Source organism: Balneola vulgaris DSM 17893 (assembly GCF_000375465.1).
GTDB classification, from domain to species: Bacteria; Bacteroidota; Rhodothermia; order Balneolales; family Balneolaceae; genus Balneola; species Balneola vulgaris.
Genome location: NZ_AQXH01000001.1, coordinates 1,614,800 through 1,665,960, shown reverse-complemented (window position 1 = coordinate 1,665,960; position 51,161 = coordinate 1,614,800). Strand labels below are relative to the sequence as shown.

Sequence of the window (51,161 nt, the reverse complement as noted above, 5' to 3'; positions counted from 1 at the left end):
AATTCCAACGGCGGAGATGGTTGGAGGCGTTTAGTTTTATCTTTTTATAACCACTTTACTCTTTTGCTCTCGTTCCCAACGTCCCCCGTTGGGAACGCATTCTAGAAGCTCCAGCTTCGCAAGTAGCGATGTAATTTCTTTCATTTATCCAAACAACCAAAAACGACGTCATCCTGAACAGCGGAGCGAAGTGAAGCGTGATTCAGGATCTTAAGATGGCTATGATTGTGTGAAAGGCTTGTTGGATGAAGCGTTGCTTTAGATTCTTGCAGCGCAAAAAGGATTTCCTTACAGATCCTGAATCAAGCTCAGGATGACCACTTTTGAAGTGTTGATCGCGGCATTAAGTGGATTGTTTACCTCATGCTATTATCCCGCAAGATCCTTCACCGCCTATTGGCGGAGCAGGATGACCATTTAATTTTAAGTTGAGTCTTGTAATATGCTCTGTTACGTCTCTTCGAGAGAGGTGTGAACTAGAAAGGAAGGTCGTCGTCCATGTTATCGAAGCTTTCCGATTCAATAGTAAAGCCTTCAGCACTTGGAGGTGGTGGCGTTGAAGCGTTTTGCTCACCCGTTCCATGTTCCACTTTCCACGCTTTAACATCGGTGTACCAGTTTCCTTTATACTCTCTACTTTGAATGTCGACAGAAACGGTTACAGTAGCTCCTTTTTCAACGGCTTGAGTGTCAATATTTTCGCCCCATTGCGTGATACAAACTTTTTTGGGGTATTTACCGGGCATTTCCAGAATAAAATCTCTTTTTCTCCAAGTTCCGTTTTTTCCTTGTCCGGATTGTTCTTGGAGAATGTCTGCTACTTTGCCTTGTAATTTTATATCCATGATATGTCTAATTGATTGACCTCAAAGATAGACAGAGCTGCCAACAATATCGAATCTGCTTTCAAGCTTTAAGCGGTGATGCTTAGGCTTTTTTCATGCGTTTTAAATAATACTGGTCGAGTGCTTTGGAGATCGAAATGGTTAAGCTATAAGGGATAGCGTAGGTTAAAACGGTAATCACAGTGAGTAATCCCCATTTGCCAATTTCATAACCATAAATGCTTGTAAGGATGATGGAAAAACAAATCCAAGTCATTAGAAATGCTAAACCAATACGATTGGGCCAAGTCTTGATAAATCTATTTTTCATATTGCTCTCTCATTCGTTCGTTGATGTTTAATCGTGGTGTTCTTGATGACACTCTTAAATGCCTGTAGTTCTTACTTTTATCTACAGTTTTTGTTCTGAAATTCGTTCGTTTAGTCCTTAATTCTAATGTTAGCAGAACCAAGTTGTGGTACAAGTTAGAAGCTTCTAAACTTTGTGAACAAAAAAAGAGCGACCCCATTGGAATCGCTCTTTAAAAGGTTATAAGAACAGTTTTTCTACCCTTTCATACGGCTAAAACTTAAGGCCGAAATCATCCAATTTGGGAGATTCTTTTTGGGATCTCGTTTCGTCATATCCACAAACCAGCCAAATTTCTTCATAATGGGCACTTTATGTGTTTCCACGAATTCGATGAGTGTACCATCGGGATCTTCGATATAAGTAAAACGGCCTGCCGCTTCACCCATGTCGAAGCTTTCGGCACTATCTACGGTGAAGGGGAAGCCTTTGGCTACGCATTCGCGCTTTAGTGCATCCATGCCTTGAACATCAAAGCAAAGATGGATAAACCCTAAGTCGCCCCAATAGCGGTCTTCAAAAATCTTACGGGGCTTACGGCGACCGTCTAGTGATTGTACCAACTCAATTTCAGTAGGACCAAATAGCTTGCTGAAACCACCCGTTCTAGTTGCAGAGTGGCGAAGCAGTACGCGGCGACATTTGGTTTGGCCCGAAGGGAGTCCATCAAAATCTTCGAAAATACCTTCCTCATCATACACTACTTCATCATAGCCAAGTACATCAGAATATAGAGTTCGAGCTTTGTCTATATCAGAAGAGCCAATAATAGCCCCCGATACTCCACCTGTTGAGCGGCGTTCTTTAGTTTTGAACCAATCGAGCCCTTTCACCACATTAAAGATGTTGCCATTAAGGTCTTCCACAAAGAAGTTGAGATCGCCAGCAGGGTTCTTTCTTAAGGATGTGAGCACTTTTAAACCGGCCGCATTGAATTCCTGATAGGTCTGTTCTACATCAATAGATTTAATTTTAGCACAGTTGATACCTAGATCACCCAGTTGAAGTTCGAACTCTGCAGCTACAGGAGTACGGCTTGTATATTGCCAAATTTCAAAGCCACCGCCACCTCGCATACTCATGGTTAAAATAGCCGTTCTATCGTGAGGTTTACCTCCGGTATAGGGAAGCATAAGGTCGGCCGTAGCCGAGTCTTCAAAAACTTTGATATCCATTCCAAAATAACGGCGATACCACTCGGTAGCCTCATGAACATCCGGGTTACCGATGCCTATTTGTTGAATCCCAGCTATTACTTTTTCCATAGTGTTTGAATTGATAAATGTTGATGAAGTAGAATGGCTTATAAACTACGAAGAAATTCTTTGAAGGCCGAGGTATTGTAATGAGCCATGCCTTTTCGTTCAGTCACAATATTTCCTTCTGGCGAAATCACATAAGTGGTTGGCACAACAGTTGAACTATACACCCCTGGCTTGGTTCCATTCAGGAAATAGACAGGCATATTGTACTCGTTGCGAGCTATATACCGTCGGGCTTTCTCGTGGTCTTCATCTAATGAAACCATGACAAAAACGATATCTTGCTCGGCACTCATCGACTGATATAGCTTTTCAATATTGGGCATTTCGGCAATGCAAGGTGGGCACCAAGTGGCCCAGAAATTCAGAAATATGGTTTTGCCTTCAAAGGCTTGCAGAGAAGCTGACTCGCCATCGAGGGTCAATAACGGCATATTATATCGAGCTTTTCTGCTATTTGAATCCGTTTGTTCGATATCAGGTTTCATGAGGCCCGTCCATAATAACACTCGCTGTAAGCGTCCAATTACGGGCACATGTAAGCCGGTGGTGTATAGGATGAGAATGATGCTTATGATCACACCCCACTCGATGAGCTCTCGCTTAAACGGCTTTTTGGGTTTAGTTGAAGTAGATGAATCGGAGTTCAAAACAGAAGTTTAGTCATAAAAAAAGCCCCAATGGATGGGGCTTTAAGGTACGTAATATTTGTTTAGTTGTAGGAGAGATTAAGTTCTACTCTACGGTTTCGAATGCGCCCTTCGGCCGTTTCATTTGTGGTAAGAGGTTGAGTTTCTCCATAGCCAATGGCCTTAATGCGATCGGCGCTTATGCCCCCTTTCACTAAATAGGTCTTTACCGCTTCAGCACGCAATTGCGACAGTTGTAAGTTATAACCATCATTCCCACGGTTATCGGTATGACCTTCTATACTCAATCGAAGGTTTTCATCTTCTTTCATGATATCAATGAGTACATCAAGGTCATCAAGAGAGGTAGCATCAATTTGTGATGAATTGGTGGCAAAGAGGAGGTTGTTGAAAATTACATCCAACTTACGGCGCACTTCAACATCAACATCAGGGCAGCCTTTGTTGGGCTTTGAGCCTTGAAGGGTTGGGCATGCGTCTTCTTTGTCGATGATGCCATCGTTATCGGAATCCGGACATCCACCAAATTTTGAGGTGCCTGCAAAAGCGGGGCATAAATCCACAGAGTTTTTAATACCGTCGCCGTCATCGTCAGGGCAACCTTCGGTGCTTTCCGGTCCTTTAATTTGCGGACATACATCACGGGTATCAGGGATTTTATCACCATCGGAATCGGCGCATCCACCAAACTCTGCGAGTCCTGCGATATTCGGGCACTGATCTTTATTGTCTGGGATGAAATCGCCATCTCTATCATTACAACCATTAAACTGGGCGGTACCAGCTATGGTAGGGCAATCATCTTTGCTGTTGATGATACCATCTCCATCATCATCTGGGCATCCGTTCGTTTGAGCGCTTCCAGCCAGCGTTGGACAGGCGTCTACTTTGTCTTTTACGCCATCCTTGTCAGCGTCTTTAGCACCCGTAAGTCTAAACTTTAGTCCAACCGAATGAATAAGGAAGTCGTCATGATCACGATCATCAACAAAAGGTCCTTCGCCGGCATATTTAACCCCGTCGATGTAATCGTTGAAAGTTCGGTTATAGGTCGACTTGAACACTAAAACAGCGCCATCCGATAGTGGGATATCAAAACCAGCTACAAGAGGGACTTGAAACGAGACATTATCGTCAACGTCTTCAGAACCGCCGGTGAAGTATGTGGCTCCAGCACCTGCGCCTATAAATGGCTGAAGAGGAGCGTCTTTTCGAAAGATGATATCATTCGCAAAATTGAACTGCAGGTTTAAATTATTAGCAAAAAAGTATTTTCTGAAGGTCTCAGGTGGGTAGTCGTTATCGAGTGAACCAAAGTCGAAGGTGTAATTTATATCGAAGGAGTTATTCAGAAAGAAATGAAGCCCAAATCCACCTGAAAGGTCTTTAGCTACATCAAATTGCATCATTTCATTGGCATAATCGCCGTCGTATTGATGGTGCCCTACATTTAGAGACATCCAAACTTTCTCATCTTGAGTTTGAGCGTTAAGCGGAGTGAGGGGAATCAACAATAGGCTGAGTAATAGTATCCATCCATGTTTCATAATCTGTCCTATAAGTTTAGAATTGTCGATTGAATCCAAAATGTGCATCAAAGTTCCCGTTGATGCTAATTAGGATGTAGTAACCTTTAATGATTAGAAGGGTTTAAGGAATTATCGGAAGATTAACAGATCACTAAAACAGATGAGAAAGGTGGGAAATAAAAAAGCCCTACTCGAAATGAGTAAGGCTTTTAAATACTTGAATGCAGAGCTAATTAATTATAACTCAAAGTTAATTCAACTCTACGGTTCCTCGTTTTACCATCTTTTGAGGTATTAGAGGCGATAGGCTTCGTTTCGCCATATCCTTCGGTTTCAATGCGCGAAGAATCAATTCCTTTTGAAACAAGGTATTGCTTTACCGCATTAGCTCTATCAATAGACAGTTGCATGTTGTACTCTTTAGTATCTCTACTGTCGGCATGACCTGCAAGGTGCAAATTCAATTCTTTATCATCTTCTAGAATGGTATAAAGCTTATCTAGCGATTCCATTGAAGACTCATGAATTTGAGCTTTATCAGTTGCGAAATAAATGTTATTGAAAATCAGATTTACTTCTTTTTCAATCTCAGCTTTAACGGCTGGGCATCCTTCATTCTGCATGGTCCCTTTTGTATTTGGGCATGCGTCTACTGCGTTACGAACTTTGTCGCCATCACTATCTGGACATCCGTTGGTTGCAACAGTTCCAGCTACGTTAGGACATTGGTCCGCTTTATCCGACACACCATCGTTGTCGCTATCCATACATCCGTTAAACTCTTTCGAGCCAGCAATGTTTGGGCATTGGTCTTCATAGTTAGCAAGACCATCGGCATCAGTATCAGGACATCCTTGAAATTCAACAAGTCCTGCTTGGTTTGGACATCTGTCTTCAGAATCAATTACAGTGTCACCATCTCTGTCTGGACATCCATTAGTTGCAATAGTTCCCATAACTGTTGGGCATGCATCTTCTGAATCACGGATTCCATCTTTGTCAGAATCTTCAACTTTCCCTAAACGGAATTTTAGTCCAATTGTGTGAATTAAAACATCATCGTGGCTCTGATCATCATAGTCATAACCATCAATACCATCTTCGAACGTACGGTTGTATACCGATTTAGCAGTGAATGATACATTATCACTTAGTGGGATATCAAAACCGGCACCAAATGGAATGGTAACAGTACTTACAGCAGGCGAGTTGTTAGGTACAGATCCTTTCTCGAACCATGCATATCCTAAACCACCTAATAAGAATGGCTGAATAGCTGCGTCTTCTTCAACGATATAACCGTTGGCAAATTTATACTCAGCAGTAATATTGGTGTTAATCATATACTTACTGAATTGAGCGGTAAACTCGTTATCTACACGTCCTAAATAAAGACCCGCATTTAAGTCGAATGAAGGACTTAAATAACGATCGATAGCAATACCGCCACCCATGTCTTTTGGTATGTTGAATTTACCCATTTCAGTATAACCATCTGCGTCAATCTCATTGTGACTGAGGAAGATGCTTATCCAGGTTTTATCTTCAATTGTTTGTGCTTGTGTTGTGTCTGGCATTGTCATTGTTCCACAAAGAACAATGAAGCAAGCCGCTAATATCTTCTTTAACATTTATCTATTGTTTAAAGGTTAATGAACCGTCGCTCGGTTCCTCTCTCGTTAGTATTTCTATTATACATAAAGGGTTGTGACGGCTATTGTTCCGAGAAACCTTAATTTTTTAAGAATAAATGAGGTTTTTGCTCGTTTGGAGGGAGTTTTTTAGGAAAAAGAGAGAAAAACGAGTGATTTAGAAGGGAGAAACCCCCTAGAAGTACTAGAGGGTTTGAATAAATAACACGGCGTATTTAAAGAAAGGAGCTGATATCTGAAAGAGGTTTTTTTGTGATATCAGGTACTTCAACCCCATCAGCGGGATAGCCAACCACAAGTAGAAGGAAAGCCTTTTCGTTGGAAGGGCGCTCCATAATTTCATTTAAGAAACCCATTGGGCTAGGCGTATGAGTAAGCGTTGCAAGCCCGGCATTATGCAGTGCTGTAATTAACATACCAGTGGCTATTCCAACCGACTCTTTCACATAATAGTTTTTCTCTTTATTACCCTCTTCGTCTAGTTGGTAGCTTTGGGCAAAAATGCCAATGAGGTACGGAGCCGTTTCTAGAAAAGGCTTGTTTTCATCGGTATTAAACTTAGCGAGATCATCGAGCCAGTCTTGAGGTGCGCGACGATGATAAAACTCATGTTCTTCATCTTCGGCTGCTTCACGGATTTTCTTCTTTATATCCGCGCTTTCAACAACGGCAAAATGCCACGGCTGTTTGTTGGCTCCATTTGGGGCGGTGCCAGCGGCTAATAAACAGTTTTCGATTATTTCGCGTGGAACTGATCGGTCTGAAAACTCACGAACCGTTCGGCGCCTGCATAAATCTTCATAAAAACTTTTCGCGCGTTCTTTCATTTCCTCCACAGGATACTCTTGGTATGCTGTATGAGGTACAAATTTGTGTGACTTCATAGTTCGTGTGTGTAATCTATCTACTTTGTGAATTATAGCTTAATGGTACTGAATATTGACTATAAAAGGCACGCCATTCTTGAAGTTCATGTAAGCGTTCTTGGTATCTGGCTCTAAGGGGAAGCGCCTCTAACTCTATCAACCATTCATCGGCCAATTCAAACTCTCCTAAATAGATGAGTTGATCTATTATTTGTTCGTAGATATCAAACCAATCCGTATGCAATGAATCTTGAAGGAGTAAAGTGGCTAGCTCTACTAAATATGGATGCTGTGCTAACTCAATGGCTTTGGCGGCGAGCAATAACCTATTTGGTGTATTAAGACTTGGAATGACCTCCAGACTCGGTAATTCGTTATGATATCTGGCCTTCGCGAATGCTGTTGCATTGAGTGAGTCGCTGCGCAGCATGGTTGAATATTTGAAGTTCCGCGCTTTGGTAGCGGCTAACTTCGGCTCAAGCGCAGTGTATATTTTTTGAGCTTCATTATAGTTAGCAGCCAAGGTATAAGTATCGCCAAGCAGCAATTGAAGAGTATAAAGGCTGTCTGTGCTGCTCCCATCATATTCATAAAAGATGGAAGCGTATCGTTGAGCTCGTAACTGTTGAACAACCCATTCTCTTTTGAATAAGGCATTGGTCGAGTTTTCAGCATATAGCTCTTCAATGAGTTTTTGACTGGTTGTGGTATCCTCATTGATAACTGCTAATTGGTATCGATCCCATAGCTGAAGTTCTTTGGGGATGGAATGCGGACAGTTTCTTTGGAAGAGTGAACGCTGGCTGAAAATGAACTCGGATATCTGCACATCTACCGAATCAATTTTGATGGGTGGTAAGGTATTTCGCCATTCTGTAATTAATGAATCTAATGGCTTGTTGTAGGCCGATTCAAAATCAGTAGCAGGGTAGGCTTCTTTGAAGTTTTCAGTTGGATATTCTTTCAAAAGGTAAGCCACAAAGGAACCGGCTGTGGTGTAGCTCACGGCTGATGCCGCAGAATAAAAACCAGAGATAGTTAGAGCGGCTTTCATCTGTTCGTTGGTCGGATAGGGAGGATTTGCAGCTATTATCTGATCTAAGGTAGATTGAGGGGATGCATCTTTTGCAACGGCTTCGGCAACCCCTTCAATTAGACCAATGCTATAGCTTCCATTAAACAAATCGTTGCCAAATTGTTTGCTCAACACATGAACTAACTCATGTTTAAGTACGCCTTCCAATTGTTGTTTTGCTATGTGAAGCTGGTCTTGCTGTAACCAAATAGGTACATAGCTAGTGAATTTTGCCCCCGTTAACCGTTTCTTTTGCCAAGCATGAGCATATAAATAGCTTTCAATCTTTCGTTCTTCAGGCCATGCTATCTCTAGTGCAGTAATTACCTGTTGAAAATGAAATTCATGCCGTGCTGCCCAATACGCAACTTCTTCTGCTGAATAGGTATCCTCTTCAAAATAGAGATCAAAGTGCTCGGTTGAGAAATGATTTGATAATTGTTCTTGTAAGCTTTCATTGGGAGTGATGATGCCCTGCTCACTAAAGTTGAGATAGCAAAATTGAAGTGCAAAGAGGGCTAGGAAAGTAATGGCCGTATTAATTTTGGAAGTATTCCAACCTGGGATGAACCAAAAGAGGAGTGCCCAAAGAAAGGTGGTAGTTCTGTAGAATAGTAGTGATTCTCCCACCACGATGGCTTCATCATAAATAGGTCCTGGCCACCAACCCCAAACGTGATTAAAGAAATACACTTGAGGAAGAGTTATGAATTCTAGGTAGAGCTCAAGTAGTGCGATAAAGCTAAGAATGACGCAGGTGATTAAGAAGGACCGTTTTAGCTGAAAGCTCTGTATCAATCGAGCTAATGCAAACCCAAATAGAATGGATGGCAACGGTAACAGCAGCCAGAGCGCAAAGCCATCAAATGATAAGCATCCAGCAAAAAGGCTGAATAAAAAGGGAGCCAAGCCTATAGCATAAATGTGAGCAACGGTCTTTGTTAGGTGTTTAAATTCATTTTTATGGGAGGTGTTGCTTCCGCGATAAGCGGCATAAAAGCAGCCAAGGATGGCGGCTACAAAAGCGGATTCAAAATGAAAATCTTTAAGTAGTGGGATAAATAGAAAAAGGAACCCAATACCACCAAAAAAAAGATAAGGTCTGATTTTCTTGATCATAGTTTCTACTTAATTGCTGCCCAGTATATCCAATACATAAGCACGAATTGCAATGGTAAACGAAGGAAGGTAAGAACAGTATAGAGTGAAAATGGATCTTTCTGATAGCCCTTGATAAACATTTCAATATTTGCAGGAAATACGGCTACGAGTAAAAGGATGAGTCCCCAACCAGCAAACTCTCGAGTAAAAGGCATGAGTACTCCTAATCCACCAAGGATTTCAAAAACACCACTCCAGAATACCATGGCTTTATGATTGGGGATATACTCGGGCATAATTCGAATGAAAAAGTCCGGGTTAATGAAATGATATATCCCAATAGCTATGAATATGCATCCAATGAGGATTGATTGTGAAGCTGGTGTAAGCAGTGTGTTCATCATAGAGATAGGGTAAACAGTTCAGCAATTATATCCAATGAAGAAGCATAAAAAAAGCCCACTGCTTTTGAAACAGTGGGCTTCGATAAGATTGATTACTTAACGACTTAGGAAACAGGTGTGCTGGATTCCATCGTCTTTTTAACAAGCTTACTATTGTAGAAATACAGTAGTCCCATCGCGATTCCCCATTGTACAATGATGGTAGCAACCGAGAAGGAGCTCAATGGGTTGTACCAGCTATCCGGTGCGTATGATGTCACACTTAGGTAAATCCACCACCCTAGTAAAGTGATAACCTCAACAGGTACTACATACTTGATGATAATTTCCCACCACTTGCCTAGCGAATGACTTTGCTCGCCGTTGTTCACAATTTCGGTAGCAAACTTCTTTGGTCCGAATTTGATAACAGCAAACGACATAAATGCACCAGAAACCATCAGGCCAACCGACCAAACGAAATCTTGGTTTGCTAAAATCTCAGTAGATAGTGCTGAAGGCATTCCTAATAAAAAGCCGGTTACACATATACCAATGGTCGCTTTCTTTCTTGAAACACCCATATCCACAAATACACGGCTAGCAAGCTCAATCATTGAGATAAGGGAGCTAAAGGCCGCAAAGGTTAATCCTAAGAAGAATAGGATTCCGAAGATCGAACCACCCGCCATTTCATTAAAGAGCTGTGGCATCCAAATAAAGGTTAGTCCCGTTGATGCAGGCCCAGATGTCTTCATAACCTCAAGGATTTCACCATTACTCATGGTATTTCCGAGCGTACCAAATACGGTAGCAAAAATAGTCATGGCCGCTAAAATAGATACCATGTTATTACCAATACCTGTTTGGAAGGCACTAATGGTAATATCATCTTTAGAGCGCATATAGGCACCATAAGACAGAATTAAACCCCAAGCAGCACCGGTATCCCAAGCATTTTGAGTTAGTGCTTCAAGCCAAAGTTGCGGTTCCGTTAAGGATGACCAGTCTGGAGTGAATAAATAGGTAAGTCCAACACCACTACCCGGTAAAGTAACGGCACGGATAAGAGAAATAACTACAATAAGTAGTAAGGCGGGAATGAGGAGCTTGTTGATTTTTTCGATGGATGAAATCCCTTTCATCACGATAAAACCACCACCTAACATCATTAGGGCGTGAAATACAGAAGGCAACATGGAATCTTGGAAACCGTTCCAAACCATATTGGCTTCTTGTAAACTGGCGGGCATGGTTGCCGTCACAGATTCAATTAAATAGAAAAGCGACCATCCGGCAACTACACTATAATAGAACATGATGGCGGTAGCTACGAAGCCTATAAAGGCTCCCATCCAACCAAATTTAGAACCAACAAGTTTAACAAAAGATCCTACTACACCTTTACGTCCGTTTCGGCCAATACCATATTCGGCAATGATAAGTGGGATCGAAAAGAGGAAGAGACAACATAACCAAGCAATAAGAAATGCTCCGGCGCCCTCCTCACCACCATTTTGTGCAGCAATTCTAGGAAATCTCCAAATGTTACCGGTACCAACAGCGATACCCAGCACACTTAAGATCATTCCAAGTTTAGATGAAAACAGGTTATTACTCCCTTTTTCAGAACTCATAAATAATATTTTTCAGTAAAAATTTAATTGTCGATTTACAGCATAAGAGCGCCAAATAACGATTATATGAGGCAGATTCAAATTATAGGCCAGATTATTACGTGTTTTAAAGACTTTTCGCCCTGCTTCTTTGCATGTATCTATAGGAATAGCCACTTACAGAAAACAGCCTACAATCCTTACATAAAACCGTAAACAAGCCAATAGTTTCAATTTTTAATTCTTGTAAACAAAAGAGGTGCTTTTTGGATATCTGTGTTGGGGGAACTATTCTCGCAAGGATTAGGGAATTACTAACAAAGCGAGGATAAAAATATGAAGACAAAAAAAGTTACTACAGTTTGGAAGAAAACGTCTTGGTTGTTGATGATACTTCCATTGATGTTTACTTCTGTTGAGGCACAGAAAAGATCTCTACCTGCGGATACATCCATTGTTAAAACAGACAAAGTAATGGTGAAGGGAAAAGAGATATCATACAAAGTTACGGTGGGTACTCAGCCCGTGTATGGAGAAGATGGGGAAGCCGATGCGGCCTTGTTCTACACCTATTACGAACGTACCGATGTAAAGAACAAAGAAAAGAGACCGATCTTTATCTCCTTTAATGGTGGACCTGGAGCGGGATCACTTTGGATGCACTTGGGATATACTAGCCCAAAACGATTAGTAATTGATGATGAGGGCTATCCCGTGCAGCCATACGGAATCCAAGACAATCCGCACTCTATTATAGATGTGGCTGATATCGTATATGTGAATCCGGTGAATACAGGTTTTTCGCGCATCTTAAACGATGGTAAGCCAGAGCAATTTTTTGGGGTGAATGAAGACCTAGCCTACTTGGCTGATTGGATTGATACTTTTATCTCACGGAATGAAAGATGGAGGTCGCCGAAATACCTTATTGGTGAAAGTTATGGAACTCCACGAGTTTCAGGATTGGCGGGTCAGCTTCAAGGGCGCCATTGGATGTTCTTAAACGGTGTGATCTTAGTATCTCCAACAGGTCTTGGCTTGAACCCTGCAGGCCCTGTTCCGATGTCATCCATTTTGAAAGTGCCATACTACACCGCAGCGGCTTGGTATCATAAGCAACTACCTAGTGATCTACAGAGCAAAGATTTGGATGAACTTTTACCTATGGTGGAAGACTTTACACTAGATGAGTTATTGCCAGCGCTATCAAGGGGAGGGTTCGTTGAAGATGCCGACAAAAATTCCATCGCCAGAAAATTAGCCCGATATATAGGCCTTAGCGAAGACTTTGTATTGGATTATAATTTGGAAGTACCTGCCTCTGCTTTTTGGAAAGAGCTAATGAGAGATGAAGGCTATACGATTGGCCGTTTAGATTCTAGATATACCGGTATCGATAAAACAGACGGTGGTGATAGTTACGATTACCCGGCTGAATATTCATCTTGGAAGCATTCATTCACTCCAGCCATCAACCATTACGTGCAAGATGTGCTAGGTTTTAAAACAGACTTGCAGTATTACGTGTCGGGGCCAGTAAGACCATGGAATAGAGACGGTAACCAAACCGGTGAGATGCTTCGAAAGGCTATGGCAGAAAACCCATACCTGAAAGTATTGGTGCAGTCAGGATACTATGATGGAGCTACCGATTATTTTTCAGCTAAATATACGATGTGGAATCTCGACCCAAGTGGCAAAATGCGAGATCGCTTTAAGTTTGAAGGCTATAGAAGCGGGCATATGATGTATTTAAGAACAGAAGATTTAGCTACATCGAATGAACACATTCGTGAATTCATCAAAAATTCACTACCAGCAGAAGGAGTTCCAGCTCGATATAAATAAGTAAAATTGCGACGGTTATTTGAAGCACTCATCGGACTACGGTGAGTGCTTTTTTTATGGAGCTTGTTGAGCGTAAAAATTGAGGAAGAATACTCGCCTATATTTTCAGTGCCTACAAACTTTGACACACACGGCAATTAAAGTGCTCTTAGTAATAACTCCCATAAAAATTAGCTCTTAAAGGTTTAAAGGGCGTTCAATTTGCTTTACTTCTTTTAACAGAAGGGCCGTTGATTAAAAATATTTTTGTGAGATTTTGCACAACGCCTTTTCAGAGGCGAGAAGAGTTCGGTTTAAAGTCAACCAAATTGTTCGTTTAAAAGTGAAATTATTAGGGAAAAATATAGGGTCTATCACCCCACTTCAACTCGCGGACTTCTGGTTTATTGTTTGAGCCGGATAGAAAAATAGTTGCTGATCTAAAAAAGCAGCTCAGGGAAACGGAAAAGTAGTCTAACAATACTTTTATCGATTTGAACACGAAAAATACTAACACGAGTACAAACTAACTCAGCTAGCCTAGCAATAGGGTGGTCAAAGATTGGTGTATTCGATAAACAACAGGAGTTCTATGAAAAGAGCGATACAATCTCTTTTACTGTGTTTCGTCGCGCTTATAGCAAGCGAAGCAATGGCTCAATCTGGTGTGGTAAGAGGTACCGTAATGGATACCAACGATGAGACCATACCCGGAGTAACCGTAATTATTCAATTGGATGCAAAAACACTAGGGGCTATAACCAATGCCGATGGTGAATATGTATTAAATAGCGTGCCAGCAGGCGTTCCATTAACTGTAACAGCACGAAGTGTTGGCTTCCGCTCGGAAGACAAAAATATTCAATTATCAGCAGGAGAGGAGTTGCAGCTCGATTTCACACTCTTCCCTAGTACCCTTAACCTCGACGAATTAGTAGTAACTGGTACCGGTGCTGCCGTTGAGCGACAGTCGGTTGGTCATACCATCTCCTCTGTAAAATTCGAGGATGTTGAAAGTGTGGCTTCAAATTCTGTACAAGATGCACTCTTAGGAAAAGTATCTGGGGTTAGCATAAACGGACAGGGTGGTGCTGTAGATCAGGAGCCTAAAATCAGAATTCGTGGTACTTCTAGTTTATCGATGAGTAACCAGCCTATCATCTATGTTGATGGAGTTCGCGTTGCTGGAGCCGGAGGATTTGCACCGGGCGTAAATGCCGATATTGGGGCGCCTTCAGGGCTCGGTAATATCAATTTTGATTCTATTGAACGAGTTGAGATCCTAAAAGGACCAGCAGCCGCAACCTTATATGGTTCGCAAGCAAATGCAGGGGTAATTCAGATTTTCACCAAGCAAGGTAGCCAAGAATCAGCTCCTCAGTTTGATATCGAATTGAACACTCAGTTCATTCAAATGCCAAACCGATTCAAAGCCAATACTGGTTTTGTTGAGTCTGCTTCAGAGCAACAAAATGTAAAAGACATCTTGGGATTAGAAGTAGATTTTTATGAGCCTTTTGAGTCACCTATTCAATTAATTGACCTCTACGGATTAGGAATGGGACAAGAGATTTCAGGTTCAGTGCAAGGTGGTGGTAAAGGGATGACGTACTTTGCTAACCTTCGCTATACTCATACTGACGGACCTTTCGATCCAAGCCCAAGTAACTTTAATGGCGGCGCCATTGGTGATGCGAATGACCTTTACAAGAAGTTCTTCTTTAACGGGAATTTGAATTTAATTCCATCCAATGATTTTACTCTTAGACTTCAAACCGCTTACACCAACTCAAACACGAGTATCTACGAAAGTGGTATTACAATCTATACTCCAACAAGTACGTCGCGCTATGCAAAGCCTGAACGTGTGGGCCAAGCGAGTCAGTACGATACGTTCGGTATTCCATTCTTCGCAACAGTTCGTGAAGGTACCTATCCTGAAGTAACAGATAACACCAACCAAGGTCGTTTTGTACTTCAAGCAAACTACTTACCCTCTGATGAGGTTTCAATCGATGCATCGATGGGACTTGATTACAGAGATCAGCGTAGTAGAAGATTTGCTCGTTTCCAGTATGCCGTAGATGGTGTAGCACCAACCTCGGATGGTTCGGTAACTATTGGTACTCGTCAGCAGTTAGTATGGAGCTTCGAGAGTAAAGTAAACTGGACGAAAAACTTTAACGAAGATGTGAAGTCCACTTTCGTTGCAGGTTTCCAAGGTTCGCGTGATGAGATTAACTCATCTACAGGATCGGGACAGAATTTCTCAGGACCAGGTCTTGAAGTGTTAGGAGCAACGGCTTCTCAAACGGCATCATCGTCGTTCTTAGAAGTAGTTGATTTAGGAATGTTCGTTCAAGAACAAATTGATTACAAAGATTACCTATATGTAACAGGTGGATTAAGATTGGATGCTAGTAGTGCTTTTGGTGATGAAACCAACTACGCTACCTATCCTAAAGTTTCTGTTTCGTTCTTACCAACAGATGCTTTTGATTTTGAAATTCCAAGTGTATCAACTTTCCGTGTTCGTGGTGCATGGGGACAATCTGGGCAGCAGCCTGGAGCCTTTGACCGCTTCACAACCTATGTACCTGTTAACTCACCCGACGGTGCTGGTGTTGTACCAGGGAACTTAGGGAATCAAGACTTAAAGCCGGAAGTAGCCACTGAGTGGGAAATCGGTTTTGAATTAGGCTTCATGCAAGACCGTGTTGGTTTTGAAGCAACCTACTGGGATCGTGTAGTACAAGACGCTCTTATTGATAGAACCTATGCGCCTTCAGGTGGCTTCACTACTCCACAGTTAACTAATGCTGGTGAGCTGATTGCGAGTGGTTTAGAACTTTCGATTAATGCGGATGTAATTCAAAAGAAAGATTTCCAGTTGAATGTATTTGCGAATGCAGCGTATCTGTACGAGCAAGTGAATTCATTAGGTGGAGCGCCGCCAATTAAGATTGATGCGACTTATGTACGTGACAGAATGTACATCAAGGAAGGGTATGCGCCAGCTTCTTACTTTGGTGCAATGCTTCCATCCGGAGTTGCTTTCCCATTTGATACCAACCAAGATGGTATTCCTGATAGCCAAGCAGAACTCGAAGCGTACTTCGCTGGTCCGGTAAACCCAAGTGATTTCAACTCGGCAGTAATGGTAGCTGGCGAAGATGGCCAAGCACTACCAGGGGGTTCTAGTTACTTAGATCACTATCTCGGTAAGCCAACGCCAGATTGGGAAGGTTCATTTGGTTTCATGGCTAGCTTGCCTAAAAACTTCTCAGTAAGCACGCGTTTCCAGTATGCAGCGGGTAACTACTACCACCATAACTTAACAGGGGCATTCAGAAGAACGAACTCAGGTATCGGTAGAAACTTCATGAAATCTACAGAGCTTGAAGCCATTCTAAAGAACCCCGCAAGTACTACTCAGCAGCGAATTGACGCGGGTAGAAAATGGGTAACAGAAATTTTAGCACTGTCGCCATTTGATGGCTTGAATGAAATTGAGAAAGCGGATTACATCCGTTGGAGCAATTTGAGCATTTCTTATGCGGTGCCAAAAGAGACTTTAGAAAAACTAGGAGTTAAAAGTGCTTCTATTACCGCAACAGGTAATAACTTAGCTCTTTGGTCTAAATACAGTGGCGTTGACCCACTTGCTACCGGTGAAGCAAGCCGTGGTGGTGGAGCTTCTCTACGTGAAAACTTTGGTGGTGGAATGGATACCTACGGTACCCCACTACTAAGGAGCTATTCCTTAACACTGAAATTTGGCTTCTAAGCTAAACAGTGATGAGAAAAATTAATACAAATAGGAAAGCTATTATGAAGACATTGACATTTAAACGTATTTCGAATCTCATGGTATATGGTTTATTAGCCATGAGTGTAACGCTGGTAAGCTGCGACAGCTTGCTCGACGTGAGTAACCCAAACAGTTTGACGGAAGAAGATGTAACATCTCCTTCGTCGGCAGCGGGTATTAAAAACGGACTGCTAAATTCATTGATGGTGGGAACGGGATGGGTGTATGCCTCCACTTCGACCATAAGTGATGAAATTTACTGGACGGGTTCTTACGAATCATATAAGACCTATAACGAAGGCCGAATTGATTTCGATAGTAACGAGATTACCGTAGCTGGATTCCCAAATATCAGCCGTGCTCGATATATGGCAGATCTTGCTATCGCTTCAATCTCTGAGTTTGATACAAACAACGAACTCGAAGATCGTTCAATTTTAGCCAAAGTATATCTCTACTCAGCACTAGTTCGAATTACTATCGCTGACTCGTACGATAACTTTGTGTTCTCGAACAAGCAGGAAACATCTGCGGCTATTGGTGAAGACAACATGAGCCAGTTATATGATCAAGCAATTGACCATGCAACCAGTGCACTTACTGTTGCTCAAGCCATTAATGATGAGACACTAGAAGCTCAAGCCTATGGGTTACGTGCAAGAGCGAAGCATGCTAAAGGCGTTTGGGAACTGCTAAACCCTAAAGGCACTACTCCTTCCGATCCAATAGTTACGGGAACGGGTGCAAGTGCTGATGCTATGGAAGCTCTCGCACTTATGAGTACTGATTATAAGGCTACCTTCGATTACAACTCGGCACAGCTAACCAACTATCTAGCAAACCAAGTTAATAGTAGAGGTGAGATTTCATTGTTACCTGCAACTACGGCTTCTAGAGATGGTGTGACTTACGAGGCAATCGACGATCCAAAAACAGGAACTATTGATCCTAGATTTGAGGATATCAGAAACGATTTCTTAAATACCTCGGCATATACCGAGAACTACTCGCCATTAACATGGTTATCGTGGAGAGAAATGCACCTGATTATTGCTGAAGAGTATATCGGTGTGAATAACATCGAGGCAAGAAACCACATCAATACGGTTAGAGATGAAGATGGTCTTCCTAATGTAACTGTAGCGGATGATTTGGTTCAGTTCATTGAGCATGAGCGTAGAGCAAACTTATACCTTCAAGGTAGAAGACTCAATGACATGTATCGTTTTGGTTCATCATCTCCAGCTTGGTTACCAGGTGAAGATGCGGTAACCACTCCGGGTACACTCTTGCCGATTCCTTCAAACGAGACCTTGGCAAACCCAGACGTTTAATTTGAAGAAGAGATGAAATTAGTTCATCATTAAGTATGAGTCGAATACAACAATTTGTATCCATAATATTATGCATCAGCATACTCGGCGCCACATCGGTGCCGAGTTTTGGTGCATTACACACTACGGAGACTCAAAAAATTATCCGTGTCGCATTTCTAGGCATGCACTTCGAAGGCATTGAAAGTGATATTCAAGAAGCCATCACCCAACGTACTTCAGCTGTACTTAAAGCTGATGGGAAAGTGTATTACAAGTCAGAAACCGAAATTGATAATGCTTTAGATGATGAGCTTAAACAACGCATATTGCTTAGTCCTATAAAGGAAGATTTAAAAGAAGCCGCTAAGAAATTGTATACCGATTACATCTACGTGGGCTTTCTTCAAAATCAAAGCAACAACGCGAGCGAAACCATTCTAAATGGGTATATCATTAGATACGATGTCGCATCGGATATCATGTATACCTTAGAAATAAAGAGTTTTTACGAAAGCTATGCTCAGGAATTAGAAAAGCTGGATGAGCAACTCGTTCAAACTATTACACCCAAAAAGAAAAAAGGATTTCTAGCTAGGCACTTACCAGGTGTCATCATTGTGGGAGCCACTATTGTAGCTGCAGTATTCTTACTGAAAGGCACAAAAGGACAAAGCTCTGGAAATGGTGGCGGAGGGGGAGTGCCCGTAGCTATAAACTAATTTTAAGGTATGCTGATGCCATTTAGTATGTCTTACACACTATCATTAACCTAATTTACCTAATACAGATGGAGGAACATCTAATGGGGAATATGAAATCAAAACTAACTAACAACATAAAGCTGGGGCTACGACTTAAGGCGCTGCTTTTAGTACTCCTTGCCATAGGAACCACAGCGGCTTTTGCTCAGCCATCAGAACCGGGCAAAAAACGAGATCGAGGTGAGGGCCCATACGATCGGCTCATCATTCGTGGCGTAAACATTATTGATGGAACTGGTGGCCCTGTTTCAGGACCAAAAGATGTAGTTATTGAAGGCAATAAGATTGTTTCAATTCACGGTGTAGGATACCCTGGTGTACCGATGAGTGATCGCGGTAGACCATCAGGAGCTACCAAAGAGATTGACGCTACAGGAATGTACCTCATGCCAGGTTTTATTGACCTTCACGTGCATACGGGTGGTCAGCCTAAAGTGCCTAACGCAGATTACGTGTACAAACTATGGTTAGCTCACGGTGTTACAACGGTACGTGGTGTACCTTTTTCTAGCGTTGACTGGTCGTTGAGTGAAAAAGAACGTAGTGCGAAAAACGAAATCGCTGCTCCTAGAATGGTGAGCTATCACCGTATCGGATCATCTGGTAAAGGATGGAAAGGCGGCGACATGAGCAACCCTGAGACGGTTCGTGAGTGGGTACGTTGGGCAAATAAGGTAGGTATTGATGGATTAAAGCTAGGTGCTCATGATCCTGAAATCATGGAAGCTGCTTTAGACGAGGCTAACAAGCTTGGAATGGGAACTACTGCTCACTTAGATCAAGCAGGTGTTGTTCGCATGAATACATTGGATGCTGCACGCTTAGGATTAGGCGCACAAACACATTACTACGGTTTATTTGAAAGCCTTTACGAAGGCCATGATGTACAGCCATACCCAATCGATCATAACTACATGAACGAGCAACACAGATTTGGCCAAGTTGCCCGCCAATGGAATAAAATAGTTGAGCCAGGTAGTGAGCGTTGGAACGCTATGATTGAGGAGCTTATCGCTTTAGACTTTACCATGGATCCAACCATGACGATTTATGAAGCAAGCCGTGACGTTATGCGTGCTAGAAATAAAGACTGGCACAGAGATTACACGCTCCCAACGCTTTGGGATTTCTATAAGCCTAGTCGCCGTGCGCATGGTTCGTACTGGTTCTATTGGACTACTCAAGATGAAATTGAGTGGAAGAGATTTTATAGCACATGGATGCAATTCCTAAACGATTACAAGAACGCTGGTGGTAGAGTAACTACAGGTTCTGATTCTGGGTTTATCTACAATACCTATGGTTTCGGATACATTCGTGAATTTGAGTTGCTTCAAGAAGCTGGTTTCCACCCGCTAGAGGTAATTCGTTCTGCAACCCTTTATGGTGCTGAAGAGCTTGTAAAAGCAAGTGGTGGAACCATCGATAGAGGTATAATCCGTCCGGGTAAACTCGCCGATTTAGTGATTGTTGAAGAGAATCCACTAGAGAACTTTAAATCGCTGTATGGAAACGGAGCAATTAGACTTAAAGGCGTAAATGAAATCGAGCGTGTTGGTGGCGTTAAGTATACCATCAAAGACGGTATTATTTATGATGCGAAGCAGCTTTTAGAAGATGTTCGCAAAATGGTTGACGAGCAGGAAAACAAGCTCGGCAAAAAAGATATGTACTAAGATATAACTAACAATAAGCTGCTCTTGGTTGAAGGATCAAGGGCAGTTTTTTTATTGACGAATCAATTCAATTAGGGACAAAAAGAGGGTCGTATGAAGATACTACGAAGAACTTGTTTAATAGCAATTATTGGGCTGTCTATGCTTATGACAGCAACTGCACAAAAGAAATTTGGTGATTTAGCCGAAGGGCCATACGACCGTTTGGTGATTCGAAACGCCATGGTGATCCCAGGACATGGGGGTCCACCCATTGGACCATTTGATATCGTGATTGAGAATGACATGATCACGGAAATGATTCCTTTTGATCCCGTTACAGCAGAAAGAAGAGGAGACTCAAGCCGGCCAACCGGTGATAGAATTATAGATGCAACGGGCAAGTATGTAATGCCTGGCCTCATAGACTTACATGCTCACCTTCGCCAAGAACCCATGCCACTTGAGTATATCTACTATTTAAAACTAGCACACGGCGTTACAACATTGGGGCCTGCTTCAGATCGTGGTGTAGCAAACGCCATGAAAGAAGTGGAAAAAGAGCAGAAAAATGAAATTTTAGCACCACGTATGTATCCATTGTGGTCGTGGGGTGCTAACCTAGATTATGACCAAGCTTTTCTTGAAGACCCAAAAAATGCTCCTCGAATTGCGAAGGAAATGGTGGCAAAAGGAGCACGACAAGTATATCTAAATGGTGTTACTTGGAATTCAGAGTTGTTCAAAGCGGCAGCTGATGCTGTGTGGGAAGCAGGGGGCGTTACAGGAGTTCATATACCTCCGTCAAATACGGCCGTGGTTAATGCCGTAGATGCTGCTCGACACGGAGTTACCTTTATTTTGCATCACTACGGATACGCTGAATCTTCTTTAGATCGTGTAGTGCAAGACTACCCTCGAGATTATAACTTCGATAACGAAAATCACCGATTCAGAGAAGCTGGACGTGTTTGGCAAGAGGCCGACAAAGACCGTCTATTGGGTGAAGTAGCCGATTCCCTGGCAGCCTATGGAGTAATCATGCAGCCAACACGAGTTGTATATGAGGCGAACCGTGATATCATTAGAGCACAAAGTCTTCCTTGGCACGAAAAGTATACCCACCAATCACTCATTGAGTGGAACCTTCCTAACCCTGCATATCATGGCTCATACCACTACGAATGGACTTCGGATGACGAGCAAACTTGGTATGAGGCTTATGACTTATGGGGCGATTTGATCTACGAATTCAACAAAAGAGGGGGTACTGTAGCGTACGGGACAGATGATAATTACATCTGGGCAACACCGGGTTTCTCGAATATTCGAGAGCTCCAACTTCTTAGAGAATCAGGTATGCATACGCTTGAAGTACTGAAGGCGGCTAACCAAAATAGCGCGAAAGCCCTGCGCCTAGAAGACGAAATTGGTTTAGTACACCCTGGCTACAAAGCAGATCTGTTGATTGTGGATGGAAGTCCGCTTCACAACCTAAGATTCCTGTATTCATTTGGTGCAGTAACCTTGAATAAAGAAGGCGAGATGTATAGAACCAAAGGCATCGTTCACACCATCAAAGGTGGTATTGTTATAAACAACGATAAGCTGATGGAAGAAGTAGCCAAAATGGTGGCTAAATCGAAAGAAGGGGTGGAGGCTAATATCGCCGACAAACCATTCTTAATCGATAAATAATAGATGATTCATTTCAAGAAGAAAATCTAGACTAACTACTATGTTTAAGAATTTATTTAAGACCTCAACCAAATGGTTGGGGGCGGCTCTAATTAGTGGGCTGTTTACATCAGCCTTAATAGCACAATCCCTTCAACCAAGCCAATACAACCAACTTAAATACCGGCATATTGGTCCCGATGGCAATAGAACGATTGCCGTTATTGGAGTTCCCGGAGATCCTTCAACCGCGGTGGTAGGAGCGGCTTCTGGCGGTATATGGAAGACCATAGATTATGGCACGAACTGGAAACCTGTATTTGATGATAAAACCTCATCCTCCGTTTCGGCGTTGGCGGTTGCTGAATCGGCGCCCAACGAAATGTGGGCGGGTACAGGCGAAACCTTTTTAATAAGGCCTGCTCACGCTATGGGCGATGGTATCTATAAGTCTCTTGATTATGGTGAGACTTGGACAAAAATGGGTCTGGAAAAAACAGGACGTATTGGACGAATTGTTGTAAATCCTCGAAATCCAGATATCGTGTATGCGTGTGCTTTAGGGCATGCATTCGGTCCTCAAGAAGAGCGAGGGGTTTATATGACCACCGATGGTGGAGAGCAGTGGGAAAAAGTACTTCATGTAAATGAAGACACTGGATGTATTGATATGGATATCGACCCCAACAACCCGAATACGGTATATGCTAGTTTCTGGCAAATTCAGATCGATACTTGGAATCTGCAAAGTGGCGGGGCTCATAGTGGAGTATATCGTTCAAAAGACGGCGGAAAGAACTGGGAAAAGTTATCAGGTGTAGGACGAGGACTTCCCGGCTCTGAGGAAAATCCAGTAGGTAAAGTTGCCGTTCGCGTGGCACCAAGTAACTCAAACAGAGTGTATGTGCTTACAGAAGAAAGTAGCCCAGGTTTCTACAGCTCTAATGACGGTGGTGATAGTTGGACCTTGGTGTCTCGTAATCACACACTAAATGAAAGAGCGCCTTACTACACACGCTTTGCGGTAGATCCAGAAAACGAAGACCGACTATACTTCGCAAACGTCCGATTTAGTATGTCGATTGACGGAGGTAAAACAATAGTGTCTAACCCTCCTCGTGGCGGTGGTGATAATCATGATATTTGGATCGACCCAACCAATGCAGGTCGCTTTATGGTTGCTCATGATGGGGGCGTAGGTATTACCTTGAATCATGGAAAATCATTCGAGCAGCATGTGCTTCCAATTGCACAAATGTATCACGCTCACGTAGATAATGACATTCCCTACAACGTGTATGGAAATCGCCAAGATGGTTATTCATACAAAGGTCCTAGTAACAGCCGTATGGGTTTTATTCCTTTAGGATTATGGGAAGCCGTTGGTGGTTGTGAAAGTGGGTTTGGAATCCCTGATACCGTAGATGGGTATACCGTTTGGTCGGGGTGTTATGATGGCGGCTTAGAGGTATACGATCGCCGGAATAAGCATTCAAGAAATGTTCGAGTATGGCCAGAAGCAGCCTATGGTTGGGCTCCCAAAGACCTGAAGTTTAGATGGCACTGGACCTTCCCTATCTATATATCTCCACACGATCATAACAAAGTATATGTGGGTAGCCAATATGTTCATGTTACCAATAACAAAGGGCAGAGTTGGGAAGTTATTTCGCCCGACCTAACACAAAACATCAAAGACCATCAGCTCTCTTCAGGTGGGGTGGCAGTTGATAATTTAATGACCTTTGATGGAGCTACCCTTTTTGCAATTGCAGAATCATCGCTCGAAGAAGGCGTGATTTGGACCGGTAGTAATGATGGCCAAGTGCACATTACTAGAGATGGAGGAGAGAATTGGGTAAATGTAACCAAGAACATCCCCAACTTGCCTCAATGGGGTACTATTGCGAATATAGAGCCGTCCAGATTTGATGCCGGTACGGCATATATAAGTGTCGATTTTCATCAACAGGCAGATTTTGATCCCTACATTTATAAAACTGAGAACTATGGAAAAAGCTGGAAGAAAATCAGCGATGGAATTCCAAAGTCGGTGCATAGTTACGTGCATGTAGTACGTGAAGATCCTAAACAAGAAGGGCTTTTATTTGCAGGAACGGACAACCAAGTTTATTTCTCACCCAACGATGGTGGTGAGTGGTATCCATTGCGAAATAACATGCCTTCAGCGCCTATCTATTGGTTAACCATTCAATCTCATTTTGATGACCTTGTTGTAGGAACCTACGGTCGAGGAATCTGGATTATGGATGACATTCGTCCATTGCGAGAATTAAGTGCATCGGTGATGAAGAAAGATCTTCATGTATTCACGATGAGACCTACCTATCGATTCTATAGCATTCAGGGAATCAAAACAGAACGCCGTACGCATATCCGAGGCCAGAACCCTCCGTATGGTGCGGGCATCAACTACTTTGTAAAAGAAGGGCAGGGCAATGCCAAGGTTGAAATATTAGATGGCCGAGGCGAATTAGTTCGAACGCTAAGTGGTCCTGCAAACGAAGGAATTAACCGCGTTTGGTGGGATTTAAGCTATGAACGTTCATTCCAGCCAAAGTTACGTGTAGCTCCTCCTAACAAACCATGGGTTCCGCTCCGAGATGATGGATGGAGGCCTTTAGTAACTTGGGATCTGGATCTTTGGAGAGGTCAATTAGGACCTCGTGTGGTTCCGGGCGAGTATACCGTTCGTGTAACCGTTGGCGATAAAGTAGAAACACAAAAATTACTTGTCCGCAAAGATCCGAGTTCAACTGGCACCATTCAGGATATCGAAAAGCAAGTGGCATTCGGCTTAGAGATACGCGATCAATTAAATGAGACGGTAACTTTAATTAATGAAATCGAATGGGTTCGAAAAGAATTCGAAGACTTAATTAGTCGACTCAACGAAACTCGGAATTCACAAGAAGTAAGCCGAATTGTTGAACGAGCAGAAGCCCTAAATAAGCGAGTTACAGAAATAGAGGCTAATCTATACGATGTAAACCTAACAGGTGCTCGCGAGGATGCCTTTAGAGGTCCGATGAAACTCTATGGCAGGTTAAGTGCTCTGGGTAGTGATATTATGTACAATGGTGCTGATTTCGCCCCAACCCAGCAACAAGCGGAAGTATTCGAGATTCTCGAAGATCGTTTTGTTGAAACTCGTAATGCCTACAACAAATTTGTGGACGATCAACTAGTGCCGTTCTACCAAGATATAGGACGAAGAGGAGAGCGAAGTAGAAGAATAGAAAACTAAGCTACTTATATAAAATAACTAACAACCCGTAGTTAGGGGTGTCTTGGCAACATAGGAGTTTACTCTTATGAAGTTGAGGCACCTTTTTTTATGGATTTAGGTAACGATTGCAATTTTTCATCGTCTATAAATCAGACTTTGAAACAAGAACAAGTTAGTGCCGTAAGGGCAGCGAGTTCAAAAACAATGGAGCAATCATGGATAGAGCAAAAAGATTTAAGTTACAAGTAGCGGTGTCATTCACACTTATTATGGTGTTGATGTTATCAGCGGCAAAACTGGGGTGGGCGCAATCAAGCAAAGACGCATATAAAATAGAGCGATTCGGTGTAGGTAATAATGTTACGGTTGATGTTCGCACTTCTGGAGGAAGCATTGACGTAATCGGTAGCAACTCAGATGAAGTAATTGTAGAAATGTACGTTCGCAAAAGAGGCGATTATGTAAGTGCATCAGAAGAAGACCTAAAAGATTGGGAAATCGAAATCTACAAAGAGGGTAACAAAGTAGTGGCACACGCTACTAGAGAGAATAGAAGAAGCTGGAAGTGGAACTCAAATCAACCGTCCATTTCTTTTGTAGTGAAGGCTCCAACCAATTCTAAAACAGAATTAAAAACCTCAGGGGGTAGCATTGAGCTCAGCAATTTAAACGGAGAGCAGAAAGCCAAGACAAGTGGGGGGTCAATAAAAGCTCTAGGTTTAATTGGTAATATTGACCTCCACACTTCTGGCGGCTCCATTCAGCTAGGCGATATTGAAGGTTCTGTATATGCAAAAACAAGTGGTGGACGTATTACAGCAGAACAAATTACAGGTGATTTAGATGTGAAAACCTCAGGGGGTAGCATCACTTTAGAGGGAATCTCAGGTAATGTTGACGCTCGTACTAGTGGTGGTTCCATTCGTGCCGAAGTGATTTCGCCTAAAGACCATATCGATTTAAAGACTTCAGGTGGAAGTATCACCGTAAAAATACCTGAAGAATTAGGATATAATATCGACTTAGACGGTAGTAGCGTACGCGCAGATTTGAAGAATTTTAACGGCGAATACGAACGAGATGAGATCGAAGGCACTTTAAACGGTGGTGGAACTAGAATAAAAGCTAAAACTTCTGGCGGTTCTGTTCGTCTTAACTACCTATAAAACTTTAAAAACCTATTGTTAGTTATTAAAGGGAGGAGCTGNATAAGCTTCTCCCTTTTTTTATGCATTTCATCCAAATAAGTGGCTTAAGACCAGTACCTTTGGTGTCTAAATTCATCTAAAGTGATACTGCATATGAAGATTTATTTTTCTGGATCCATACGAGGAGGGCGCGACCATCGTGAACTGTATAGCAAAGTTATTGATGAGCTTAAAAAGTATGGACAAGTTCTAACCGAACACATAGGGAATGAAAAGCCTTCAGAAAAAATGTCGGATCAGGAAATACATGATCAAGACATGAACTGGCTAAGAGAATCGGACATTGTAATTGCCGACGTTACAACCGCATCGCTTGGCGTAGGCTATGAAATTGGACGGGCCCTGCATTTAAATAAACCCGTACATTGCTTCTACCAAAAAGAGAAAGAAAGCCAAGTTTCTGCAATGATATTGGGTTCGAATGAGTTAAGCTGTCGAGCATATCAAAATGCTGAGGATATATTCGAAGAACTAAGGCAGATTTTTACATAGAATGTGCAGGAAATCTAAATCATTTTAGCACAATTATTGTTAGAGAAATTATCTACAGAATTATCTCAAAGCATTATATTCAGGGTTCCACAAAATTAAATGCATGTCTGAAAAACAAACGGCTACAAAGAAAGCAAAAGAAGATGCGTTAGAACGCCCGGTTATCATAAAGGGTGCTCGAACGCATAACTTAAAAAACATAGATGTCGAAATACCTCGTAATAAACTCACGGTGGTAACAGGAGTTTCTGGGTCGGGGAAGTCTAGTTTAGCTTTCGATACTATCTACGCAGAAGGGCAGCGCCGTTATGTGGAAAGTCTTTCCAGTTATGCTCGGCAATTCTTAGAGCGCATGGATAAGCCTGATGTTGATTTTATGCAGGGTATATCGCCAGCGATGGCCATTCAGCAAAAAACAACCACCAGTAACCCAAGATCTACCGTAGGGACTACCACCGAAATTTATGACTACCTACGATTACTGTTTGCTCGCATCGGGCGCACGATATCACCGATTTCGGGTCGACAAGTCAAAAAAGATACTCCAAAAACAGTTATAGAGGATCTCTACGCTAGCCAAGAAGAGGGCACTCGTTTTTATATACTGTACCCCATTCCGCAACACGAGAAGAAGAAGCTCAACGAAGAACTGAAAGTTCTAAAAGAGAAAGGTTTTACTCGATTACTGAACATCAAAGATGAGCAGATTACTGATATCACGGCAGATGATTTTGACCTAAAGAAAATAAAAGCCACAGACTATCGAGTTTTAGTAGATCGCTTGGTATTAAAAGATGATGAAGCTACGATTACACGCATAGCGGGATCTTTAGAAACGGCCTTTCAAAATGGTGCTGGTCGACTATCCATTAAAATCAGAAATGGGGAAGAGCTTCCGTTTAGCGAGCGTTTTGAATTAGACGGAATGGAGTTTGCCGAGCCAACCCCACAAATGTTTTCATTCAATAACCCCTTCGGAGCATGTAATAAATGTGAAGGCTTCGGTAAAGTGGCGGGTATAGATGAAGATTTGGTAATCCCCGATCCTGAAAAAACAATTCGAGAAGGAGTGATTGCTCCTTTCGACTCTCAGAAATTCAGCACGCATCTACGAGATCTAATTAAAGTAGCAGCGCAAGATAAGTTCTCCATCGATACCCCATATATCGATTTGCCTAAAGAAGTGAAGAAAATCATTTGGCATGGCAAAGGACCTTATATCGGTATCTGGAAGTTTTTTGATGATGTGAAGTCGCAAGCGTATAAAGTACATATGCGTGTGCTATATGCTCGATATAGAGGATATAGTCGCTGCCCTGATTGCGAAGGATATAGAATTCGAAAAGATGCCCAATATGTGAAAGTAGGAAATATGCATGCTGGGGAAGTCTCGGAGCTTACCATAGGACATGCTCGTACTTATTTTGAAGAGTTAGAGCTCACGGAGTTTGAACAAGGCGTAGCAGGACAAATATTATACGAAATTAGAAAACGCCTGAAATACTTAGACGAAGTAGGATTAGATTACCTCACATTAGATCGCTTGGCAAACACACTAAGTGGTGGAGAGTCTCAACGGATAAGTTTGGCGAACGCATTAGGGAGCTCTCTTATTGGAAGTATGTACGTACTTGATGAGCCAACAATTGGTCTCCACCCTCGAGACAACGACCGTTTGATTCGAATTCTTGAATCATTACGTGATATTGGAAACACCGTTCTGGTTGTAGAGCATGATCCAGAAATGATGAAAGCAGCGGATAATGTGATAGACATTGGCCCATTTGCGGGTGTGCACGGCGGTGAAATTGTATTCGAAGGTGATTATGAGGCGCTACTAAAAGCGGACACACTAACGGGTAAGTTTTTGAGTGGCCGTAAAGAAATTGAAGTGCCTAAAAAGCGTAGGCCCGGGAATGGTCGTTCCGTTAAAGTGGAAGGGGCTAGCGAGCACAACCTCAAAAACATTGACGTAGAATTTCCACTGGGTAAGATGGTGGTAGTAACAGGTGTTTCAGGTTCAGGGAAATCGACTTTAGTGCATGATACGCTGTACGCTGGAATTCAGAAGCATATCGGTTCATACAATCAAAAAGTAGGTCGATTCAGAGATCTATCCGGAATGGGAAGTATCCACAATGTGGAAATGGTGGATCAAAGCCCAATTGGACGTTCATCCCGATCAAACCCGGCAACCTACACCAAAGCGTTTGATGGTATCCGAGATGTATTTGCCAATACACGCCAAGCCAAGATTATGGGCTATACCCCGGGGCATTTTTCTTTTAATGTACCGGGTGGTCGATGTGAAACTTGCCAAGGGGAAGGGGTTCAAAAAATTGAAATGCAGTTCATGGCCGATATCGAGTTGGTGTGTGAAGTTTGTAACGGCGCCCGTTTCCGTAAGGATGTGTTGAATGTAAAGTACCGAGGTAAGAACATTCATGATGTGCTAGAGATGCCTATCTCTGAAGCCATTGATTTTTTTGTAGACGAGAACCCGATTACAAACAAACTTCAGCCTCTTGAAGATGTTGGACTTGGCTATTTGAAGCTTGGGCAAAGCGCAACTACCTTATCGGGTGGGGAAGCTCAACGTGTAAAACTTGCTCGCTTCTTAACAAAGCAAAGCACTGAGCATACGGTATACTTCTTTGATGAGCCTACTACGGGTCTCCATTTTGAAGATGTTCTCAAACTTCTAGCAGCCTTCAATGAATTGGTAGAAGCGGGTCACTCGGTGATTATCATTGAACACAATTTAGACATCATCAAATCGGCAGATTGGATTATAGATATAGGTCCGGAGGGTGGCTTTGGTGGAGGACAAGTTGTGGCTGAAGGCACACCCGAAGAGGTGATGGAAACAAAAGAGAGCTATACTGGGCAGTACTTGAAGGATTATTTACAAGGCTGATTTCTTCAAATAAAGTATCATTTAAGTTCAAATCCGCAACATCTCCTCGTTTGATATCTCCTTAATTTGGAACCAATTACGCTGTTTACTGTTTATGTGAGCAAGTAACAACCAAAAAAAGAGGAAATTATGAGACGTCACTTACAATTTGGAATACTATTGCTAGCCTTGGTTACGACATTAGGAATGTCGACCAACACAAAAGCTCAAGTACTACCAGAGTTTGGTGTAAAAGGAGGCTTAAACTATGCTACTTTTAACGACACCGAGAATGTAGAATACAAATCAGGTTTTTTAATTGGTGGATATGCGAAGTTTGATATCCCAATGAGCCCTATGTCTGTTCAGCCAGAAATATTATATGCTCAGTACGGGGCTAAAGCCGAAGATTCTGACGCTGAGTTCAAAGTAAATTACATTCAAGTGCCCGTGTTATTGAAGTTCGGTTTTGCTACTCCAGGTGCACGCCCAAATGTATATTTCGGACCGTATGTAAACTTTAATGTAGATTCTAAAATCGAAAACGATACAGGTGCATTGAACCTAGAAGACAACACCAAAGACACTGCTTATGGTGTAATTGTTGGTGCAGGTGTAGATGTTAGCAAATTGCGTTTAGGTCTTAGATATACGGCAGGACTTACTAATTTAGCAGAAGATGATTTTAATGATTCGGCTAAAAACGGTGCAATTGCACTAACAGTAGGTATCGCCTTCTAAACAAGATTTAACTATACTAAGGCAGCTCTTTTTTAAGGAGCTGCCTTTTTTTATGAAATCTATTTTATGCGTTTAAAATTTTCTCTGCTATTTGTTATTGGTTTCGGGCTTTATTCGATGAATGCTCAAAGCCAGAGTAATAGGTTTGGAATGAAAAGCGGAATTGCGATTTCCGACTTCACTCAGCAAGAAACTACCTTAGGAGATAATACCATTCAGTGGAAAGGATCNGTGAGTTATCAAACAGGGTTTTTCTACAATAAACGTGTGGCAGAATCGGCTTTATCTATTCAAACAGAGCTGGACTACAAAGAACTAAGGACAGCCTTTGATTTAAGGGAGGTTGATAACCGTATTACTACAGCAACGGATGTCATTTATTCCATTCGAAACGTTGGTTGGTCTGTGCTTCCGCGCATAGATCTGTTCTCAGGAAAAACGCTGAATCCAAATTTTATGATTGGGCCTCAGGTCGACTTTTCGCTCTCATCCGATGTGTTGATTAAAAGTAACACAACGGGATCAGCCCCCCTGTTAGGTGATGCTCGCTTCGGTGGAAGTACTTCAAAATATAATGAAAAGGTCAAATTTGGGTACGTAATGGCCGGTGGGGTAGAAATTAAGACCAAGCCCGTTATTGTAACAATTGAGGGGCGATACTCATCTTTGTTTACAAAAACTTTTAATTCGGAGGTTGAAGAGCTGCCTCTGAATAATGATACTTATCTGTTAAAATTAGTTGAGAACATGAGAGAACAATATTATAGTGTTCTGATAGGTTTCAATTTCTACTTTTAGCTTATGGTTCGAACACAAAGAAATCCAATATCATAAATGTTTATAAGGCTACTATCCCTCAATTGGAAAATCTTTGTCTCCAATCTGAATAAATTTCAATTACTGCTTTTCATCGGTTACATCATGTTCTTGGGCATTATGACGGTGAACTTAGTAGGGACCGCTATTGTCGTTATTTTATTGGATACCGATCCGTGGATGCGGATGCAGATACCTTGGCTTACTCCCGAGATATATACCTTCTTATTGTTAGTATTTGCCAACTCCTATTGGGTGATGCACTTCTCTTTTACCAATCTTCGATTGTTAAATATCATGGAGAACAGGAAGCTCTTAGGTTTTGGGTTCCCAGTTCGAAGGCTATCTCGCTATTTAATGGTGATCGGTTTCTGTCATCCTGTAAACATCATCTATAATTTTACCTGGATTGTCTTTTTGATGATTCAAGTAACCCATTTTTACCAAGTACTGTTGGGCTTGGCTGGTATTGTATTTAACTATGTTTTGATTTACTCCATCAAACATCGGTTCATTAAAGTTGTGGAGCGGCGCTTTATAGCCGTAGTGGTAGGATTTCTATTCTTCATATTCGGCTTGTTTCAAGCGGTGTCGTTATTTGCAGACAACTCTACTCAGATTTTTAAAGAGATTATCCCAAGAGTGGAAACCCTCAATGCATTTCTATCTTGGTTGCCAGGGGGTATGCTTATTCAATCGGTAAACATGGAATTGGGATGGATGCGTGCACTTACCATCTTTTTATTCCTGTGCATATTAATTGGGCTTATTCTAGTTGATCACTATCACAAAACGCGACAAGGTCTTGTGAACCCGACAATCAGAAAGTCGGAGCAGCGCACAAGTAAGCTGTGGAGTTTCTTACGAAGAGTTATGGGCAAGAATGCAGGAAAGTATTATTACTATGTGATGATTCACCCATACAATAAGCTGCAGCTACTTACACTTACGGTAATTCCGATTGTATACGTACCTCTCTTACTTCAAGTGAAATATGAAGCGGCACAAACCATTCTTATTCCAACCATCTTGGCGGGAATTCCTGTTGCACTTTTAGCCATGGGAATGGCCAATATGTACGGATATGAAAATCGGGAGCTATTACTCCATCTTCAGTTTCCAATAAAACTGGAACAGCAATTGAAAGAGCGGTTTTTAGGGGTCATCATTTTGCCCCTGTTGGTATTTTATGCAATTACCATTTTCGAACTACTTGTGATTCCACAAATAGTAGGAGTGTTTAAACTGTTTGTGGCCAATACTTTCTTCTTTTTATGCTTTATGGTGCTCTTTATATGGAGTTCCTATTATCAATATCAGAAAGCAACCTATTCTTCGTTCAGCTATAAGCACCCTATTATTCCGCAGAAAGTAACTTTTGTGATTTCTTTTGCCATTTTCACCATGGGGTACTTTATCTTTGTACCCTTAAACGGTTTGGAATGGTATAGAATTACCATCATGAGTGTGGTAATTGTGGTGATCGGTGTGTACATCTGGCGCCACGTGGGCTTTCTTGTAAACCTATTCAAAAAACAGATTTTGGTTCGACTTTGGACCGAGTAATTAATAATTAATTTTTTTCATGCTTCCGATTCATTTAGATCTGGGTTTTACTCAAATATATTTCTACGAAGGGATCTACTTCCTCATTTCAATATTACTTGGAGTTTGGTGGTCTCACAAACGAGTAAAAACTTATGGTGGTAAAACAGAGAAATTCGAAGGCCTCGTTGTTTGGTCGATTGTAGGTGCCTTGATTGGAGCTCGTGTATCGCATTATGTATTCTGGCAATCGGATGTGTTTTTCGAAAATCCAGCCATCCTTTTCAGTCCAACAGGTGCAGGCAATTCCATTACAGGGGGTCTGGTTGGTGGTATGCTTGGGGGCTACTTTTACGTAAAGCGTAATAACATGAATTACTGGGAGTACTTCTCATTATTATCGCCAGGGGTGTTACTAGGCCAAGCAGTAGGGCGTGTAGGTTGTTTCTTAAATGGGGATGCGTATGGAACACACACTTCGTCGTTTTTAGGAGTGGAGTTTCCACGTTATGCAACAACGGTACCTGCATTTGAAACAGAATACAGATTATCTAGCCCTGCTTGGCAGTCGTCGTATGAAGCAGGTTTAGTAGACCAAAGTTCAACCATGAGCGCGGCTCTACATCCAACTCAGCTTTATGAGATGTTTGGTGACGTAGTACTCATTCTGTTGGTGTTATGGGTGTTCAAGAAAATCTGGCCAAATGATAAGAAGTCGCCACTTATTTTCTTTATACATACAGGCGGATATGCACTATTGCGCTGGGCTCTTGAATTTATCAGAGCAGACAAGGAAGGCACAACCATGTTTAACATGACGAATCTCCAAATTGTGCTATTGTTATATGGCTTGTTTACTATCGGGTATGCAACCAAGTACTACTTAAATAAAAAGAAAGGCTCATCATGAGTGAACAGGAAGCAATTTCAATAAAAGGTCTAATTAAAAGTTACGATGACAACATCGTACTTAAAGAGCTAGACCTTAGTATTCCAAAAGGATCCGTATTTGGTTTAATCGGTCCGAATGGTGCAGGCAAAAGCACACTAATTGGAGTACTAACGGGGTTGCTTTCATTTGATGAAGGATACATTTACTTCAACAACAAGCAGTTCACAGATGAGAACGAAGCAGAGATAAAAAATAACATAGCTTCGGTACTTCAGCCGCCATTACTATTTGAGCAGTTTACGAGTATAGAATTCATTGAATACGTTTGTGACATCTATGAAGTAGACAAAGAGGGCTTAATCGAAAAAGCCTACTCATTAATGGACTTCTTCGAGATTAAGGATTACGCCAAAATCAAAATCCATAAGCTTTCATCCGGTTCAAGAAAAAAACTAGCATTCGTAACGGCTGTTCTTACACAGCCTGAAGTGTTGATGTTAGATGAGCCCTTTGAGGCGGTTGATGTAATTTCTATTGACCGAATGAAGACCATTATTCGCAAGCTAAAAGCGAAAGGGGTTACTATGATCATCACCAGTCATATTCTAGAAGTGGTAGAGAATTTATGTGATGATATCGCCATTCTACATCATGGAAGAATTATTGCTTACTTAGATGCCGTGAGTAGAAAAAGTCTCAAAGAGAACTCTACCTTGCATGAGATATTCAACGAGTATGTGAAAGTAGAAGGCAAAGACGATATCGTAGACTGGCTGTAATCTCGATTAAATCAGAATTTGTGGTGTGTCTTTAATACATTTGAAGTAGTCCTGAACTCAAATGTTTGATACCATGAAACACCTACTCCTATTTTTAAGCTTATTTTTGATTACTACTGGAAGCCTAGCCGCTCAAGGCATGCCAGACCCACAAGTACCACAGGGTGAAAACCTAAAAGTGCCCGAAGGATGGAAAGTTCGTTTAGATCGCCCCAACTCAGAAGTGGTGATTGGTGATGATGCAGAATCAGCGGATATCTTTTTTGTAAACATGACACCCGGTTGGCACCTAACTACAGGCCCAGCTGGTATCTTCTACCATCCTGCAAGTACAGTGGAAGGCGATTTCACACTACAAGCCACTACATACCTCTTTGATACCAAAGGTAGAAATAGAGAAGGATTTGGTGTATTTATTGGTGGAAGTGATTTAGATGGGGATAACCAACGATACATTTATTTCTTACTACGAAATACGGGCGAGTACCTCATTAAAGAACGAGTGGGCAGCGAAACAAAACTGCTACAAGGTTGGACCAAAACGGATGCTATGACGATGTTCACAGAAGAAACAGAGTCAACGGCACAAAATGATTTCGTGATTGAGGTGAAAGAAGACGAAGTAACCTTCATGTTAAACGGAACGGCGCTAACAACCATGCCAAGAAGTAAAGTACAACCCGATGGAATCTTTGGCCTAAGAGTGAACCACAGTGTGAATCTACATATCTCGGATCTGACATTGGCGAAGTGATGTCTAACATCTTCATGCGAGTTGAAGTGCTTTAAAATAAAAGCTTTATTTAAACAAAAATTTGAGGTTTATGAAGTTTAAATATGCTTTTATAGCACTTTGCGTGACTCTTAGTTGCTCCATTTTTGAAGCCGACGAGCCGTTAAAATATTTGGAAGCCAAAGAAAAGTGGGAAGCTTCGGGCTTAAATTCTTATTCCTATGTACTGAATGTATCCTGTTTTTGCGCCAACTTATGGCCGGCAGAATTAGTAGTGGAAAATGGCAGCATCGTGGCAATCTATGAGCCAAATACTTCCGAAAGAAAAATGGTAGATGGCCCTGAAGGCGAACCCGTTTATGCTCTTGATCTAGAATACTATTCTTACCCTACCATCGATTCTCTGTTCAAAGAAATAGAGTTAGCTCTTAATCGTAAAAACGATGTTCGCGCCGAGTTTAACCCTAGTACTGGTATGCCAATCGAAATCGCTATTGATGAAGATAAATTAGCTATGGATGCTGGGGTTATAATTAGGGTAAGTAATTTTGTAGAAATCAATTAGCAACATATAGAGCACTACAACAATGAAGTTTAAATACATTTATCTATTAGGGATTGTTTTACTAAGCTGTAACACCGTAGACGGCAACAAATCGTTATCATTTGATGAAGCAAAGGCCCAATGGGAAGCCTTTGGGGCTGATTCGTATTCTTATATCTTAAACACTTATTGTTTCTGTAATAATACAGGAGCTGAAATTTATGTTGAGAATAATAAAGTAGTGGCCGTATATAAACCTGGCACCAACGAAAAGTTGGTAGATATTAATCCGAATGATGGTTTGGAAGCAGAAATTGCCTCGAGATACCCTACGATAGATGAATTATTTGAAGAAATCGTTGAAGCGAAAGAACGAGGTAATTCCGTTCGTGCTGAATTTGATCACAGGGTAGGGATGCCAGTTGAAATAGTTGTAAATGAGGAGCAAATGGCTTGGGATGGTGGATATGCATTATTTGCTAGTCAACTAGAACGGATTAAATAAACAGCTTTGTTAATTCTTCGATATAAAAAAAGGTGGTAAGCTCATGCTTCCACCTTTTTTTGTATATCTAAACGAGAAATGAATGGATGCTTTACATGCCGAATTCACTTTTAATTCTGTCGAGCTTTTCCTTTTCAGCATCTGAAATACCACCATCACAAGCGGCAATAGCTTCAAGTAAGTTGTAGGTCAATTTCTTACCATCATCCGAAAACGAACCTTTGATGTGATCAATAGCTTCCTTCACCATCACCTTTAAATCATCAGTAGCCATAGCACTAATCTGAGACAAAGTTTTGTGGTATGTGTTCATGTCGTATTTCATGTTATCTAAAATACGCTTCACCGTTTCTTGTTCTTCATACGAGATACTTCCGTCGGTGCTTTCAATCCAAAAAATCAGGGTGTCAATAGAAGTTTCGTCAGTTAATGCGTAAGAGCTCATAATAAGTATTAGGTTAAAATTCGTTTGAAAGTAAGGTACAGATTTCTTCTAGTAATTCTTTCTTCGCATCGCTGATGGAATGCTTAATATTAGAATCTATATCAATTTGGGCTACGAAGTTCCCGTTTTTTAAAATAGGCACCACAATCTCGGACTGAACACTTGGGCTACACGATAAGTAGTTTTCTTCAGCGTGTACATCCTGAGATACATAGGTGGAATGGCTTAGCGCTACTTGTCCACAAATACCTTTTCCATATGGAATGGTAGTATGGTTGGTTGGGGGCCCTACAAAAGGTCCAAGAACCAATTGGTTCGGAACTTCTTTGTCGGCTATATAAAAACCCACCCAGTCGAAATGCTCTACTTCATCGGCTAACAGCTCACAGATAGCGAAAAGCTTTTCGCTTTGTGTTACATCGCGGGAAACAATGGCTTCTACCCGAGGTAAAAGTGTATCCTTTAAAGTAATTGATTCTGTGTTATCCATAACCGTTATTGTGATTCGAAATCTAAAATAAAAGATATTGGATGATAATAAAGTTAAGCTTTGATAAAAGGTGACATTAATAGCTAAAATATTCATGAAATAGTCTGTATCTTCAACACTTATGGAAGAATTTTTTAAAGATATAATTCCTTTTTCAACCCAAGTAATGGGAGCGGGAGCTTTGCTCGTAGCCTCTTTTACTTCCTTATTTTCGGTGGTGAACCCCCTCACCGCTATGCCGATTTTCTTATCCCTTACCGATGGGAGTGATGAGGAAGAAACAGCACGAACTGCTCGAAAAGCATCTATTTATATGTTTTGTGTGCTCATTACCTTCTTAATTGTAGGTACTTATATCCTTAGCTTTTTTGGGATTTCACTATCAGGTATAAGAATTGCAGGGGGTATCATCATTATGCGTGCGGGCTTCTCGATGATGAACCCAGAAAAATCGGGACGTAAGCTTACTAAAGAAGATCAAGAAGCAGCGATGGACAAAGAAGACGTAAGTTTCAGTCCGCTAGCTATGCCTCTATTATCTGGGCCTGGAAGTATCGCCGTTGTGATTGGTTTCGGTTCACAAGCAGCGGGACTCTTCGATTACATCGTAAATGGGGTCGCCGTATTTTTAACAGCTCTGGTAGCTTGGGGTATTTTAAGTGTTGCCCCTCGCTTGAATAAGCTCATCGGTAAAACAGGTATGACTGTGATTACTCGATTAATGGGTTTTATAGCACTCGCTATTGGCGTTCAGTTCATCATCAACGGTATCGCGAAGTTCTTCGGAATCGGTTAAGCCCCAATTACCTTTAGCTTAGTTGGGCTTATAGAAATCTCAAAGTCTTTAGTATAAGGCCCATTCTCACCGTCTAGATGAATAGGCTGTGCCGTGGATGTGGCGATACGAACTTGTTGTACTTCACTTAACTGTCGGTAGGGGGAAGTAAGAGGTTTACCTAAACTGAGCTGAATAAACGCCCATCCTAGTTTAAGTCGATTGAAGGAAGGAACGACGATCAGCTCTAATTTCCCATCATGGTTAGAGGATTGAGGAGAGATGATGTAACGCCCCCCTTCAACACTTCCGTTGGCAATAGCTACTAGCCACACATCTTGAAAGGTTTCTTCTTCACCAACCCATGAATGCAGGCTAAAGGTTTTAGCAGTTAGAAATGCTTTCAACCCAGCAATAGTGTATTTGAGTGCACCTTTAAGAAAGGAAAACTGAGAGGCGTACAAATTGGTAAGTCCATCAAAGCCTATACCCAAGGTATTTATAAAAGCTTCTCCATTTACGGTAGGCACATCTACTTGGCGCATTCGGTGCTGAAGCAGCATGTCTAAATAATAGGCGATGTTTTGATGGGTTGGAAGTCCCATAGCTTTGGCAAAGTCGTTTCCGCTTCCAATAGGGATTACCCCCATAATTGCGGAAGTGTTCAATAGTCCCCGAGCCACACTTTGCATGGTTCCATCACCACCGCAAGCAACAACGATATTCGAATGTGTTGCTGCTTCAGCAGCCCATTGTGTAAGCTTGGTTGGTTCGCTAGTAAACAAAATACTAGCATCTGGGAAACGATTCCGTATCAAAAGAGTGGCACGCTTGATGGTAGTGGCAGCCCGCCCACTATTGGAATTAGCGTTTACAATAAAGGTGTAAGAGTTTTGCAACTTCGTGGAATAGTTATGGGAATCTGAATCAGAGAATAACGAAATAATTCAAATATCTTAGTTTCAAAATGTTTACATACCATTCTTGAATATTCTGAGTTATTTTCGGTACTTCAATCACTTTAATAACAAAACGGTAGAACTCTGGAAACCATAGATAAAATTTTAGCGGCCTTTTCATCATTCATGTGGGGCACCCCACTCGTAATACTGTTAGTTGGCGGGGGATTATACTTCCTTCTGTATTCACGCTTCATCCCATATCGATATTTCTTTCACTCCATCAATATTTTAAGGGGTAAATACGATGACCCCAACGATCCTGGAGATATCAGCCATTTTGAAGCTCTGGCAAGTGCACTAGCCGCTACCGTTGGGCTAGGAAACATTAGTGGTGTTGCTGTGGCAATAGCTATTGGTGGACCAGGCGCTGTATTCTGGATGTGGGTAAGTGCTATTGTAGGAATGGCAACCAAGTTCTTCACATGTACGCTAAGTATCATGTATCGCGGAAAAGATTCTGAAGGGAATATTCAGGGTGGTACCATGTACATGATTATGGAAGGATTAGGCAAGAAGTGGAAGCCCTTAGCGGCCCTGTTTGCAATTGCAGGTTTATTTGGCCCGCTACCTATTTTCCAAGCAAATCAAGTCACACAAATTGTAAGAGATTTTGTATTAGTTCCGAATGGTTTTACAGATCCAGCGAACCATTTTACCAGTGATTTAATAAGCGGAATTGTAATTCTAGCTATTGTATCCTTAGTAATATTTGGAGGTATCAAACGCATTGGTAAGGTTGCTTCTAAAATGGTGCCAGCTATGGTTGTGATTTATGTAGCTTGTGTGTTGGTCATCATTGGAATGAACATTGAAGTATTGGGTAGTACATTTGCGCTCATTTTTACGGATGCATTTACAGCACAATCTACTATGGGTGGTGCTTTAGGAGCGTTGATAGTACATGGAACCAAACGTGCGGCCTTTAGCAACGAAGCTGGTATTGGTACAGCAACACTGGCACATGGTGCGGCCAAAACAAAAGAGCCGGTACGTGAAGGATTGGTTGCTATGATGGGCCCATTCATCGATACGCTAGTGGTATGTACAATGACAGCCTTAGCTATTCTTGTAACGGGTGTTTGGCAATCTGGAGACGAAAATGGAATTACCCTAACAGCTTCCGCATTTGAAGCTGCGATTGGCCCAATGGGTGTATACCTCCTTATTTTCTGTGTATTGATCTTCGGATTCAGTTCTCTCTTTACTTATTCATACTACAGTACGAAATGTCTTGGTTTCCTAATTGGTGCTGATAAGCAGAAATATTTTAACTTCTTCTATGCTGGGGCCATCATTTTCGGATCGGTTGCTACCATTCAAGCGGTATTAAACTTTACGGACGGGATGTTTGCTCTAATGGCTATCCCAACAATGACGGTGGCTATTCTTCTATCGCCTAAAGTAATGGCTGCTGCACGAGATTACTTCAGCCGCATGGAAAGCAAGGAGATCCTCTAAAAGGTTTTGAAGTAACAATTTTAACGAGCTCTGATTACATCAGGGCTCGTTTTGTTTTGGGTATATGGTTTCCACAAATAGCTGTAAAAGTTGTAGGTAGGCGATTCGCTAGTGAGCGTTATAGGAAATTCAAATCTGTAAAAGCTTACCTCTTTGTTTTTAAACCCCATCAAAAGCTATTACTTTGTGGCTCGGGAATAATTCAAACTAGATACCTACGATGAAAAAACTGTTACTATTGATGCTATTGGCTTTTGTATCGCTTGAAGCCGTGGCACAAACACCTACTATTAAGGAAAAAACAAATGGGTTGAAGGCCACTAATGGTTTCTTCGACTACTACTACGACCAAGAGAACGATAAACTTTGGTTGAAAGTAGATGAGCTTAACCAAGAATTCTTATATGCTAATTATTTAGCAGCTGGTGTAGGCTCAAACGATATCGGGCTAGACCGTAGCCAACAAGGTGGCGAACGAGTAGTGTACTTCGAAAAGCGCGGCCCTAAGTTATTATTGATTCAGCCAAACTTAGACTATATAGCAAAATCAGATAACGAGCTAGAAAAGAAGTCCGTAAAAGAAGCATTTGCTTCAAGTGTGATTCACGCATTCAAGATCGAAGCACAAGAAAATGGCTCATATCTAATCGACTTAACTCCGTTTTTAGTACGCGACTCCCACAATGTATCTGGGCGTTTACGGGGAATGGGTGAAGGTTCATTTAACCTAGACAAGAACCGTTCAGCTCTTTATGCCGAAGGCACGTTTAACTTCCCTAAGAACTCTGAGTTTGAAGTGATGCTTACCTTTGCTGGAAGTAACCCTGGAAGATATGTACGTTCTGTAGTACCCGATCCAACGGCCATTACGATAAGAACGCATCATTCATTTATTGAATTACCGGATGATAACTATGAGCCTCGTGTATTTGATCCACGCGGTGGTTTCTATGCTACTTCATACGCTGATTATGCAACGCCTATTGATGAGCCGATGGTTAAACGATTTATCAATCGTCACCGCCTTCAGAAGAAAAACCCAAGTGCGAAAGTAAGTGAAGCGGTTGAGCCTATTGTGTATTACTTAGATAATGGTACACCTGAACCTGTGAGAAGTGCGTTATTAGAAGGGGGGAGATGGTGGAATCAAGCCTTTGAGGCCGCTGGTTACAAAGATGCATTCCAAGTAAAGGTATTACCAGATGATGCACATCCACTAGATATTCGGTATAACGTAATTAACTGGGTGCATCGCTCAACAAGAGGTTGGTCGTACGGTGGTTCAGTAACCGATCCAAGAACGGGTGAAATCATCAAAGGAAATGTTCTGCTTGGCTCGTTACGTGTTCGTCAAGATTATATGATTGCTCAAGGATTGCTTGCACCATTCGAGGAAGGTAATGAAGACGATCCTCAAATGATGGAAATGGCATTAGCTCGTATTCGTCAGCTTTCTGCACATGAAATTGGTCACACATTGGGAATCTTCCACAATTTTGCTTCAAGTGTAAACGACCGCGCTTCAGTTATGGATTACCCACATCCAAAAGTTGATATCAAAAATGGGAAATTAGACTTATCGGATGCTTATGATGACGGCATCGGTGAGTGGGATAAGGTGACCATTGCTTTCGGATACCAAGATTTCCCAGAGGGCACAAACGAGGCTGAGGCGCTGAATGAAATTCTTGAGAATGCTCATGAGCGTGGCTTAAAGTATATCTCGGATAGTGATGCTCGTCCACAAGGCGGCGCTCATCCATATGCTCATTTATGGGAGTATGGTAAAGACCCTGTAAGCCAACTATCTCATATTCTTAAGGTGCGTGAGATTGCACTCGATAACTTTGGAAAGGCGAATATCAGGCCGGGCATGTCGATGTCTGAATTAGAAGATGTGCTAGTTCCGATTTACCTATTTCACCGTTATCAGCTAGAGGGTACTGTAAAATTAATTGGTGGCTTAGACTACTACTACAAACTACGTGGCGACAATCAGCCAGATCAACAAATTGTTGATGCTAAAACTCAACGTGCTGCACTTCAAGAAATGCTAAAAGCTATCGATCCTGAAGTATTAGCCGTGCCTGAGAACTTATTAGATCTCATACCTCCACGCCCAGCGGGTGTTTCTGGTTCTCGCGAACTGTTTAGTGGAAATACGGGGCCAAGTATGGATGCCTTAGGTATTGCTGAAATGGCAGCCAATTTGCCTATCAGTTTGATACTACATCCTCAAAGAGCGAATCGCTTAGTTGAGTATGGTGCTCGAGATAACAATTTAAGTTTAGAAGAAACCATCGATGCATTAGTGAATGCTACATGGAATGCTAAGGCGAAAAATGGATACCTAGGTTCAATTCAACAAGTTGTGAATCACCTAGTAGTAACAAACATGATTCGATTACATGCATCAGGACAATCAAACCCGCTTACAAAAGCGATTGTGTACAATAAGCTGATGGAGCTGAATGAGATGTTCAAGAAACAACCAAATAACGTGATGGCTAAGCAGTCGTCTTTGTTGATTAAGCATTATCTAAGTAACCCAGAAGAGTTTAGTGTGCCGCGTGTACAATCAACACCTCCGGGTTCTCCAATTGGTTCAGCACCAATGATGTATTGCGATTTCTAATACCTATTTCGATGTAATAAAAAGCAGTTGGGTGAAGAATCCAGCTGCTTTTTTTATTTTGTTCATGTATGAAAATCATTTCCCCAGAAATATTACTTCAAGCCTACTCTCAAGGGATTTTCCCAATGGCAGACTCGAAAGAGGATAAGAGTGTGGATTGGTATTCAGCTTCACAGCGGGGGATCATTCCCATTGAGGGTTTTCATGCATCCAAAAATTTACGAAGACTTATACGCCAACATCACTTTGAGGTGAAAGTGAATAACCAATTCAGAGCAGTAGTGAAAGCGTGTGCAGATCGAAACTCGACGTGGATAAATGACCTCATCATCAATTCATACGATGTGCTTCATCAGGCAGGGCACGCTCATTCTGTAGAGATATATAAAGATGGGGAATTAGCAGGCGGTTTATATGGAGTGTCGCTACAAGGGGCATTTTTTGGTGAGAGCATGTTTCAGCGTGCAAAAGAGATGGATAAGGTGGCGTTGTATTATTGCCATCAAATATTGAAAGCGAATGGGTTTGTACTTTGGGATACACAATTCTACACCGATCACTTAGCGCAGTTTGGTTGTATAGAGATAGATGCTGAAGAATATGAAGAAAGACTCGATCGAGCACTTAAGGTATCAGCTTCCTTTAAATGGCCAGCATAAAAAAGCCGCACACGATTCAACGTATGCGGCTCGATATGATCTGCTCTATTCTAGTATTCAGTTATAATAACTTGCTTGATAGCGGCATCTCTGCTCAGCTGTCCTTTGTCTACTTGTTCTAATACCGACTTCTTCACTTGAACATCCATACGTTCTGGAATGTCATTGTAGCGCCCTCGTATAGTGACGGTTGCTAAGATGTACTGATCGCTTTTAACGGAGTTCACCGTTCGGCCATAGTCAACGAGGTACTCTTTTAAATTCATTTTTAGTGCTTCGAATGCCTCTTCAATTTTGGCTTCCATATCTTCTACTTCATCACTTTTCTCTTCATTTAATGAAACCGATACTTGCCCACCAGATAGGCTGTAAGTGCGTGCAGGGAAGAAAGTGTTTCGTGAAGAACGATACATCGTTTCAAGGTTGAAAATAGCCCCAAAGTTGTCGAGCATCATATAGCTGGCACCACCTGTTAAGCGGAAGCTTTCCTCGTCTTGCTCGCGCAGAGCCGTCTCAAAGATGTTGCTCATAACTTTTAAGTCCATGTACTCTCTATCTTGAGCAGCTGCAATTTTTATGCGACTATTGAATGCGTTGCTATTAAGTTTTCCAGCACGGTATGCTTCTAAGTCTTTTTTGGTAGCAGAAGCCGAAATAACAGGAAGTGTTTTTTCTTTTGGTTTGGTAGATGGCTTACCATCTGATGTTATATATACCAGTTCGCGTAAACGGTTATTCTTACCTGAGCCATAAATTAGCATCACATGTTCGTCATCTTTTAGCTGGCCAATGGTTGAGGCGTAGTCTTTCAAGAACTCTTTCATTCTTTCAACTACGGCTTCCTCGCTCACCTTGGTATTTTCTTCACTTCCATTACTTCCATAGTAGAAGGAGTATGTAGATTCTTCCCCTTGGCTTCGTACTAAGAAACTAGTGTTGTTTTGAATGTTGAAGATGAGGCCATAGCCCGGCAAGTATGTTCCTTTAGCTTTACTCGATCCGGACGAGAATTCAGAGTAGAATACAGCAGTATTTGAGCTGCGGTTGCTACTCATATGAGTTTTAAACATTTCACCGAGTATATTTTCCATGATCTTGATATCACGGTTCATTCGGTTGGCGTCAATTTGTTGGCTCCAGGTAGTAGGAGACATCAAAAGCACCATAAATAGGGCGAATAGGGTGGTTCTGAATGATTTCATGGGAGTGTCCTTATTTATTTCTTAAGCTTACAGTTTGTATTATTTCGCCTAATACCTGTTCGTTTTGTTTGATACGATCGTATGTAGTTTCTTCGAGATCTGCGAGTCCAGAACTAATGAGTTTCAAGTCGGTAGTTCGCTGTGACTCTAAATAGTCGGCAAAGCTGGCAAAGGTTGCTTCTAGTTGCATATTCTGTTGTTCTTGGGCATCTGCCACTATCTGTTTAACCAAGGCTACATTATCTCTTTGTACTTGCTGAACAATCATTTGCACTTGTTCAGCCGTAAAAGTTTGCTGCGCTGGAGCCACTTCACCAAATCCGATCTGCATTCCAGAATCGTTATATGTAATGTTTAGGCCAGTGATTGCTCCTGTAATGATAAAGACCAATGCAAGGGTAGCCATGCCATAACTAAATCGAGCAAAGCCACTTTGTGGTGATATCAGGGCTATAAATTGCTCCCAGATACTCGGCTTTTCATCGTTATTGGGTTCCATGATTACGAGCTGCTCGTCTGGGTCCTGCACAGGTAGGTGATGCAAGAACGACTGTGTATCAGAAAGCTCCGCAAATTCTTGTTTTAGGTCATCGTGTTGCTCCACAAAGAGCATTAATTCTTTTTCTTTCTCGGTATCTAACTCACCATAGAGGTAATCCATTAAGAGTAATCGAGCTTCTTCTTTAGTCATCATAAGTAAAAACCTCTTTATTGATATTCCATGCGTCGAAGGTTTTTTTGAGGGCCTTCAACCCATAATACATTCTTGATTTCACGGTGTTAATTGGTTCGTCTAAGACTTCTGCAATTTCTGGGAACGTAAGTCCTTCATATTCTTTCATGATTACAACTACTCGTTGTTCGTTTGGTAGCTGCAATAATGCTTTGTGTAGCAATACCAAACCTTCGTTGCGTAGAACTTCAGAATCGGCTGAGGTTGTCGTTTCTGATTGGGGTGCTACTTTTAGTGCCTCATACGAGGTTGCTCTTTTACGTCCCACTCTCTTGAGTTCATCGAGGCACAAATTGTTTGCAATACGGTATAGCCAAGAGCTAAATTTTTGGGCATCATCCAAAGTATCGAGCTTTTGATATGCCTTGATGAAAGTTTTTTGAGTGATCTCTGCGGCATCATCAGAGCAAGCAAAGTAACGGTACGCAAAGTGATGGATTTTACCTTGCCACCTACTTACGAGTACGTTAAACGCTTGGTGATTACCACCTAAGAAATCCTCAACTAACCGCGCATCTTCCATATTATCGTTTTGCAATTCTTGTCCCGAAATTTGTTCTCGTAGGCTAAGACGACATGAATCAGAATATAGTTTTAAGAGAGTAGAGTTTTATTGAAATAATTTTACCCTAAAGGGCAGGGGAAGAGGAAAGGCTTTTGTTGAATTCTAACTCAAGTTGTTGATAGTAGTGTTCTTCGGATAAATTTAAATTCGAAACAGAGATTCCCAGAAGCCGAACTTTACGAGTTCCAACATCCGTTTGCTCTAAAAGCTGACGTACAACTTCTGCTATATCCTCTGTTCGATTGGTATAGTTAGGAAGCGATTGGCTGCGGGTGATGGTGTCGAAGTTTTTGTAGCGCACTTTAAGCGTGATAGTCTTGCCTGCGGCTTGAATTTTTTTCATCCCTTCTGATATGGATTCAGATAATTCATCCAAAAAAGAAGCAATCCAGTTTAAGTCTTCTTTGTCATCTGAGAAGGTTCGCTCTTTGCCATACGACTTTCGGGTACGATGCGCTTTCACTTCACGGTTATCGATTCCGCGAACAATGTGATAATAATGACGGCCCGATTTACCAAAAGCTTTAATCAGATCTAGTTCCGTCCACTTCTTTAAATCCGCTCCTGTTTTGATACCTAGTGAATGCATTTTTTTCTGTGTTGCTTTCCCAACACCGTAGAATTTTTTGATATCTAATTCCTCCAAAAATGTCTGAGCCTCTTCAGGAGTAATGAGAGTAAGTCCATTCGGTTTGTTGATATCAGAGGCTACTTTTGCAATGAATTTACAATAACTCACTCCGGCTGATGCGGTAAGTTGGGTAGTTGAATAAATGCGTTCTAGAATTTCTTTAGCAATTAGGGTAGCCGATTTCATGCCCTTGTGGTTCTCGGTTACATCAAGGTAGGCCTCATCCAATGACAAGGGTTCCACTAAATCCGTATAGTCATGAAAAATCTCTCGTATCTGCCGGGAGGCTTCCTTGTATGCTTCGAAGCGTCCTTTCACAAAAATACCATGAGGACAAAGTCGTGCCGCTTGGGCACATGGCATGGCAGAATGTACTCCAAATTTACGTGCTTCATAGCTAGCCGTTGATACCACCCCTCGACCATTAGGGCTACCACCTACTATAACGGGTTTGCCACGCAATGCTGGTTGGTCTCTCTGTTCTACAGAGGCAAAAAAAGCATCCATATCAATATGGATTATTTTGCGGTATATGGTCGTTGGTTTCATACATTAATTATACATATAACTGAAATCAAAAACATTGTTAAGCGAGAATAATGGGCATAAAAAAAGCCTCCGGTTGGAGGCTTTAAAATTGGAGATAAAAATTTGAGAGGAATTATCCTTCTGCTTGAATCTCTTGAGCTACTTTCTGTACTTCATCAAGAACACGAAGTAAGTTGCCACTCCAAAGTTTCTCAATTTCTTCTTCAGTGTAGCCACGCTTCACAAGCTCGAGGGTTACGTTGAAGGTTTCAGAAGCGTCCATCCATCCGTCAACACCGCCACCGCCATCGAAATCAGAGCTGATTCCAACGTGATCCAATCCGATCAGTTTTACCATATAGTCGATGTGGTCTACAAAGTCAGCAACATCTACTGGTGGTGCAATTTCTTTTACTTCTTTCTCAATTCGAGGAGCTGCTTTTTCACGCATTTCGCTGAGTTTAGCAAAGTAAGCATCACGAGTATCGGTGCTCATGGCACGAATAGAATCTCTACTTACAAGCTCAAAGCCCATTTCCTTTGCTACTTCAGCTTCAATTTTTGAAGCCGCTTCGCGGTTAGCGCTATGCTTTTCAGAATCTACATAGCTTCTAAAAGCAACAGTCTGTACAACGCCACCATTTTCTTTCAGAGCTAATAATTCTTCATCATCAAGGTTTCTACTTACGTCGTTCATAGCACGTGCAGAAGAATGTGAAGCAATTACAGGTGCTTTTGAAAGCTCCATGGTTTGAAGGTTAGCTTTCTTAGATGGGTGAGAAAGGTCAATCATGATTCCCCACTTATTCATCTCTTTAATTACTTCCTTTCCAAAGTCGCTAACTCCATCGTGTAACCAAACATCATCTCTTTCTCCTGTATTCGAGTCACTTAATTGGCTATGGCCATTGTGAGAAAGCGACATATAACGAGCGCCTTTGTCGTAAAACTCTTTTACTCGTTCAATTTCCATCCCTAATGGGTAAGCGTTTTCAACACCAATCATGGCTACTTTTTTCCCTTCAGCAACAAGAGCACGAACTTCATCAGAAGTAGTAGCTAAGCCAATGCGGTCGGGTGCAAAATCCTTAACTAAACGGTGAATGGCATCAAATTTTGAAGTAGCATTTGCATAAGCGGCATCAAAGCCTTCATCCGTTAAATCGCCTTGGCCTGTGTATACAATAAAGAAAGCTACGTCTAAGCCACCTTTTTCCATCTTAGGAAGGTTAACTTGGGTATTAATATCAGAAGTATAGTTTTTCTCTTCTGTGAAGTTTGCCACGTTAATGTCGGCATGTGTATCTAGTGTGATAACCCGGTCGTGAATCTCGCGAGCTTTAGAGATAAGCTCCGAATCCACTTCATTATTTGATGAGCACCCCCCGATCGTGAACATTATTAAAAGTGCTAATATGGATGAGAATTTCATGTTTTATCGTTTTGATTAGTATTTGCTATAGGCTCCATAAATAGGAAAATAGGAACTATTTGATGGCCAATATGTTGAAATGAGTGTAAATAAGAAACAAACAAGCAGGCTGATTATGATTTTTTTTGGACTTTTAACACTTGGTAGCATTATTGGATGGTTGAGCTATATGTTTTCTGGCGACCATGGCGTTCGTATGATTCCTAGTATTATTATTGGTGCGATTTCGGCCTTAGTAGGTGGTGTGATTGTGAAATCATTTAACTTAGTAGGTGCCGGTTATTATGCGGCAATTACTACAACATTGGTTCTATTCACCATTAACTCATTCCGTAAGCAAAAGCCTATTTTTTCGAAAACCTAAAATCGGGAACAAAGTTGATGATTGAGGTATAAGCATTCAAAAGTACTGCTCACAGAATGCCTCAATGAATGAACCGCAAAGACCGTAACATCAACTTATTCCTCACACTTTTTCTTTTAGCCGTAGGCTTGTATATGATAATAGCCGCTGCTTGGGGACTAATAACTGTTCCCTCTTCTGAGCTATTCGATTTTGAGAATCAAGACATTCCTATCTTCTTGTATATTACTCAGCTTGGGGGCGGCTTTATAAGTTTATTTGCCAGTATCGGCCTATGGTTGCGTACAAAGTGGGCCTTCGTGTTTGGTCTGTTTAGCTCCGGAGTTTTAATCGCCTTTCATTTAAATAACTTGGGAAGAGCTATATATCAAAATCCAACCGAAGCCATTGTAATGGCAGTTATCATTGTGATCATTCTACAAAGTTTGCCGTTTCTGATGAGGCACAGTCAGCGAATGATGTAACCCCTTCGCTGTTGTTCCGTGTAAGGCAGCATGGAACAAATTTCTCAAAAAGATATTGATTGGCTACTCAATAAAGAGTCCTTTGCAATCGAGGGCAAATGTTCTTCTGATATAACACCAACGGCCCCTAAGGAAAGAGTAAAGAAAAAGAGAACTTTTCTAGGATTGCTGACCAAGCTCATAGGCTTGGTTTTATTATTGGTGCTTCCCTTTTTTCTTCTCATCCGAACATCAGTATATCTTAATATCACGCACGGCTATAACGGATGGTTAGCACTTACTGGCGGCATCCTTCTTACGTCATTTATCCTATTAGTGTATCAGCTTATTTTATTTCGAAGGGCCAAGCACAAAAAACGAGTGGCCAAAATCAGTGGCAGTATAGCCAGTATCATGGTGGGTGGATTCTGTTTATATGCTGTTTTTTATCTATCAGGGGTACATGCAAAGAGTGAAGAAGTAAGAGTTGTATATCGTTCATTGCACCCCATATTAAGAGTGGCGGTTGCAACCACAACCCTCGCTGATAACAGCTTGGTTATTACCGACATCAAACGAACAGAAGAAGACTATGCAAAGATGGGAATCCCTTTAAACAGGGCATCCATGCACTATGAACAGAGTAATGGTTTTGTGCATGCAATTGACCTGCGTACAAAAGGACGATCTGAGTTTCGGAATAAAAGTATAGAGTATGCTTTGAAGGCAGTGGGTCTTAAAACACTTCGGCATGTTGGTACGGCTGACCATTTACATGTAGCTCTGCCACTTTCGCATAATAGATAAAAGCCCTTTTTCTTGTTTCTAAGTTAGATTATTGCGACCATCCAATTATCAACCAACTGCATAATATCTACACGATGTCGCATTATAAATTTTACGAACAGGTAAATAAGAATTTTGATAAAGCAGCCCGTTATACAAAGTTTGATAAAGGGCTTTTAAACCAGATAAAAGTATGTAATACTGTTTATCACGTAACATTCCCAATCCGTAGAGATAACGGAGACATTGAAGTGATTGAGGGATGGCGCGTAGAGCA

The 51,161-nt window shown here is 41.6% G+C and carries 44 protein-coding genes (1 of these 44 cut by a window edge); 26 read left to right on the top strand and 18 right to left on the bottom strand.

The window, feature by feature from the left end; translation table 11 throughout:
- Window positions 1-476: 476 nt before the first annotated feature.
- From B155_RS0107155 to B155_RS0107110, 10 genes are all read right to left on the bottom strand, one after another.
- Window positions 477-845, bottom strand: a complete 369-nt coding sequence (locus B155_RS0107155) for a DUF3127 domain-containing protein (RefSeq protein WP_018127575.1) — start codon at window positions 843-845, stop codon at window positions 477-479.
- Between the two features lie 82 nt (window positions 846-927).
- Window positions 928-1,155 (bottom strand): hypothetical protein, encoded by a 228-nt coding sequence (locus B155_RS0107150; protein ID WP_018127574.1) that lies wholly within the window; start codon window positions 1,153-1,155, stop codon window positions 928-930.
- Window positions 1,156-1,391: 236 nt separating this feature from the next.
- Window positions 1,392-2,459: a VOC family protein gene (locus B155_RS0107145; protein WP_018127573.1), complete on the bottom strand. Its 1,068-nt coding sequence runs from the start codon at window positions 2,457-2,459 to the stop codon at window positions 1,392-1,394.
- Window positions 2,460-2,497: 38 nt separating this feature from the next.
- Entirely contained in the window at window positions 2,498-3,106 is a 609-nt protein-coding gene (locus tag B155_RS0107140) for a TlpA family protein disulfide reductase (protein ID WP_018127572.1), read from the bottom strand.
- Window positions 3,107-3,168: 62 nt separating this feature from the next.
- The gene (locus B155_RS13585) at window positions 3,169-4,653 is read right to left on the bottom strand and encodes an OmpA family protein (protein WP_018127571.1); all 1,485 of its coding nucleotides are present in this window, start codon (window positions 4,651-4,653) and stop codon (window positions 3,169-3,171) included.
- Window positions 4,654-4,868: 215 nt separating this feature from the next.
- Window positions 4,869-6,212 (bottom strand): OmpA family protein, encoded by a 1,344-nt coding sequence (locus tag B155_RS13115; protein ID WP_169331281.1) that lies wholly within the window; start codon window positions 6,210-6,212, stop codon window positions 4,869-4,871.
- A 290-nt stretch (window positions 6,213-6,502) separates the two neighbouring features.
- Window positions 6,503-7,171 (bottom strand): nitroreductase family protein, encoded by a 669-nt coding sequence (locus tag B155_RS0107125; RefSeq protein ID WP_018127569.1) that lies wholly within the window; start codon window positions 7,169-7,171, stop codon window positions 6,503-6,505.
- 16 nt (window positions 7,172-7,187) lie between these two features.
- Window positions 7,188-9,347: a hypothetical protein gene (locus B155_RS0107120; RefSeq protein WP_018127568.1), complete on the bottom strand. Its 2,160-nt coding sequence runs from the start codon at window positions 9,345-9,347 to the stop codon at window positions 7,188-7,190.
- 5 nt (window positions 9,348-9,352) lie between these two features.
- Complete coding sequence (locus tag B155_RS0107115; protein WP_018127567.1) at window positions 9,353-9,733, bottom strand: DoxX family protein; 381 nt, start codon at window positions 9,731-9,733, stop codon at window positions 9,353-9,355.
- Between the two features lie 104 nt (window positions 9,734-9,837).
- Window positions 9,838-11,349, bottom strand: coding sequence for a sodium-dependent transporter (locus tag B155_RS0107110; protein WP_018127566.1), 1,512 nt, complete (start codon window positions 11,347-11,349; stop codon window positions 9,838-9,840).
- 315 nt (window positions 11,350-11,664) lie between these two features.
- On the opposite strand from B155_RS0107110, the gene B155_RS0107105 reads away from it, so the two are divergent.
- From B155_RS0107105 to B155_RS0107020, 18 genes are all read left to right on the top strand, one after another.
- Window positions 11,665-13,176, top strand: coding sequence for a S10 family peptidase (locus B155_RS0107105; RefSeq protein WP_018127565.1), 1,512 nt, complete (start codon window positions 11,665-11,667; stop codon window positions 13,174-13,176).
- Between the two features lie 571 nt (window positions 13,177-13,747).
- On the top strand, window positions 13,748-16,942 hold the full coding sequence (locus tag B155_RS0107100; RefSeq protein ID WP_083902114.1) for a SusC/RagA family TonB-linked outer membrane protein: 3,195 nt from the start codon (window positions 13,748-13,750) through the stop codon (window positions 16,940-16,942).
- Window positions 16,943-16,986: 44 nt separating this feature from the next.
- The gene (locus tag B155_RS0107095; protein WP_169331280.1) at window positions 16,987-18,300 is read left to right on the top strand and encodes a RagB/SusD family nutrient uptake outer membrane protein; all 1,314 of its coding nucleotides are present in this window, start codon (window positions 16,987-16,989) and stop codon (window positions 18,298-18,300) included.
- A gap of 35 nt (window positions 18,301-18,335) precedes the next feature.
- The gene (locus tag B155_RS0107090) at window positions 18,336-19,001 is read left to right on the top strand and encodes a hypothetical protein (protein ID WP_157464757.1); all 666 of its coding nucleotides are present in this window, start codon (window positions 18,336-18,338) and stop codon (window positions 18,999-19,001) included.
- Between the two features lie 83 nt (window positions 19,002-19,084).
- The gene (locus tag B155_RS0107085) at window positions 19,085-20,719 is read left to right on the top strand and encodes an amidohydrolase family protein (protein ID WP_018127561.1); all 1,635 of its coding nucleotides are present in this window, start codon (window positions 19,085-19,087) and stop codon (window positions 20,717-20,719) included.
- Window positions 20,720-20,812: 93 nt separating this feature from the next.
- Window positions 20,813-22,396 carry an amidohydrolase family protein gene (locus B155_RS0107080; protein WP_157464756.1) on the top strand — a complete coding sequence of 528 codons (1,584 nt, stop codon included), beginning with the start codon at window positions 20,813-20,815 and terminating at the stop codon, window positions 22,394-22,396.
- Window positions 22,397-22,436: 40 nt separating this feature from the next.
- Window positions 22,437-25,643, top strand: coding sequence for a WD40/YVTN/BNR-like repeat-containing protein (locus B155_RS0107075; RefSeq protein WP_018127559.1), 3,207 nt, complete (start codon window positions 22,437-22,439; stop codon window positions 25,641-25,643).
- Between the two features lie 197 nt (window positions 25,644-25,840).
- Window positions 25,841-26,791 carry a DUF4097 family beta strand repeat-containing protein gene (locus B155_RS0107070; RefSeq protein ID WP_018127558.1) on the top strand — a complete coding sequence of 317 codons (951 nt, stop codon included), beginning with the start codon at window positions 25,841-25,843 and terminating at the stop codon, window positions 26,789-26,791.
- A 135-nt stretch (window positions 26,792-26,926) separates the two neighbouring features.
- Window positions 26,927-27,325, top strand: a complete 399-nt coding sequence (locus B155_RS0107065) for a nucleoside 2-deoxyribosyltransferase (RefSeq protein WP_018127557.1) — start codon at window positions 26,927-26,929, stop codon at window positions 27,323-27,325.
- A 103-nt stretch (window positions 27,326-27,428) separates the two neighbouring features.
- Complete coding sequence (gene uvrA, locus B155_RS0107060) at window positions 27,429-30,242, top strand: excinuclease ABC subunit UvrA (protein WP_018127556.1); 2,814 nt, start codon at window positions 27,429-27,431, stop codon at window positions 30,240-30,242.
- Between the two features lie 129 nt (window positions 30,243-30,371).
- A complete protein-coding gene (locus B155_RS0107055) occupies window positions 30,372-30,962 on the top strand; it encodes a porin family protein (RefSeq protein WP_071594798.1) in 591 nt (196 codons plus the stop codon).
- A 66-nt stretch (window positions 30,963-31,028) separates the two neighbouring features.
- Window positions 31,029-31,760 carry an outer membrane beta-barrel protein gene (locus B155_RS14080; RefSeq protein WP_018127554.1) on the top strand — a complete coding sequence of 244 codons (732 nt, stop codon included), beginning with the start codon at window positions 31,029-31,031 and terminating at the stop codon, window positions 31,758-31,760.
- Between the two features lie 123 nt (window positions 31,761-31,883).
- Window positions 31,884-33,344: a hypothetical protein gene (locus B155_RS0107045; protein ID WP_240386258.1), complete on the top strand. Its 1,461-nt coding sequence runs from the start codon at window positions 31,884-31,886 to the stop codon at window positions 33,342-33,344.
- Window positions 33,345-33,363: 19 nt separating this feature from the next.
- A complete protein-coding gene (gene lgt / locus B155_RS13580; RefSeq protein WP_018127552.1) occupies window positions 33,364-34,233 on the top strand; it encodes a prolipoprotein diacylglyceryl transferase in 870 nt (289 codons plus the stop codon).
- Window positions 34,230-34,994, top strand: coding sequence for an ABC transporter ATP-binding protein (locus B155_RS0107035; RefSeq protein ID WP_018127551.1), 765 nt, complete (start codon window positions 34,230-34,232; stop codon window positions 34,992-34,994). The genes lgt and B155_RS0107035 overlap by 4 nt, the downstream gene beginning before the upstream one ends.
- A 73-nt stretch (window positions 34,995-35,067) precedes the next feature.
- Window positions 35,068-35,748 carry a hypothetical protein gene (locus tag B155_RS0107030; protein ID WP_157464755.1) on the top strand — a complete coding sequence of 227 codons (681 nt, stop codon included), beginning with the start codon at window positions 35,068-35,070 and terminating at the stop codon, window positions 35,746-35,748.
- A gap of 70 nt (window positions 35,749-35,818) precedes the next feature.
- Window positions 35,819-36,292: a DUF6174 domain-containing protein gene (locus B155_RS0107025; protein WP_018127549.1), complete on the top strand. Its 474-nt coding sequence runs from the start codon at window positions 35,819-35,821 to the stop codon at window positions 36,290-36,292.
- A 22-nt stretch (window positions 36,293-36,314) separates the two neighbouring features.
- Complete coding sequence (locus B155_RS0107020; RefSeq protein WP_018127548.1) at window positions 36,315-36,776, top strand: DUF6174 domain-containing protein; 462 nt, start codon at window positions 36,315-36,317, stop codon at window positions 36,774-36,776.
- A 91-nt stretch (window positions 36,777-36,867) separates the two neighbouring features.
- Here B155_RS0107020 and B155_RS0107015 read toward each other — a convergent pair whose 3' ends face one another.
- Together B155_RS0107015 and B155_RS0107010 are read right to left on the bottom strand one after the other, a co-directional pair.
- Window positions 36,868-37,221 (bottom strand): TerB family tellurite resistance protein, encoded by a 354-nt coding sequence (locus tag B155_RS0107015; protein ID WP_018127547.1) that lies wholly within the window; start codon window positions 37,219-37,221, stop codon window positions 36,868-36,870.
- A gap of 13 nt (window positions 37,222-37,234) precedes the next feature.
- Window positions 37,235-37,711 carry a GAF domain-containing protein gene (locus B155_RS0107010; RefSeq protein WP_018127546.1) on the bottom strand — a complete coding sequence of 159 codons (477 nt, stop codon included), beginning with the start codon at window positions 37,709-37,711 and terminating at the stop codon, window positions 37,235-37,237.
- A gap of 121 nt (window positions 37,712-37,832) precedes the next feature.
- Here B155_RS0107010 and B155_RS0107005 point away from each other — a divergent pair, with 121 nt between their 5' ends.
- On the top strand, window positions 37,833-38,507 hold the full coding sequence (locus B155_RS0107005; protein ID WP_018127545.1) for a MarC family NAAT transporter: 675 nt from the start codon (window positions 37,833-37,835) through the stop codon (window positions 38,505-38,507).
- Here B155_RS0107005 and B155_RS0107000 read toward each other — a convergent pair.
- Window positions 38,504-39,385 (bottom strand): diacylglycerol/lipid kinase family protein, encoded by an 882-nt coding sequence (locus B155_RS0107000; RefSeq protein ID WP_018127544.1) that lies wholly within the window; start codon window positions 39,383-39,385, stop codon window positions 38,504-38,506. The genes B155_RS0107005 and B155_RS0107000 overlap by 4 nt on opposite strands.
- A 186-nt stretch (window positions 39,386-39,571) precedes the next feature.
- Here B155_RS0107000 and B155_RS0106995 point away from each other — a divergent pair, with 186 nt between their 5' ends.
- From B155_RS0106995 to aat, 3 genes are all read left to right on the top strand, one after another.
- Window positions 39,572-40,906, top strand: coding sequence for an alanine/glycine:cation symporter family protein (locus tag B155_RS0106995; protein WP_018127543.1), 1,335 nt, complete (start codon window positions 39,572-39,574; stop codon window positions 40,904-40,906).
- Window positions 40,907-41,126: 220 nt separating this feature from the next.
- Window positions 41,127-43,541 (top strand): zinc-dependent metalloprotease, encoded by a 2,415-nt coding sequence (locus tag B155_RS0106990; RefSeq protein ID WP_018127542.1) that lies wholly within the window; start codon window positions 41,127-41,129, stop codon window positions 43,539-43,541.
- Window positions 43,542-43,609: 68 nt separating this feature from the next.
- Window positions 43,610-44,200 (top strand): leucyl/phenylalanyl-tRNA--protein transferase, encoded by a 591-nt coding sequence (gene aat / locus B155_RS0106985; protein ID WP_018127541.1) that lies wholly within the window; start codon window positions 43,610-43,612, stop codon window positions 44,198-44,200.
- Between the two features lie 50 nt (window positions 44,201-44,250).
- Here the strand turns inward: aat and B155_RS0106980 are convergent, their stop codons facing one another.
- From B155_RS0106980 to B155_RS0106960, 5 genes are all read right to left on the bottom strand, one after another.
- The gene (locus B155_RS0106980) at window positions 44,251-45,402 is read right to left on the bottom strand and encodes a hypothetical protein (protein ID WP_157464754.1); all 1,152 of its coding nucleotides are present in this window, start codon (window positions 45,400-45,402) and stop codon (window positions 44,251-44,253) included.
- A 10-nt stretch (window positions 45,403-45,412) separates the two neighbouring features.
- Window positions 45,413-46,096: an anti-sigma factor family protein gene (locus B155_RS0106975; RefSeq protein WP_157464753.1), complete on the bottom strand. Its 684-nt coding sequence runs from the start codon at window positions 46,094-46,096 to the stop codon at window positions 45,413-45,415.
- Window positions 46,086-46,673: an RNA polymerase sigma factor gene (locus B155_RS0106970; RefSeq protein ID WP_240386257.1), complete on the bottom strand. Its 588-nt coding sequence runs from the start codon at window positions 46,671-46,673 to the stop codon at window positions 46,086-46,088. Before B155_RS0106970 ends, B155_RS0106975 begins: the two co-directional genes overlap by 11 nt.
- Window positions 46,674-46,764: 91 nt before the next feature.
- Complete coding sequence (gene dinB, locus B155_RS0106965; RefSeq protein WP_018127537.1) at window positions 46,765-47,880, bottom strand: DNA polymerase IV; 1,116 nt, start codon at window positions 47,878-47,880, stop codon at window positions 46,765-46,767.
- 112 nt (window positions 47,881-47,992) lie between these two features.
- Window positions 47,993-49,291 (bottom strand): dipeptidase, encoded by a 1,299-nt coding sequence (locus B155_RS0106960; RefSeq protein ID WP_026167245.1) that lies wholly within the window; start codon window positions 49,289-49,291, stop codon window positions 47,993-47,995.
- A 115-nt stretch (window positions 49,292-49,406) separates the two neighbouring features.
- Here B155_RS0106960 and B155_RS0106955 point away from each other — a divergent pair, with 115 nt between their 5' ends.
- The 4 genes from B155_RS0106955 to B155_RS0106940 form a co-directional block, all read left to right on the top strand.
- On the top strand, window positions 49,407-49,655 hold the full coding sequence (locus B155_RS0106955) for a hypothetical protein (RefSeq protein WP_157464752.1): 249 nt from the start codon (window positions 49,407-49,409) through the stop codon (window positions 49,653-49,655).
- Window positions 49,656-49,723: 68 nt separating this feature from the next.
- Window positions 49,724-50,119 (top strand): DUF6163 family protein, encoded by a 396-nt coding sequence (locus B155_RS0106950; protein ID WP_018127534.1) that lies wholly within the window; start codon window positions 49,724-49,726, stop codon window positions 50,117-50,119.
- A 30-nt stretch (window positions 50,120-50,149) separates the two neighbouring features.
- A complete protein-coding gene (locus B155_RS0106945; RefSeq protein ID WP_018127533.1) occupies window positions 50,150-50,905 on the top strand; it encodes a hypothetical protein in 756 nt (251 codons plus the stop codon).
- A 74-nt stretch (window positions 50,906-50,979) separates the two neighbouring features.
- Window positions 50,980-51,161, top strand: the beginning of a protein-coding gene (locus B155_RS0106940; RefSeq protein ID WP_018127532.1) for a Glu/Leu/Phe/Val family dehydrogenase. 1,225 nt of this gene lie beyond the right edge of the window; the window shows 182 of its 1,407 coding nt (coding positions 1-182); the start codon lies at window positions 50,980-50,982; the stop codon falls past the right edge of the window.

Bases quoted from the DNA above. Each gene is read 5' to 3' on its own strand.
- B155_RS0107080 (WP_157464756.1), top strand. From the start codon at position 20,813: ATGAAGATACTACGAAGAACTTGTTTAATAGCAATTATTGGGCTGTCT.
- B155_RS0107070 (WP_018127558.1), top strand. From the start codon at position 25,841: ATGGATAGAGCAAAAAGATTTAAGTTACAAGTAGCGGTGTCATTCACA.
- B155_RS0107100 (WP_083902114.1), top strand. From the start codon at position 13,748: ATGAAAAGAGCGATACAATCTCTTTTACTGTGTTTCGTCGCGCTTATA.
- B155_RS0107125 (WP_018127569.1), bottom strand. From the start codon at position 7,171: ATGAAGTCACACAAATTTGTACCTCATACAGCATACCAAGAGTATCCT.
- B155_RS0107095 (WP_169331280.1), top strand. From the start codon at position 16,987: ATGAAGACATTGACATTTAAACGTATTTCGAATCTCATGGTATATGGT.
- B155_RS0107085 (WP_018127561.1), top strand. From the start codon at position 19,085: ATGGGGAATATGAAATCAAAACTAACTAACAACATAAAGCTGGGGCTA.
- B155_RS13115 (WP_169331281.1), bottom strand. From the start codon at position 6,212: ATGCCAGACACAACACAAGCACAAACAATTGAAGATAAAACCTGGATA.
- aat (WP_018127541.1), top strand. From the start codon at position 43,610: ATGAAAATCATTTCCCCAGAAATATTACTTCAAGCCTACTCTCAAGGG.
- B155_RS0106960 (WP_026167245.1), bottom strand. From the start codon at position 49,291: ATGAAATTCTCATCCATATTAGCACTTTTAATAATGTTCACGATCGGG.
- B155_RS0107150 (WP_018127574.1), bottom strand. From the start codon at position 1,155: ATGAAAAATAGATTTATCAAGACTTGGCCCAATCGTATTGGTTTAGCA.
- B155_RS0107065 (WP_018127557.1), top strand. From the start codon at position 26,927: ATGAAGATTTATTTTTCTGGATCCATACGAGGAGGGCGCGACCATCGT.
- B155_RS0107155 (WP_018127575.1), bottom strand. From the start codon at position 845: ATGGATATAAAATTACAAGGCAAAGTAGCAGACATTCTCCAAGAACAA.
- B155_RS13585 (WP_018127571.1), bottom strand. From the start codon at position 4,653: ATGAAACATGGATGGATACTATTACTCAGCCTATTGTTGATTCCCCTC.
- B155_RS0107120 (WP_018127568.1), bottom strand. From the start codon at position 9,347: ATGATCAAGAAAATCAGACCTTATCTTTTTTTTGGTGGTATTGGGTTC.
- B155_RS0107030 (WP_157464755.1), top strand. From the start codon at position 35,068: ATGAAACACCTACTCCTATTTTTAAGCTTATTTTTGATTACTACTGGA.
- B155_RS0107105 (WP_018127565.1), top strand. From the start codon at position 11,665: ATGAAGACAAAAAAAGTTACTACAGTTTGGAAGAAAACGTCTTGGTTG.
- B155_RS0107025 (WP_018127549.1), top strand. From the start codon at position 35,819: ATGAAGTTTAAATATGCTTTTATAGCACTTTGCGTGACTCTTAGTTGC.
- B155_RS0107035 (WP_018127551.1), top strand. From the start codon at position 34,230: ATGAGTGAACAGGAAGCAATTTCAATAAAAGGTCTAATTAAAAGTTAC.
- B155_RS0107010 (WP_018127546.1), bottom strand. From the start codon at position 37,711: ATGGATAACACAGAATCAATTACTTTAAAGGATACACTTTTACCTCGG.
- B155_RS0106975 (WP_157464753.1), bottom strand. From the start codon at position 46,096: ATGATGACTAAAGAAGAAGCTCGATTACTCTTAATGGATTACCTCTAT.
- B155_RS0106990 (WP_018127542.1), top strand. From the start codon at position 41,127: ATGAAAAAACTGTTACTATTGATGCTATTGGCTTTTGTATCGCTTGAA.
- B155_RS0107055 (WP_071594798.1), top strand. From the start codon at position 30,372: ATGAGACGTCACTTACAATTTGGAATACTATTGCTAGCCTTGGTTACG.
- B155_RS0107075 (WP_018127559.1), top strand. From the start codon at position 22,437: ATGTTTAAGAATTTATTTAAGACCTCAACCAAATGGTTGGGGGCGGCT.
- lgt (WP_018127552.1), top strand. From the start codon at position 33,364: ATGCTTCCGATTCATTTAGATCTGGGTTTTACTCAAATATATTTCTAC.
- B155_RS0107115 (WP_018127567.1), bottom strand. From the start codon at position 9,733: ATGATGAACACACTGCTTACACCAGCTTCACAATCAATCCTCATTGGA.
- B155_RS0106945 (WP_018127533.1), top strand. From the start codon at position 50,150: ATGGAACAAATTTCTCAAAAAGATATTGATTGGCTACTCAATAAAGAG.
- B155_RS0107110 (WP_018127566.1), bottom strand. From the start codon at position 11,349: ATGAGTTCTGAAAAAGGGAGTAATAACCTGTTTTCATCTAAACTTGGA.
- B155_RS0107045 (WP_240386258.1), top strand. From the start codon at position 31,884: ATGTTCTTGGGCATTATGACGGTGAACTTAGTAGGGACCGCTATTGTC.
- B155_RS0107145 (WP_018127573.1), bottom strand. From the start codon at position 2,459: ATGGAAAAAGTAATAGCTGGGATTCAACAAATAGGCATCGGTAACCCG.
- uvrA (WP_018127556.1), top strand. From the start codon at position 27,429: ATGTCTGAAAAACAAACGGCTACAAAGAAAGCAAAAGAAGATGCGTTA.
- B155_RS0106950 (WP_018127534.1), top strand. From the start codon at position 49,724: ATGAACCGCAAAGACCGTAACATCAACTTATTCCTCACACTTTTTCTT.
- B155_RS0107015 (WP_018127547.1), bottom strand. From the start codon at position 37,221: ATGAGCTCTTACGCATTAACTGACGAAACTTCTATTGACACCCTGATT.
- B155_RS0107020 (WP_018127548.1), top strand. From the start codon at position 36,315: ATGAAGTTTAAATACATTTATCTATTAGGGATTGTTTTACTAAGCTGT.
- B155_RS0106955 (WP_157464752.1), top strand. From the start codon at position 49,407: ATGATTTTTTTTGGACTTTTAACACTTGGTAGCATTATTGGATGGTTG.
- B155_RS0107005 (WP_018127545.1), top strand. From the start codon at position 37,833: ATGGAAGAATTTTTTAAAGATATAATTCCTTTTTCAACCCAAGTAATG.
- B155_RS0106980 (WP_157464754.1), bottom strand. From the start codon at position 45,402: ATGAAATCATTCAGAACCACCCTATTCGCCCTATTTATGGTGCTTTTG.
- B155_RS0106995 (WP_018127543.1), top strand. From the start codon at position 39,572: ATGTGGGGCACCCCACTCGTAATACTGTTAGTTGGCGGGGGATTATAC.
- B155_RS0107090 (WP_157464757.1), top strand. From the start codon at position 18,336: ATGAGTCGAATACAACAATTTGTATCCATAATATTATGCATCAGCATA.
- dinB (WP_018127537.1), bottom strand. From the start codon at position 47,880: ATGAAACCAACGACCATATACCGCAAAATAATCCATATTGATATGGAT.